The 55,229-nt window shown below is 74.4% G+C and carries 57 protein-coding genes and 1 tRNA gene (1 of these 58 only partly in view); 22 read left to right on the top strand and 36 right to left on the bottom strand.

The genetic code is table 11. The annotated features are described in order from the left end of the window. Window positions 1-997: the 3' portion of an MFS transporter gene (locus ACFYPD_RS17790; protein ID WP_387114118.1), read on the top strand. The gene continues 239 nt to the left of window position 1, outside the view; 997 of the gene's 1,236 nt are visible here — the last part of the coding sequence; the start codon falls outside the window, past its left edge; it ends in the stop codon at window positions 995-997. A 10-nt stretch (window positions 998-1,007) separates the two neighbouring features. Here ACFYPD_RS17790 and ACFYPD_RS17785 read toward each other — a convergent pair whose 3' ends face one another. Beyond that, a complete protein-coding gene (locus tag ACFYPD_RS17785) occupies window positions 1,008-1,394 on the bottom strand; it encodes a cupin domain-containing protein (RefSeq protein WP_387114116.1) in 387 nt (128 codons plus the stop codon). Window positions 1,395-1,421: 27 nt separating this feature from the next. Continuing rightward, window positions 1,422-1,907, bottom strand: coding sequence for a GNAT family N-acetyltransferase (locus ACFYPD_RS17780; RefSeq protein WP_387114114.1), 486 nt, complete (start codon window positions 1,905-1,907; stop codon window positions 1,422-1,424). A gap of 98 nt (window positions 1,908-2,005) precedes the next feature. On the opposite strand from ACFYPD_RS17780, the gene ACFYPD_RS17775 reads away from it, so the two are divergent. Then, complete coding sequence (locus ACFYPD_RS17775) at window positions 2,006-3,553, top strand: ArnT family glycosyltransferase (RefSeq protein WP_387114112.1); 1,548 nt, start codon at window positions 2,006-2,008, stop codon at window positions 3,551-3,553. A gap of 54 nt (window positions 3,554-3,607) precedes the next feature. Then, window positions 3,608-4,426 carry a TIGR04222 domain-containing membrane protein gene (locus ACFYPD_RS17770; RefSeq protein ID WP_387114110.1) on the top strand — a complete coding sequence of 273 codons (819 nt, stop codon included), beginning with the start codon at window positions 3,608-3,610 and terminating at the stop codon, window positions 4,424-4,426. 45 nt (window positions 4,427-4,471) lie between these two features. On the opposite strand, the gene ACFYPD_RS17765 is transcribed toward ACFYPD_RS17770, so the two are convergent. Further along, entirely contained in the window at window positions 4,472-5,950 is a 1,479-nt protein-coding gene (locus tag ACFYPD_RS17765; protein WP_387114108.1) for a von Willebrand factor type A domain-containing protein, read from the bottom strand. 227 nt (window positions 5,951-6,177) lie between these two features. Between ACFYPD_RS17765 and ACFYPD_RS17760 the strand changes: the two genes are divergently transcribed. From ACFYPD_RS17760 to ACFYPD_RS17740, 5 genes are all read left to right on the top strand, one after another. Then, the gene (locus ACFYPD_RS17760) at window positions 6,178-7,644 is read left to right on the top strand and encodes a hypothetical protein (protein WP_387114106.1); all 1,467 of its coding nucleotides are present in this window, start codon (window positions 6,178-6,180) and stop codon (window positions 7,642-7,644) included. Window positions 7,645-7,681: 37 nt separating this feature from the next. Next, on the top strand, window positions 7,682-8,266 hold the full coding sequence (locus ACFYPD_RS17755; RefSeq protein ID WP_387114418.1) for a hypothetical protein: 585 nt from the start codon (window positions 7,682-7,684) through the stop codon (window positions 8,264-8,266). Between the two features lie 205 nt (window positions 8,267-8,471). Next, window positions 8,472-9,047 (top strand): hypothetical protein, encoded by a 576-nt coding sequence (locus tag ACFYPD_RS17750; protein ID WP_387114104.1) that lies wholly within the window; start codon window positions 8,472-8,474, stop codon window positions 9,045-9,047. Further along, window positions 9,044-12,271, top strand: a complete 3,228-nt coding sequence (locus ACFYPD_RS17745; RefSeq protein ID WP_387114102.1) for a glycosyltransferase — start codon at window positions 9,044-9,046, stop codon at window positions 12,269-12,271. The genes ACFYPD_RS17750 and ACFYPD_RS17745 overlap by 4 nt, the downstream gene beginning before the upstream one ends. Before the next feature lie 285 nt (window positions 12,272-12,556). Then, entirely contained in the window at window positions 12,557-13,039 is a 483-nt protein-coding gene (locus ACFYPD_RS17740; protein WP_387114100.1) for a hypothetical protein, read from the top strand. A gap of 69 nt (window positions 13,040-13,108) precedes the next feature. Here ACFYPD_RS17740 and ACFYPD_RS17735 read toward each other — a convergent pair. From ACFYPD_RS17735 to ACFYPD_RS17715, 5 genes are all read right to left on the bottom strand, one after another. Beyond that, window positions 13,109-13,181, bottom strand: a tRNA-Met gene (locus ACFYPD_RS17735). Window positions 13,182-13,333: 152 nt separating this feature from the next. Then, window positions 13,334-13,609 (bottom strand): hypothetical protein, encoded by a 276-nt coding sequence (locus tag ACFYPD_RS17730; protein WP_387114099.1) that lies wholly within the window; start codon window positions 13,607-13,609, stop codon window positions 13,334-13,336. Beyond that, window positions 13,606-13,875 (bottom strand): hypothetical protein, encoded by a 270-nt coding sequence (locus tag ACFYPD_RS17725; protein ID WP_387114097.1) that lies wholly within the window; start codon window positions 13,873-13,875, stop codon window positions 13,606-13,608. The genes ACFYPD_RS17730 and ACFYPD_RS17725 overlap by 4 nt, the downstream gene beginning before the upstream one ends. Window positions 13,876-13,890: 15 nt before the next feature. After that, a complete protein-coding gene (locus ACFYPD_RS17720) occupies window positions 13,891-14,334 on the bottom strand; it encodes an endonuclease VII domain-containing protein (RefSeq protein ID WP_387114095.1) in 444 nt (147 codons plus the stop codon). A 207-nt stretch (window positions 14,335-14,541) separates the two neighbouring features. Beyond that, window positions 14,542-15,021 (bottom strand): DUF1992 domain-containing protein, encoded by a 480-nt coding sequence (locus ACFYPD_RS17715; RefSeq protein WP_387114093.1) that lies wholly within the window; start codon window positions 15,019-15,021, stop codon window positions 14,542-14,544. A 248-nt stretch (window positions 15,022-15,269) separates the two neighbouring features. Between ACFYPD_RS17715 and ACFYPD_RS17710 the strand changes: the two genes are divergently transcribed. Beyond that, the gene (locus ACFYPD_RS17710) at window positions 15,270-15,698 is read left to right on the top strand and encodes a YkvA family protein (RefSeq protein ID WP_387114091.1); all 429 of its coding nucleotides are present in this window, start codon (window positions 15,270-15,272) and stop codon (window positions 15,696-15,698) included. Between the two features lie 17 nt (window positions 15,699-15,715). Here the strand turns inward: ACFYPD_RS17710 and ACFYPD_RS17705 are convergent, their stop codons facing one another. Then, on the bottom strand, window positions 15,716-16,264 hold the full coding sequence (locus ACFYPD_RS17705; RefSeq protein ID WP_387114089.1) for a GNAT family N-acetyltransferase: 549 nt from the start codon (window positions 16,262-16,264) through the stop codon (window positions 15,716-15,718). 100 nt (window positions 16,265-16,364) lie between these two features. Between ACFYPD_RS17705 and ACFYPD_RS17700 the strand changes: the two genes are divergently transcribed. Then, a complete protein-coding gene (locus ACFYPD_RS17700; RefSeq protein WP_387114087.1) occupies window positions 16,365-17,015 on the top strand; it encodes a LysE family translocator in 651 nt (216 codons plus the stop codon). Between the two features lie 49 nt (window positions 17,016-17,064). Here the strand turns inward: ACFYPD_RS17700 and ACFYPD_RS17695 are convergent, their stop codons facing one another. The 3 genes from ACFYPD_RS17695 to ACFYPD_RS17685 are packed head-to-tail and all read right to left on the bottom strand — an operon-like array spanning window position 17,065 to window position 19,113. After that, on the bottom strand, window positions 17,065-17,574 hold the full coding sequence (locus ACFYPD_RS17695) for an NUDIX domain-containing protein (RefSeq protein ID WP_387114085.1): 510 nt from the start codon (window positions 17,572-17,574) through the stop codon (window positions 17,065-17,067). 9 nt (window positions 17,575-17,583) lie between these two features. After that, window positions 17,584-17,790 (bottom strand): hypothetical protein, encoded by a 207-nt coding sequence (locus ACFYPD_RS17690; protein ID WP_387114083.1) that lies wholly within the window; start codon window positions 17,788-17,790, stop codon window positions 17,584-17,586. A gap of 30 nt (window positions 17,791-17,820) precedes the next feature. Then, complete coding sequence (locus ACFYPD_RS17685; RefSeq protein ID WP_387114081.1) at window positions 17,821-19,113, bottom strand: GAF domain-containing protein; 1,293 nt, start codon at window positions 19,111-19,113, stop codon at window positions 17,821-17,823. Between the two features lie 184 nt (window positions 19,114-19,297). Between ACFYPD_RS17685 and ACFYPD_RS17680 the strand changes: the two genes are divergently transcribed. Together ACFYPD_RS17680 and ACFYPD_RS17675 are read left to right on the top strand one after the other, a co-directional pair. Next, window positions 19,298-20,470, top strand: coding sequence for a hypothetical protein (locus ACFYPD_RS17680; RefSeq protein ID WP_387114079.1), 1,173 nt, complete (start codon window positions 19,298-19,300; stop codon window positions 20,468-20,470). Between the two features lie 73 nt (window positions 20,471-20,543). Further along, window positions 20,544-21,134: a pyridoxamine 5'-phosphate oxidase family protein gene (locus ACFYPD_RS17675; RefSeq protein ID WP_387114077.1), complete on the top strand. Its 591-nt coding sequence runs from the start codon at window positions 20,544-20,546 to the stop codon at window positions 21,132-21,134. 12 nt (window positions 21,135-21,146) lie between these two features. On the opposite strand, the gene ACFYPD_RS17670 is transcribed toward ACFYPD_RS17675, so the two are convergent. After that, the gene (locus ACFYPD_RS17670) at window positions 21,147-22,628 is read right to left on the bottom strand and encodes a peptide MFS transporter (RefSeq protein WP_387114410.1); all 1,482 of its coding nucleotides are present in this window, start codon (window positions 22,626-22,628) and stop codon (window positions 21,147-21,149) included. Window positions 22,629-22,849: 221 nt separating this feature from the next. Between ACFYPD_RS17670 and ACFYPD_RS17665 the strand changes: the two genes are divergently transcribed. Continuing rightward, window positions 22,850-23,191 (top strand): RNA polymerase-binding protein RbpA, encoded by a 342-nt coding sequence (locus ACFYPD_RS17665; RefSeq protein ID WP_007460094.1) that lies wholly within the window; start codon window positions 22,850-22,852, stop codon window positions 23,189-23,191. A 65-nt stretch (window positions 23,192-23,256) separates the two neighbouring features. On the opposite strand, the gene ACFYPD_RS17660 is transcribed toward ACFYPD_RS17665, so the two are convergent. The 7 genes from ACFYPD_RS17660 to ACFYPD_RS17630 all read right to left on the bottom strand — a co-directional run bounded on the left by ACFYPD_RS17660 (window position 23,257) and on the right by ACFYPD_RS17630 (window position 28,952). Beyond that, window positions 23,257-23,778, bottom strand: coding sequence for an FxsA family protein (locus ACFYPD_RS17660; RefSeq protein WP_387114076.1), 522 nt, complete (start codon window positions 23,776-23,778; stop codon window positions 23,257-23,259). Window positions 23,779-23,834: 56 nt separating this feature from the next. Next, window positions 23,835-24,623 (bottom strand): polyprenol monophosphomannose synthase, encoded by a 789-nt coding sequence (locus tag ACFYPD_RS17655; protein WP_387114074.1) that lies wholly within the window; start codon window positions 24,621-24,623, stop codon window positions 23,835-23,837. A gap of 25 nt (window positions 24,624-24,648) precedes the next feature. Next, complete coding sequence (gene lnt, locus ACFYPD_RS17650; RefSeq protein WP_387114072.1) at window positions 24,649-26,253, bottom strand: apolipoprotein N-acyltransferase; 1,605 nt, start codon at window positions 26,251-26,253, stop codon at window positions 24,649-24,651. 69 nt (window positions 26,254-26,322) lie between these two features. Continuing rightward, window positions 26,323-26,721 carry a hypothetical protein gene (locus ACFYPD_RS17645; RefSeq protein WP_387114070.1) on the bottom strand — a complete coding sequence of 133 codons (399 nt, stop codon included), beginning with the start codon at window positions 26,719-26,721 and terminating at the stop codon, window positions 26,323-26,325. Beyond that, a complete protein-coding gene (locus ACFYPD_RS17640; RefSeq protein WP_387114068.1) occupies window positions 26,718-27,014 on the bottom strand; it encodes a hypothetical protein in 297 nt (98 codons plus the stop codon). Before ACFYPD_RS17640 ends, ACFYPD_RS17645 begins: the two co-directional genes overlap by 4 nt. Window positions 27,015-27,490: 476 nt before the next feature. Continuing rightward, window positions 27,491-27,904, bottom strand: a complete 414-nt coding sequence (locus tag ACFYPD_RS17635) for a cupin domain-containing protein (RefSeq protein ID WP_387114066.1) — start codon at window positions 27,902-27,904, stop codon at window positions 27,491-27,493. A 25-nt stretch (window positions 27,905-27,929) separates the two neighbouring features. Further along, entirely contained in the window at window positions 27,930-28,952 is a 1,023-nt protein-coding gene (locus ACFYPD_RS17630) for a zinc-dependent alcohol dehydrogenase family protein (protein ID WP_387114064.1), read from the bottom strand. Between the two features lie 200 nt (window positions 28,953-29,152). On the opposite strand from ACFYPD_RS17630, the gene ACFYPD_RS17625 reads away from it, so the two are divergent. Further along, window positions 29,153-30,046, top strand: coding sequence for a helix-turn-helix domain-containing protein (locus tag ACFYPD_RS17625; protein ID WP_387114062.1), 894 nt, complete (start codon window positions 29,153-29,155; stop codon window positions 30,044-30,046). Between the two features lie 13 nt (window positions 30,047-30,059). Here ACFYPD_RS17625 and ACFYPD_RS17620 read toward each other — a convergent pair whose 3' ends face one another. From ACFYPD_RS17620 to ACFYPD_RS17595, 6 genes are read right to left on the bottom strand one after another with little or no spacing between them, the layout of a single operon-like run. Beyond that, entirely contained in the window at window positions 30,060-31,394 is a 1,335-nt protein-coding gene (locus ACFYPD_RS17620; protein ID WP_387114060.1) for a glutamate mutase L, read from the bottom strand. 58 nt (window positions 31,395-31,452) lie between these two features. Further along, window positions 31,453-31,845 (bottom strand): hotdog domain-containing protein, encoded by a 393-nt coding sequence (locus ACFYPD_RS17615; protein ID WP_387114058.1) that lies wholly within the window; start codon window positions 31,843-31,845, stop codon window positions 31,453-31,455. Next, window positions 31,842-32,594 (bottom strand): OAM dimerization domain-containing protein, encoded by a 753-nt coding sequence (locus tag ACFYPD_RS17610; protein WP_387114056.1) that lies wholly within the window; start codon window positions 32,592-32,594, stop codon window positions 31,842-31,844. The genes ACFYPD_RS17615 and ACFYPD_RS17610 overlap by 4 nt, the downstream gene beginning before the upstream one ends. Further along, window positions 32,591-34,150 (bottom strand): lysine 5,6-aminomutase subunit alpha, encoded by a 1,560-nt coding sequence (locus tag ACFYPD_RS17605; protein WP_387114054.1) that lies wholly within the window; start codon window positions 34,148-34,150, stop codon window positions 32,591-32,593. The genes ACFYPD_RS17610 and ACFYPD_RS17605 overlap by 4 nt, the downstream gene beginning before the upstream one ends. After that, a complete protein-coding gene (locus ACFYPD_RS17600) occupies window positions 34,147-35,721 on the bottom strand; it encodes an amidohydrolase (RefSeq protein WP_387114052.1) in 1,575 nt (524 codons plus the stop codon). Before ACFYPD_RS17600 ends, ACFYPD_RS17605 begins: the two co-directional genes overlap by 4 nt. 5 nt (window positions 35,722-35,726) lie before the next feature. Further along, entirely contained in the window at window positions 35,727-36,776 is a 1,050-nt protein-coding gene (locus tag ACFYPD_RS17595) for a zinc-binding alcohol dehydrogenase (RefSeq protein ID WP_387114407.1), read from the bottom strand. Window positions 36,777-36,931: 155 nt separating this feature from the next. On the opposite strand from ACFYPD_RS17595, the gene ACFYPD_RS17590 reads away from it, so the two are divergent. Beyond that, window positions 36,932-38,338 (top strand): KamA family radical SAM protein, encoded by a 1,407-nt coding sequence (locus ACFYPD_RS17590; RefSeq protein WP_387114050.1) that lies wholly within the window; start codon window positions 36,932-36,934, stop codon window positions 38,336-38,338. Window positions 38,339-38,416: 78 nt separating this feature from the next. Here ACFYPD_RS17590 and ACFYPD_RS17585 read toward each other — a convergent pair whose 3' ends face one another. After that, the gene (locus ACFYPD_RS17585) at window positions 38,417-39,178 is read right to left on the bottom strand and encodes a helix-turn-helix domain-containing protein (RefSeq protein WP_387114048.1); all 762 of its coding nucleotides are present in this window, start codon (window positions 39,176-39,178) and stop codon (window positions 38,417-38,419) included. 224 nt (window positions 39,179-39,402) lie between these two features. On the opposite strand from ACFYPD_RS17585, the gene ACFYPD_RS17580 reads away from it, so the two are divergent. Genes ACFYPD_RS17580 through ACFYPD_RS17570 form a run of 3 tightly spaced genes read left to right on the top strand, consistent with a single transcriptional unit; the run spans window position 39,403 to window position 41,828 of the window. Further along, a complete protein-coding gene (locus ACFYPD_RS17580; protein WP_387114047.1) occupies window positions 39,403-40,068 on the top strand; it encodes a DUF4097 family beta strand repeat-containing protein in 666 nt (221 codons plus the stop codon). Between the two features lie 12 nt (window positions 40,069-40,080). Beyond that, complete coding sequence (locus ACFYPD_RS17575; RefSeq protein ID WP_387114045.1) at window positions 40,081-41,043, top strand: ATP-binding cassette domain-containing protein; 963 nt, start codon at window positions 40,081-40,083, stop codon at window positions 41,041-41,043. After that, window positions 41,040-41,828: an ABC transporter permease gene (locus ACFYPD_RS17570; RefSeq protein WP_387114043.1), complete on the top strand. Its 789-nt coding sequence runs from the start codon at window positions 41,040-41,042 to the stop codon at window positions 41,826-41,828. Before ACFYPD_RS17575 ends, ACFYPD_RS17570 begins: the two co-directional genes overlap by 4 nt. A 78-nt stretch (window positions 41,829-41,906) precedes the next feature. On the opposite strand, the gene ACFYPD_RS17565 is transcribed toward ACFYPD_RS17570, so the two are convergent. Beyond that, window positions 41,907-42,239, bottom strand: a complete 333-nt coding sequence (locus ACFYPD_RS17565) for a YnfA family protein (protein WP_387114041.1) — start codon at window positions 42,237-42,239, stop codon at window positions 41,907-41,909. A gap of 261 nt (window positions 42,240-42,500) precedes the next feature. Next, window positions 42,501-42,695: a CsbD family protein gene (locus tag ACFYPD_RS17560; protein WP_107076192.1), complete on the bottom strand. Its 195-nt coding sequence runs from the start codon at window positions 42,693-42,695 to the stop codon at window positions 42,501-42,503. Between the two features lie 167 nt (window positions 42,696-42,862). Here ACFYPD_RS17560 and ACFYPD_RS17555 point away from each other — a divergent pair, with 167 nt between their 5' ends. Next, window positions 42,863-43,474 (top strand): histidine phosphatase family protein, encoded by a 612-nt coding sequence (locus ACFYPD_RS17555; RefSeq protein ID WP_387114039.1) that lies wholly within the window; start codon window positions 42,863-42,865, stop codon window positions 43,472-43,474. Between the two features lie 71 nt (window positions 43,475-43,545). Here ACFYPD_RS17555 and ACFYPD_RS17550 read toward each other — a convergent pair whose 3' ends face one another. From ACFYPD_RS17550 to ACFYPD_RS17525, 6 genes are all read right to left on the bottom strand, one after another. Then, window positions 43,546-45,468, bottom strand: a complete 1,923-nt coding sequence (locus ACFYPD_RS17550) for a CDP-glycerol glycerophosphotransferase family protein (RefSeq protein ID WP_387114037.1) — start codon at window positions 45,466-45,468, stop codon at window positions 43,546-43,548. A 72-nt stretch (window positions 45,469-45,540) separates the two neighbouring features. Continuing rightward, complete coding sequence (locus ACFYPD_RS17545) at window positions 45,541-46,050, bottom strand: Lrp/AsnC family transcriptional regulator (protein ID WP_387114035.1); 510 nt, start codon at window positions 46,048-46,050, stop codon at window positions 45,541-45,543. A 90-nt stretch (window positions 46,051-46,140) separates the two neighbouring features. Next, window positions 46,141-47,283, bottom strand: a complete 1,143-nt coding sequence (locus ACFYPD_RS17540; protein WP_387114033.1) for an acyl-CoA dehydrogenase family protein — start codon at window positions 47,281-47,283, stop codon at window positions 46,141-46,143. Beyond that, on the bottom strand, window positions 47,280-48,395 hold the full coding sequence (locus tag ACFYPD_RS17535; RefSeq protein WP_387114404.1) for a M24 family metallopeptidase: 1,116 nt from the start codon (window positions 48,393-48,395) through the stop codon (window positions 47,280-47,282). Before ACFYPD_RS17535 ends, ACFYPD_RS17540 begins: the two co-directional genes overlap by 4 nt. A 159-nt stretch (window positions 48,396-48,554) precedes the next feature. Continuing rightward, window positions 48,555-49,391 carry a siderophore-interacting protein gene (locus ACFYPD_RS17530; protein WP_387114031.1) on the bottom strand — a complete coding sequence of 279 codons (837 nt, stop codon included), beginning with the start codon at window positions 49,389-49,391 and terminating at the stop codon, window positions 48,555-48,557. Next, on the bottom strand, window positions 49,388-50,425 hold the full coding sequence (locus ACFYPD_RS17525; RefSeq protein WP_387114029.1) for an ABC transporter substrate-binding protein: 1,038 nt from the start codon (window positions 50,423-50,425) through the stop codon (window positions 49,388-49,390). Before ACFYPD_RS17525 ends, ACFYPD_RS17530 begins: the two co-directional genes overlap by 4 nt. 86 nt (window positions 50,426-50,511) lie before the next feature. Between ACFYPD_RS17525 and ACFYPD_RS17520 the strand changes: the two genes are divergently transcribed. The 3 genes from ACFYPD_RS17520 to ACFYPD_RS17510 are packed head-to-tail and all read left to right on the top strand — an operon-like array spanning window position 50,512 to window position 53,431. Further along, entirely contained in the window at window positions 50,512-51,570 is a 1,059-nt protein-coding gene (locus ACFYPD_RS17520) for a FecCD family ABC transporter permease (protein WP_387114401.1), read from the top strand. Further along, window positions 51,567-52,592, top strand: coding sequence for a FecCD family ABC transporter permease (locus ACFYPD_RS17515; protein WP_387114027.1), 1,026 nt, complete (start codon window positions 51,567-51,569; stop codon window positions 52,590-52,592). The genes ACFYPD_RS17520 and ACFYPD_RS17515 overlap by 4 nt, the downstream gene beginning before the upstream one ends. Before the next feature lie 26 nt (window positions 52,593-52,618). Further along, window positions 52,619-53,431, top strand: coding sequence for an ABC transporter ATP-binding protein (locus ACFYPD_RS17510; RefSeq protein WP_387114398.1), 813 nt, complete (start codon window positions 52,619-52,621; stop codon window positions 53,429-53,431). A gap of 94 nt (window positions 53,432-53,525) precedes the next feature. Here the strand turns inward: ACFYPD_RS17510 and ACFYPD_RS17505 are convergent, their stop codons facing one another. Further along, a complete protein-coding gene (locus tag ACFYPD_RS17505) occupies window positions 53,526-55,184 on the bottom strand; it encodes an FAD-binding dehydrogenase (protein WP_387114025.1) in 1,659 nt (552 codons plus the stop codon). Window positions 55,185-55,229 lie beyond the last annotated feature (45 nt).

Here is a 55,229-nt window from a genome sequence, read left to right as displayed (position 1 = left end):
CCTGCTGCGCTGCGTCGCCCAACTGGTCGTCGGCGTCGAACTGCTCGGCGGGGCCCCCACCCTGGCCCACCTCGCGGTGGCCTCCGCCGTCGGCGGCGCGGCCTCGGCGTTCGCCATGCCGACCTCGTCCCCGCTGGTCGCCGGCACCGTCGAGGCCGACGGCCGGCAACGGGCCAACGCGCTGATGGGCGCCACCGTCAACGCCAGCCGGCTGGCCGGCCCGGCCCTGGCCGGGCTGCTGGTCTGGACCGCCGGACCGGGCTGGGCGTTCGTGCTGGACGCCGCCTCGTTCGCGCTCAGCGCCACGCTGCTGGCCGTCATCCGGGTGCGGCACGTGCCCGTCCCGCACCGGTCGCTGCGCGCCGACCTGGTGTTCGGCTGGCACGAGGTCCGCGCCCGCGACTGGTACTGGACCAGCCTGATAGCCCACGGCGTCTGGAACGGCGCCGCCGCGGTGCTGCTCACCCTCGGCCCGGTCGTCGCCGTGAACCGCCTCGGCGGCGAGGGCGTCTGGGTGCTGCTCCAGCAGGCCGGCGCCATCGGCCTGCTGGCCGGGTCGCTGCTCGCCGCCCGGGCCCGCCCCCGCCGGCCGGTGCTGCTGGGCAACCTGGCCCTCGCCGCGTACGCGGCGCCGTTGCTGCTGCTCGCCGCCGCGGCGCCCGCCCCGGTGACCGTCACCGCCTACTGCCTCGCGCTGATCGCTCTGGGCTTCCTCAACCCGGTCTGGGAGACCGTCGTGCAGGGCCAGTTCCCGCCCGAGGTGCTCGCCCGGGTCACCTCGTACGACTGGCTGATGTCACTGGGCGCCATGCCGCTCGGGTACGCCCTCGCCCCGCTCGCCGCCGGGGCCTGGGGCGCCCCCGTCCCCCTCGCGGTGGCCGGGGCGCTGGTCCTGGTCGCCTGCGTCGGGACGGCCGCCGTCCCCGGCGTACGCCGGCTGGGCTGGCCGGCCCCGACCCCGCCGGCCGCCGTGGAGCCCGCGCCGGCGGTGCGCTGAGGCGGGCCGGTCAGAGCCGGTGCCCGGTGGTGGCGTCCACGTGCCCGGGCAGCTCGTCGTGCCGCTCCCCGACGCTGGACGTGCCGGACGGCTCGAACATCAGGATCGACGCGCCGTCCGGCGCGGACGGCCGGTGCTGCACCCCGCGCGGCACCACGAACACCGCGCCGCGCGGCAGCACCACCTCGCGTTCCGCGCCGTCGCGCAGGGCGATGCGCAGCTCGCCGTCGAGCACCAGGAAGAACTCGTCGGTGTGGTCATGGGCGTGCCAGACGTGCTCGCCGGCCACCTTGGCGATCCGGACGTCGTAGTCGTTGACGGTGGTGACGATGCGCGGACTCCACAGCTGGTCGAAGCGCGCCAGGGCGGCCGCCAGCTCGATCGGCTCTGGGCTCATCGGCCCATCCTCGCGCAGCGCCGCCGCTCACAGGGGACGGTGCATGACGTGCAGCCCCACCCGACCGAACGTGGGGTGCGCGAACGAGTCGGGCACGGTGCCGACCACCGTGAAGCCGAGCCGCCGGTACAGCTCGACGGCCGCCATGTTGGTCTCCACCACCGCGTTGAACTGCATCGCGGCGAAGCCCTGCCGCCGGGCCCAGTCCAGGGCGTGCTCGCACAGGGCCCGGCCGACGCCGCGGCCCCGCCCGGCGGCGGCCACCATGAAGCTGGCGGTGGCCACGTGTGCGCCCGGCCCCGGCCGGTTGGCGCCCATCTTGGCCGTGCCGAGCACCGTGCCGTCCTCCTCGGCGACCACCGTGCGGCCCGGCGGCCGTTCCACCCACACCTCGTGGGCCACCTCGGCCGGCCACGTCGGGTCGAAGGGGAAGGTCTCCTGGGCGACGATGACGTCCTCGACGATCGGCCAGACCTGGGCCCAGTCGGTCTCGGCGTACTCCCGGATGCGCATCCCGCGCACGCTAGCCGGGCCGTGGCCGGGCGGGTACCCGATTTCCGTCCCACGTCGCGGGGCAGCGCAAGGTGGCCCCGCGGGACCATCATGGACAGGTGGCCGAACCCGTCACCGACCTCGACCGCCCCGACGCCGGGGCGTCCGCCGCGCCGACGACCCCGCCACCCGGGCCGCGCACCGCCGCGCCCTGGCTGGTCGGCGGGGCGGTCACCGCCGTGCTGCTGCTGCTCGCCGGCCGCTACGGCTACCACCGCGACGAGCTCTACTTCCTGCTCTGCGGCCGGCACCTCGACTGGGGCTACGTCGACCAGGGCCCGCTCGTGCCCGCCCTCGCCCGGCTGGCCGACACCATCGCGCCCGGCAACCTGGTGCTGCTGCGCACCCCGTCGGCGCTGATCGCCGGCGCGTCGGTGGTGCTGGTCGCGGCGGTCGCCCGGGAGTTCGGCGCGGGTCGCGGCTCCCAGCTGGCCGCCGCCGTGCTCGCCGCCGCGGCCGGGATCGTGCTGGCCCCCGGTCACCTGCTCAGCACCACCACGGTCGACCTGCTGGTCTGGCTCGCCGCCGCCTGGTGCGCGGTGCGGATGCTGCGCACCGCGGACAGCCGCTGGGCGCTCGGCATCGGCCTGGCCCTCGGCGTGGGCATGCTCAACAAGCTGCTGCCCGCGCTGCTCGGCGCCGGTCTGCTTGCCGGGGTGCTGATCGCTGGGCCGCGCCGGCTGCTGCGCGACCGGTGGGTGCTGGCCGGCGCCGGCGTCGCCGTCCTGCTCGCCGTGCCCTACCTCGCCTGGCAGGCCGCGCACGGCTTCCCCCAGCTCTCGGTGGCCTCGTCGATCGCCGACGGCGACAGCTCCTACAGCGGCCGGCTCGACGCGGTCGTGCTCCAGGTGCTCATCATCAGCCCGTTCGCCACCCCGGTGTGGGTCGCCGGCCTCGTCGCGCTGCTGCGCCGGCCCGGCTGGGCGGCGTACCGGGCGATCGGCTGGGCCTGGCTCGTGGTGTTCGCGATCGTCGTGCTCGCCGGCGGCAAGGGCTACTACGACGCTCCGCTGCTGCTCGTGCTCAGCGCGGCCGGCGCGGTGGTCACCGCCGACTGGGCCCGGCGCGGCGCGGCCCGGGCCCGGCAGGCGCTGCTCGCCACCGCCGCCGTCCTGATGGTCGCCGGCAGCGCGATCCTGCTGCTGCCCACCCTGCCCGCCGACCGGCTGCCCGGGTTCGTGGTCGACGTCAACTACGACGCGGGCGAGACCATCGGCTGGCCGGAGTTCGCCGATTCCGTCGCCGCCGTGCACCGGGGCCTGCCGCCCGAGGAGCGGGCCCGGGCGGTCGTGCTCACCGGCAACTACGGCGAGGCCGGCGCGCTGGCCCGCTACGGCCCGGCCCGTGGCCTGCCCCGCGCCTACTCGGGGCACAACAGCATGGCCAGGTTCGGCCGCCCGGCCGACGACGCCGACGTGGTGATCGCCGTCGGCTGGGAGCGCCCGGACCGGCTGCGCGCCTGGTTCACCGAGGTCACCGAGGCCGGCCGGGTCGACCAGCGGGTCGACGTGGACAACGACGAGAACGGCGAGCCGATCTTCGTCTGCCGCGGCCTGCGCCGCCCCTGGTCGCAGATCTGGGACAGTGAGGTGAGCCACGCCTCCTGAGCGGCGGGCGCACGGCCGCCGGGCGAGCGGGACGGCCGGGCCATACTTGTCGCCATGCTCTGGGGTGTCAGCGGACCGCTCTTCCTCCTCGACTACCTGGGGGCGGTCGCCGTGGCCCTCGCCCTCGCGCTGGCGGCGCGGGAGCTGACCGGCCGGCGGGCCCGGGGCGCCCCCCCGGACGCGGTCGAGCTGGCTTACCTCACCGACCGCGCCCTGCTGGCCTGCCAGGTGGGCGTGGCCGCGCTGCACCGCGCCGGCGTGGTACGCCTCGGCGAGCTGGCCACCCTGTCGGTGGACGGCCCGCCGCCGCCCCGGTCGCCCGCGCTCGTCCGCGCCCTGCACGCCGCGCTGCGCCGGCCGCAGACCTGGGCCGCGGTGCTCGCCGACCCCGGCGTCGGCCGGGCGCTGCGCCGGCTGGTCGGCCGGCTCGTCCGGGACGGCTGGCTGCTCACCCCGGCGCAGCGGCGACGCATCGCGCTGGGCACGCTGCCGCTGTTCGCGGTCGCCGCGGTCGGGGTGACCCGGCTGGTGGAGAGCGCCGTCGAGGGGCGGGACGCGGGCGGGCCGGCCTCGGTGGCGGGCCTGCTGCTGTGTTGCCTGGCCACCGCCCTCGGCGGCTGGTGGCTGTGCGAGGTGCCGGAGACCGGCGCGGCCGCCCGCCGCCTGCTGCGTCGGCAGCGCCGGGAGCACGCCGAGCTGGACCCGCAGCGGCGGCCGACCTGGCGTGAGCGGGGCGCCGACCAGCTGTTGACCGCGATGGCGCTGTTCGGGCCGCGCCCGCTGCTCGCCGTGGACCCGGGCTTCGCCGTGCAGGTCGGGGTCGACCCGGAACGCAACCGCCCCACCCCGGAGCGGAAACCCGCCCGCCGCTGACCCGACCGGCCGGCGCCTCCCCTGCCCGGCGCCGGCCCCCGCGGGTCAGCGCAGCCCGTCGGCGGAGCGGATCACCCGTGCCAGGTCCCGCACCTCGGCGTCCTCCGTGGCGGCGGCCGCCCCGTCCGCGATGGTGGCCAGGTCGGTCAGCCGGACCGGCTCGTCGGACCGGTCACCCCGCAGCGTCTCGGCGAACCAGGCGGCCGCGTAGCAGGCCCGCAGCCGCGGCGACGCCGTGGTGAAGCTCCGCTCCACGTCGGCGACGGTCACCGACCCGTACGTCTCGGCCGGCGTCCGGTCGGCCGGGTCGGTCCAGCGCACCTGCACCTGGGCGATCCGGTCCGACGGGGACGCGCCCTCGGCGAGCCGGACCGCGTACAGCGCGGTGACGCTGTGCCCGGGGCCCACCTCGCCGCCGTCGACCCGGTCGTCGCGGAAGTCCTCGTCGGCCAGCGCCCGGTTGTCGTAGCCGACCAGCCGGTAGGAGCGCACCGCCTGCGGCGCGAAGGTCACCTGCACCTTGGCGTCCAGCGCCCGCACGCTCAGCGTCGCCGGCAACTGCCGCACGAACACCTCGCGGGCCTGTTCCCGCTCGCTGACGTAGACGGCGAAGCCGTCGCCCCGGTCGGCGAGCTGCTCCATCAGCTCGTCGCCGTAGCTGCTGCCGACGCCCACGCCGAGCAGGGCGATCTGCTTCTCCGCCTCGGCGCGCACCCGGCGCAGGATCGGCTCCGCGTCGGTGCTGCCGACGTTGGCCAGCCCGTCGGAGAGCACGATCACCCGGTTCGTCCGGCCCGGGCGGAAGCCGTCCCGGGCCACCCGGTAGCCGAGCACCAGGCCGGCCTCCAGGTTGGTGCTGTCCCGGGTGTGCAGCGAGTCGATCGCCGCGTGCAGCGGCCGGGCGTCGGCGACCGGCGTCATCTCCCGGACCACCCGGGCCTGGTTGCTGAACTCGACCACGGCGATGGAGTCGGTGGGGCGCAGCTGGTCCACCAGCGTGTGCAGGGCGTCGCGTACCAGGTCGAGCCGGCCGGGCTCGCCCATCGACCCGGAGACGTCGATGACGAAGGTGAGCGCCGCGTCGGGGCGGCGTTCCTCGTCCTCGGCGCGGGTCTGCAGGCCGACCCGCAGCAGCCGTTCGTCGCCGCCGGCCTCGTGGGTCTCCGGCAGGCGGGCGCCGTCGACGTGCACCGCGAACCCGTCGCCGGCGGGCTGCGGGTAGTCCTGGCGGAACGAGTTGACGAACTCCTCCGGCCGCACCGTGCCGCGCTCCGGCAGGCGGCCGTCCATGATGAGCCGGCGGGCGTAGCCGTACGAGGCGGTGTCGACGTCGACGGCGAAGGTGGAGAGCGGGTCGTCGGAGGCCCGGGTCTCGTCGCCGGACCAGGCGGTACCGGCGTCCGGGCGGCCCGGGCCGTGGGCCGCGTCGCTGCGCTGTCCGCCGCCGTCGGCGGTGCAGGCACCGGCCGTCACGGTGGTGGCCAGCGCCGCCAGCAGCAGCATCGACCGTCTCAGGTGGACCATGGTTCCTCCAAGGGGCTGGGGACGGGTCATGGCCATTGACGCAGGGCGACGGCGCGCCGGATCCCGCCGTGGCCGAGCCGATACCCAAGCGCGACGGTTGTGACCGATCCGTGCGCGGGCCGTGACCTGAGCGGCCGGCGGGCGGGCCCCTCGGCGGGCGGCGGGGCGGTCGATGGGGCAGAGTGGGCCCACGGCCGGCTGCGGCCGCTACGAGCAGGAGGTGAGGCGTGGACGGCCCGACCGGGGTGGTGTTCCCCGCGACCGGCGACGGCCGGCGCAGCACGACCGTGCTGGGGCGGGCGGTGGTCGCCGACGCGCTGCGCGCGGTGGACCCGGTCGGCGCCCGCTCGGCCGAACACGAGACCGACTGGCGGCACGGCTACCTCGGCCACTTCCGTCGGCTCGTCGAGGCCGGCCTGCTCTCCCGCGAGGCCGCGCTCACCATCGCCCGGGACGGGCTCGCCGGCCTGCACGCCCGGATGCGCTACGTCCCCGCCGACGGCGCCGAGGTCGCGCTGGACGAGGCGTTCGCGCTGCCCGACGGGGAGCCGCCGCTGGAGACCGCCACGGTGAGCGGCGCCGGCCCGGTGGAGCGCGAGCTGTCCGTGCCGTACCGCGGGCAGCGCCTGCGCGGCGACGACCTGCGCCGCCGGCTCGATGCCTGGGTGGACGCGGGCGTCGTCGAGCCGAGCTGCGCCGAGGCCGTCCGCGCGGTGCAGGCCAACCCGGACTGGTTGGACCTGCGCGACCAGCGGATCGTGGTGCTCGGCGCGGGCGCCGAGATGGGCCCGCTGCCGTCGCTGCTGCGTTGGGGCGGCAACGTGGTCGCGGTCGACCTGCCCCGCCCGGAGATCTGGCGCCGCCTGCTGCGCACCGCCCACCGGCACGGCGGCCGGCTGCACCTGCCGGTGCGGCCCGGCACCGGCGACGACGACGCCGCCCTCGTCGCGGGTGCCGGCGCCGACCTGCTGCACCGCCTGCCGCAGGCCGCCCGCTGGCTGGACGGCCTGGACGGCCGGCTGGTGCTGGGCAACTACGTGTACGCCGACGGCGCGACCAACGTCCGGGTCGCCACCGCGGTCGACGCGCTCACCGTCCACCTGGGGCGGCGCCGCCCGGACACCGCGCTGGCCTTCCTGGCCACCCCCACCGACGTGTACGCCGTGCCCGCCGAGGCCGTGGCCCACGCCGAACGCGGGTACGCCGCCCGCGGCCTGGCGCGCCGGTCGCTGCGGCTGCTCTCCGGCGGCCGGCTGCTGCACCGCAACTACCCGCCCGGCGCCGACCCCGGGATCAACGACAGCCTGGTGCCGCAGCAGGGGCCGAACTACGCGCTGGCCAAGCGGCTGCAACGCTGGCGGGCGGCGGTGGCCCGCGACTCGGGCGCCACGGTGTCGTTCACCGTGGCCCCGCCCACCCGGACCCGCTCGGTGCTGCGCAACCGCGCCCTCGCGGCCGCGTACGCCGGGGCGCACCGGTTCGGCATCGAGGTGTTCGAGCCGGCCACCAGCAACACCCTGATGGCCGCGCTGCTCGTGCACGACCTGCGCACCGGCGGTGGTCCGGCTCAGGACCACCCGTGGCGGGACGAGGCGTACGCGGCGGCGCACGGCGGCCTGTGGCGGGTCCCGTACGCCCCGCGCAGCGCGCTCGGCCTGGCCGTGCTGCTGGGACTGGGTGGCGCACGGGCCTGACAGGTTTCCTTCTCTCGGGCGCCGGGAAGGCATCGGCATGGCCGAGACCTTCGCAGATCAGGACCTGACGACCCTGCGGTCCATCGCGCGCGGGGCCGGAATAACGGACACCGAGCGCATGCCGCACGACGAACTGGTCGACATGTTGCGCCGGGCGGGGCTGGCCGACCCGGACGCCCGGCCGGTCGACACCAGCCTGGCCGATCCGGGTGATCCCGGCGTGCCCGGCGCGTACCACGCGCAGGGGGTCGGACGGCGGGAGTCCGTCGGCGGGGCGGGCGGGCAGACCGCCGACTGGCCGGACCAGCCGACCCAGGATCCGGCCGGGCTGTCGGGGCTGCCCCGCAGCAGCCTGGACCTGGGCGACGAGAGCACCGGTGGGCGCGCCGCCGAGGAGGCGATCGGCGCTCGACCCGGGGAGTCCGGCACCGAGATCGACGACCGCACCGAGGACGACCGGGGCGTGCGGGGCGACATCCAGGATCCGGCCGGGCTGTCGGGGCTGCCCCGCAGCAGCCTGGACCTGGGCGACGAGAGCACCGGTGGGCGCGCCGCCGAGGAGGCGATCGGCGCTCGACCCGGGGAGTCCGACAGCGAGATCGACGACCGCACCCAGCCCTGACCGACCGACGACGCGGGCCGCCCCGGAGCGGGGTGGCCCGCGGAGCATTGTGGATGTTAATCCTGTTTGGCCGCTCAACGCACGTCTGCGTGGTCTGGGGGCCACCATGCCTCTTTTTCCGGATATGCGAATGGTGAAAGATCCGCCCTTCTCCTCGCCTTCAAATCGGTATATACGCTCACAACCTCCCCAATAGCCTCAGCCGGTGGCTTCTCGCATCTCGTTCGACGGGCTCCCCGGCGACCCGCACCCTCCGATGACAACAGTCGCGTCCCGACCCGCCCGACCGGTCTTCGTCGACGCCACCGGCGCCCGCCGGCAACGGATCCGGCGCGCCGGCGTCCTCGTCGCGGTGGCCTCGCTGAGCTACTTGCCGATGGCCGCCGCCGCCCTGCTCCCGGGCCCTGCGACGCCGATGCTGCCCGGCCCGGTCTCGGTCGGCGGCGCCCCGAGCGGCGGAGCCACCCGCCCACCCGTCCTTGCCCCCTCGCCCGGGACCACGGAGCCGCGCCCCGCTCAGCCGTCGACGAAGGCCACGGAGGCGCCAGTGGCGCCGGCCGCCGCGCGCCGCCCGGCTCGCAACGCGCGGCCGGCGCCCCGGCAGGTCGACCCCGCCCCGGTCGACGCGCCGCGGGAGGACCGGCCCGCCGCCCCGACCCCGTCGCCGGCCCCGCCGCCGGAGGACCCGACAACGCCCGGCACCCCGACGCCGTCCGCGACCACCGAGCCCGGCAGCACCCTGCCGACCCTGCCCGGGACCGGTCCGGAGGGCGTCGGATGACGCTCCCGAGTCGTCGCACCGCCGGCCGGTTCGTCGTCGCGTCGCTGGCCCTGGTGGTCGGGTCCGTGCTGCTGGTCGAGGCGTACGCGAACGCCAGCTTCCGCCCCGACCACGTCCGCGACGCCGAGGACCAGGTCACCGTGCCCACGGAGATCCTGGACGGCGGGCCGGTGCTCGACGCCCGCGGCGACCAGCCCCGCACCTACCGGCTGCCCGCGCGGACCATCGCCCTCACCTTCGACGACGGGCCCGACCCGACCTGGACCCCGCGGGTCCTCGACGTCCTGCGCCGGCACCACACCCCGGCCACCTTCTTCGTGATCGGGTCGGAGGTGGCCCGCCACCCGGACCTGGCCCGGCGCGCCGCGGCCGAGGGGCACGAACTCGGCGTGCACACCTTCACCCATCCCGACGCCAGCCTGCTGCCCGCCTGGCGGCAACGGATGGAGTACGCGCAGACCCAGATGGCGATCGTGCACGCCGCGGGGATCCGGACGAGCCTGCTGCGCTTCCCGTACTCCTCGGTCCCCAGCGCCGTCGACGACGCCAACTGGCCGGTGATCCGCCGGGCCGCCGCGCAGGGCTACCTGACCGTGGTCAACGACCTCGACGGCGAGGACTGGGCGCGGCCCGGGGTGGACACCATCGTGCGCAACCTGACGCCGGCCGGCGACGCGGGCGCCGTCGTGCTGCTGCACGACGCCGGCGGGGACCGGTCGCAGACCCTCGCGGCCCTGGACCGGTTCATCCCGCTGATGCGCGCCCGCGGCTACACCTTCACCACCGTCAGCGCCGGGATCAACCGAGCCCGACCGGACGCGCCCGCGTACGCCGGCAACGTCGCGGCGTCCACCGGCGACCGCTGGCGGGCCGCGCCGGTCTGCTGGGCGATCCGGCTGGCCGACGGCATCCTGCGCGGGCTCGCCCTGATCTTCGTGGTGGTCGGCCTGCTCATGCTGGTCCGCACCGTGATGCTGCTCCTGCTGGCCCGCCGGCTGGCCCGCCGCCGCCGGGCCCAGCGCTGGCCCTGGGGAGTGACGACCGCGCCGGTCTCGATCATCGTGCCCGCCTACAACGAGCGGGCCGGCATCGTCGCCACCGTCCGGTCCCTGGTCGCCAACGACCACCCCGGGATCGAGGTGATCGTGGTCGACGACGGCTCGACCGACGGCACCGCCGACCTCGTCGACTCCCTCGGCCTGCCCGGCGTGCGGGTGATCCGCAAACCCAACGGCGGCAAGGCGACCGCCCTCAACACCGGACTCCTGTACGCCTCGCACGACATCATCGTCACCGTCGACGCGGACACCGTCTTCGAGCCGGACGCGATCCGGCGGCTCGTCGAGCCGTTCACCGACCCGCGCATCGGCGCGGTCGCCGGGAACGTCAAGGTCGCCAACCGGCACCGGCTGCTCGGCCAGTGGCAGCACATCGAGTACGTCATCGGCTTCAGCCTGGACCGCCGGTTCTACGAGAGGCTGGGCTGCATCCCCACGGTGCCCGGCGCGATCGGCGCCTTCCGCCGTCGGGCGCTGACCGGGGTCGGCGGGATGAGCGGCGACACCCTGGCCGAGGACACCGACGTCACCATGGCGGTCCTGCGCGCGGGTTGGCGCGTGGTGTACCAGGACCGCGCCCGGGCCTGGACGGAGGCGCCCGCGTCGGTGGGCGACCTGTGGCGGCAGCGCTACCGCTGGAGCTACGGCACCCTCCAGTCGATGTGGAAGCACCGCGGCGCCCTGCGCGACCGGGGTGCGGGCGCCCGCTTCGGCCGGTTCGGCCTGCCCATGCTCGCCCTGTTCGGCGTGCTGCTTCCCCTGCTCGGGCCGGTGCTCGACCTGCTCGCCGTCTACGGACTGTTCTTCCTGGACACCACGAAGACGGCGGTGGCCTGGCTGGTCATGCTGGCCGTGCAGATGCTCACCGCGACCGTGGCCTTCAAACTGGACCGGGAGCCCCTGCGCCCGCTGCTCACCCTGCCCATCCAGCAGTTCGCCTACCGCCAGCTGATGTACCTGGTGCTGGCCCGGTCCATGGTCACCGCGCTGACCGGAGCGCGGCTGGGCTGGCGGCGGGTCAAACGGGCCGGCGATGCGGTCGAGGAGACGCCCGTGCCACCGGGGGCCGGGACGCGGCCCGGTCGGGACCGCTGGTTCGACACCCTGCGGGCCCTCGCGCTGGGCCGGGTCATCGCGTACCACATGTTCGGCGCCGCCTGGCTGAGCTTCGCCTTCCCCGCCATGGGGGTGATGTTCGCCCTCGGCGGTTCGCTGATGGCCCGCTCGCTGGACCGTACGCCGAAGCGGGCGGTCAGCGGCCGGCTGCGTCGCCTGCTGCCGGGGCTGTGGGCCCTGGGCTTGGTGCTGGTGCCGGTGATGCTCTGGCACGGCTGGTCCGACCGGCCCGCCTGGCCGGCGCTGCTGAGCTGGGCGGTGCCGCTGGTGCAGCCGCCGGGCAGCGCGTGGGCGGCGGACGTGACCGGGGTGCTCTGGTACCTGGTGACGTATCTCTGGCTGGTGCTGCTCTCCCCCGCGATGCTGGCGCTGCACCGGCGGTGGCCGCTGTGGTCGGTGCTCGTGCCACTGGCCGGCGTGGTGCTGCTCCAGACCGCGGCGCCCGGGTTCGACGGACCGGTGGAGTCGGTGCTGACCGACCTGCTCACGTTCGCCGCCTGCTGGCTGGTGGGCTTCGCACACCAGGATCGCCGTCTGCGGCGGCTCTCGCTGCCGGCGCTGCTGGGCCTGGCGGTGCTCTGCCTGGGCGTGGCGGTGGGCTGGCTGGCCACGCATACCGGAGTGGGCGGCGACCTCAACGACATCCCCGTGGCGCAGGCGTTCTGGTCGCTCGGGTTCGTGCTGGTGCTGCTGCGCGTCGCGCCGCCGATGGGCTGGCTGTCCCGGCTCCGGTCGCTGGACCGGCTGGTGACCGCGCTGAACAGCCGGGCGCTGACCATCTACCTCTGGCACAACGCCGCCATCGCGGTCTGCTTCGCCGTGGGCGACCTGATCGGCTTCTGGCGGCTCGGCCAGGTGGGTTACCTGGCGGCGGCCCTGATGCTGCTCATCGGCCTGGTGCTGGCCCTCGGCTGGATCGAGGACCTCAGCGCCCGGCGGGCACCCCGGCTGCTGCCCTGGCCCCGCCGTACGGCCGGTCGACACCCGGCGATACCGCCCGCGGCGCGTCCCACCACGGTGGAACGCGAACCAACCCCGGTGAGGACGTGAACACGTGCGACACGAACGTTCGAATCGTCCTAATCAGGTAAATATGTCGGATACTTGACTCATGTTGGCGGGCGTACCCGAGCCGGGTCCGTCCACCTCGGAGACGACGTCACCGCGGGCCGGCAGCCCGCGGCGGCGCGAAGGCGGTGATTGGGGTGATCACCGCGGCCGGCACGGGTCTCGCCCTCCTACGGGCCCGTGCCGGCCACCCCCCGACCCGGGCGGCGCACCGGCCGCCTCGAACTCTCGACGCCTGACCCCTCGCAGGTCAGAAGCGGAGCGAAGATGGCGATGAGGCACCCGCCGAGCCCGGCGGAGCAGGAGCTGTGGAACGCGGTGGTGGCCGGGGTGCGGGCGGCCGACGAGTCCGACCTCGCCGGCGTCGACGCCGCGGTCGACCGGCTGGCGCAACTGCCCGACCCGTGGGCGTACCACGTCCTCGGCGACACCGCCGCGCTGCTCATCGAGGAACTCGACCCGGACGGCCAGGACGTCTGGCCGCTGCTCGCGGCGCAACTCGACGACGACGCACCCGCCTCCCCGACGACCCGCCGCCGGGCGTCGCCGTACCCCGGTGGCCGCCGGCCGGCGCAGTCCGGGTCCGGCGAGCCGGAGGCGCTGCGGCGGCGACTGCTGCTCATCGCCCGGCTCGCCGACGCCACCGAGGTCGGGGTCGGCGCGTTCCTCGACGTCGCGCTCGCCGACAACGCCGCCCGGGCCCGCCGGGCACCGGCCCACGCACTCCCCCACTGCCGGCTAGGTCAGTAACCCGGCGAGAAGCGCCGGTACGCGCACAACTGTCCTGCCCAGCGGGCGGCCATGGCGCACCTCTCGTTGTGGCGACGGCGGGACTCGAACCCGCGACCTCTGGGTTATGGGCCCAGCGAGCTACCGACTGCTCCACGTCGCTGCGGTGGGGTGTGCGGGCCGGCCTCCCGCCGCGGTGGCCGGCCCGCTTCCCCGCCCCCGCGTCCCGACCCCGGACGCACAGCAGCCCGGGAGCGTGGCGCTCAACCGGGCTGTGGGGACACCTCGCCTAGTGGGAGGTGATGACGGAAATGATCAGGCAGCGGCCGGGGTGGAGTCAAGTTGGCGCTTCTGCCCGCGTGTCGAGGTGCGGGTGATGTGCTCGACGGTGGCGGCCTGGTCGAGCCGGTAGTACGTGGTGCCTCGGCCGCGGCCGGGGACGTGATGCCGGTCGAGGAGGCCGTGGAGGCGGTCGTCGGGGTTGGTGGCGCGGGTGGCCCAGTCTCGGACCTTGGCGGGGGTGATGTCGGGGCCGAGGCGTGCGGCGATCTCGGCGGCGGTGCCGTACTCCCGGCCGTCGACCCGGATCACGCCGAGGCGTCCGGGTCGCGCTCGGCGTACGCCACGCCCAGCTCCTGGAGGATGTCTTCCTCCGGCTGGCCCGTCGCCTTGCTCAGCCTGTGCAGTAGCACCGAGGCGGTGACGAGCAGGCCGTTGATCGCGTTCTGGGGGCCTGCGCTCGGGTCGTTGATGAGCCGGGCGGTTCCGACCGCGTCGTCGTTGATGTACGCGGTCAGGGCGGCCAGGCCGAGGGAGGCGATGCGCCCCTCGTCATCGGTCAGGTATTCGTCGGGCATGAGATCCATTCTCCCTCACGGGTGCTCGGCGCTCGATTCCAACATGAGCGGAGTCCGGTCGCCTTCGAGCAGGTACCGCGCGGCAGCCATGAGCGCCTCGGGGGAGTCTCGGAAGGCTCCGAGGCCGACGTTGCAGTCGGTGCAGAGCAGGCCGCGTACCTGGCGGGAGTTGTGGCAGTGGTCCACGACCAGGCGGAAGGGCTCGGCGTTCGGTGTCCCGTCCTTCCGTGGGCGGCCCCGGGACCTGACCTTGAGTTCGCTCTCGTGCCGGCCGCAGATGGCACACCGGTAGTCCTGGGCCTCCCGGCGGGCGTCGTACTCCTCTGGCCTGATGCGGTAGAAGGCCCAAAGGTTGTCAGTGCGGATCTTGTCGGGGTTGGCCCTTCGGTTCTTGTGGCTGTTGGCCCGGGCGTAGTCGCGGCAGGGGGCGCAGGACAGCATCTCCCTGTCGCCCTTCATGAAGCTGTCGAGGGGTCTGGTCTTCTGGCATCGTCTGCACACTCTGGACACCCAACAACAGTATCACTTTTGTTGTTACACAAGAACTGTCATTATGGTGCTGCCGGGTTACGCCCTATTTGTCCGGGCTGTTTAGCGGATTGGCGTTACCGGTAATTCGTTAATCGCCTCAGGCAGTGTCGCCGCGCTGTTCGGGTCACCTAGGAGCTAGCGGCGTCGCCAGGGCCACCACGGGCGACGCCGCGGCGGGGCCGGGGCGGCCGCCGGGTCCGTCGCCGCGGCCACCCGCTCGGCCGCGGCCCGCTCCCGGGCGGCCCGCCAGTCGCGGACCACGTCATCGGCGTTGACCGGGCGCACCACCACGCGCGGCCCGGTGGGCGTACGCAGCCAGGCCACCACCTCCGTGTTGAGGGCGGCCACGTACGTCCGCACCGACTCCTCGGTGGGCAGGTCGCGGACCTCCTCGGGGAGGTTCTCGATGCGGCGGCGCAGTTGCAGCGGGGTGGGCAGGAGCAGGTCGCCGGGCAGCTGCTCGCGCTCCAGGAAGCTCCGGATCCACCAGCCCTCGTCGTAGGGCAGGTCGCGGCCGGGGATCGGCTTGCCGGCCCCCGGCAGGTTGTCGAACTCGCCGCGCTCCTGGGCCGAGCGGATCTGCGCCTCGACCGCGGCCTCCCAGGCTGTCGTCACCGCCGTCACCTCCCGTTCCACCGTATCCGCCGGTCACCGACCTGGTTCAGCGCCGACCGGGACCGGGCTGTTCCCAGCCCGGGCGCCCGCCAGGGGCCGGTGAGAAACAGGTCACCAGCCGCAAACGGGCATCGACGGGGGCGTCCTCGTCGACGCCGCTGCTCTGGATCCCCGTGCCGCCCGAGCGCGTCGTACATTTCTGGTGGGCCGGCGGGCGGCCCGTACCCCGGACGGGAGGGACCACCGGCGTGCGCGACTGGCTCATCGGCCTCGGGGTCGCGGTGGCCTGCCTGCTGGCCAGTTGGGCGCTGCTGGTGCTGCTGGCCCGGCGGCTGCCGCCCGGCATCCTGCGCGACCTGGCCGCCTTCATCCCGGACTGCCTGACCACCGTGCGCCGGTTGCGCCGTGACCCCCGGGTGCCGCGTCGGGCCAAGGTCGCGATCGTGTTCGCCGGGCTCTGGCTGGCCAGCCCGATCGACCTGATCCCGGAGTTCCTGCCGGTCATCGGCCCGCTGGACGACATCGTGGTGGTGGCGCTCGCGCTGCGCTACGCCGGCCGGCAGGTGCCCCGGCAGGTGCTGCTCGACGCCTGGCCGGGCGAGCCCCGGCTGCTGCTGCGCCTGCTCGGCCCGGCGCCGCACACCCCCACGGCCGGCTCCGGACCGACCGACCGCTGAGCCCGCCGGTGGGGGGCTCAGGGCAGCAGGCGGACGTGGCGGTGCCCGTCGCGCGGGAACGGCGGCCGGGCCGGCAGCACCTCCGCGAAGACGTACCCGCTCTTCTCGGCCACCCGGCAGGATGCCAGGTTGTCCACCTGGTGCAGCAGTTCCAGGCGGGTCAGGCCACCGGCGGCGAACCGGGCGAACGCCCAGCCGGTGACCGCCTCCACGGCCCGCGGCGCGATCCCGCGGCCCCGGGCCGGCGCGGCCGTCCAGTAGCCCACCTCGGCGGCCGGTTGCCCGGGCGTGACCTCCTTGAGCACCACGTTGGCCACCAGCCGTTCCCCCTCGGCCGAGGCCTCCAGCACCGCGAAGCTGAACCGGCGGTCGGCCGCCCAGCCCTGCCGGCTGCGGCGCAGGAACGCTCGGGCCTGGGCCCGGGTGGTCACCGGGTAGCGGGTCCAGCTTTGCAGCACCGGGTCCCGGTACGCGGCCAGCAGCGCCTCGGCGTCGTCGTCGCGCCAGGGTCGCAGCAGCAGGCCGGGGGCGGAGAGGGTGGCGGCGGCGTGGAGCACGATCGGCATCCCGGTAGTGTGGCCCGTCACGCCGCCCGCGGCGAGCCCGCTCTCGCGGCATCGTATCCCCGGCGTAGGGTCCGAGCAGGACGGACGGCGGGGAGGTCGCATGGTTACGGTCGGCGCGCTGGTGGGCATCGCCCTGGTGGCGTTGGGTCTGGTGCTCACGCCCGGCCCGAACATGGTCTATCTGGTGTCCCGGTCGGTCACCCAGGGGCGGCGGGCCGGACTGGTGTCGCTGCTCGGCGTGGCCGTCGGCTTCCTGGTCTACCTGGCCGCCGCGGTGGCCGGCATCGCCACGGTCTTCGTGCTGGTCCCGCCGCTGTACACGGCGGTGAAGCTGGCCGGCGCGGCGTACCTGCTGTGGCTGGCCTGGCGGACGCTGCGCCCGGGCGGCCGGTCGGCGTTCACCCCGGCGCCGCTGCCGCCGGACCGCCCGCGGCGGCTGTTCACCATGGGCCTGGTCACCAACCTGCTGAACCCGAAGATCGCCATCCTCTACGTGTCGCTGCTGCCGCAGTTCGTCGACCCGGCGCGCGGGCACGTGGCGGTGCAGAGCCTGCTGCTGGGGTTGACCCAGATCGGCATCGCGCTGACCGTGAACGGGTTGATCGTGCTCACCGCCGGCACGGTGTCGGCGTTCCTCACCCGGCGGCCCGCCTGGGCGCGGGCCCAGCGCTACGTGATGGGCACCGTGCTGGCCGGCCTCGCGGTCCGCATCGCCGCCGACCGCTCGCGCGCCGCCGTCGCCACCCCCTGACCGGTACGCCACCGGAACGCCACGGCCGGCGGTGCGCCGGTGTCGAGGGTCAGAGGTTGTCCGGCTGGTGCAGCGCGGGGTGGTGCTCGCCGGGCGCGGCGTACCAGGGGTGGGGGTCCTCGCGCAGCGCCGTGGCGATCCGCAGGCGTGACCACTCGTCCAGCTCGGGCAGCTCGTCGGGGGCGAACCAGCCGACCGCGAGGGACTCGTCGCCGTCGGCGGTGGGCTCGCCGCCGACGGCCCGGCAGCGGAACCAGACATTGAGATATTCGCAGGCGTCCCCGTTGGGGTAGACGACCGGATGGGTGGCCACCCCGCCGATCCGCTCGATCTCGACCTCGATGCCGGTCTCCTCGCGGACCTCGCGGACCAGCGCGTCGGCCGGTTGCTCGCCCGGGTCGACGGTGCCCGCCGGCACGGACCAGCGGCCGTTGTCGCCCCGGCGGGCCAGCAGCACCCGCCCCGCCTCGTCGGTCACCACGGCGCTGACCCCGTAGAGCATGAGCAGGTCGCGTCCGATGTGCCGGCGCATCCGCGCGATGTAGGGCGAGACAGGCATGGCGGCACCCTACCGGCGGGCCTCCCGGCGCCGCCGCACCATGCCGGCGGCCAGCGGCGCGGCGTCGAGGTCTCCGGCGGCGATCCGCCCGGCCTCGGCGGTGCTGTGGTGAATCGGCGAGGCGACCATGCTCGGGTAGACGACGCCGACCCCGACGTGGGTGCCCACCTCGTGGCGCAGCGCGTCGGCGTACGCGACGAGGGCCCGCTTGCTCACCCCGTACGCGGCCGCGAGCCCCGGCCGTGGTCAGCGGTTGAGGTAGGCGGCCAGGCCGCCGAGTTCTTCGCTGGCGATGAACACCGATCGCACGTTGAGGATGGCTTCCTCGACGTGGATGGGGCAGCCCCACGCGGAGTCGCCCCACGAGTCGGCGATCTTGATCTCGGCCGGTGCGGTGCATCCGGAGGTGCCGCCGAGCTGGCAATGTTCGGGGCGCGGCGTGGCGGCCTGCGCGGCCGCGGCGGCGCGCATCCGGGCGGCGAGTTCCGCAGCGGCGGCGGCGCGCTCCTCGGCCTCGGCGCGCAGCTCCCGCTCCGCGCGTACCGCCTTGGCCAGCTCGTCATGGGCTGCCTTGGCGCGTGCTTCGGCGGCGAGTTTCGCCTGTTCGATGTGGTGGCGTTCGATTGCCAGGGCCGCGGTGCCGGCGAAGACCCGGGCGAGGGCGAGGTCAGTCTCCTGCGGGGCCCGCGGGGTGCGGTGGTACATGGCGAAGGTGCCCAGCAGAGCGCCGTCGCGAGCCAGGATCGGCGTGGACCAGCAGGCGGCCAGCCCGGCCTGGTCGGCCAGCTGCCGGAAGTCGTCCCAGAACGGGTCGGTGGCGATGTCGGTGACGATGACCGGTTGGCGCCGGTGCGCGGCGGTGCCGCAGGAGCCGATGCCTTCACCGGTGGCGATCCCGTCGATGGCCTGGTTGTAGAAGTCGGGCAGGCTGGGCGCGGCGCCGTGGCGCAGGTGCCGGCCATCGGGGTCGGCGAGCAGAACGGAGACGAGCACCTCCTGCGGTGCGAGATCCTCGATACAGCGGGCCATTCCGTCGAGCACCTCGGTCAGGGGCGCCTGACGGGCGATCTGCTCCACCAGGGCGCGGTGTTCGGCCATCAGATGTTGGGCATGCTTGACCTGCGTGGTCTCCACCCCGATCACACGGATCCCGGTCACGTTGCCGCCGGCGTCTCGGCGCGGCTCGTAGGTGAAGTCGAAGAACGCCTCCCGCGCGTGCGGGCCGGTGCCGAGCACGACCCGGACGTCACGGCCGGTGTAGGGCTCACCGGTGCGGTAGACCTGGTCCAGCAGAGCGATGAAGCCCTGACCGGCCAGCTCGGGCATCAGCTCGGCGAGCTCGACCCCGGTGCGGGCCCGTTCTTCACCGATGGCGGCGAAGAACGCCCGGTTCGCCGTCTCCACCAGGTGCGCCGGCCCCGCCAGGGACGCGAAAACGGCGATGGACTGGCCGAACAATGCGCGCAGGTCCTCCTCCGCTGCTTGCCCGGCAACCGCCGGATCCGCAGCGGTGGGTCGCTGGCCTGATACCGCCGTCATGTGGTGGTCTGCCTCTTCTCGGGGATGCGGATGATCGATGGTTCACGGGCAGGTGACGGTGGCCAGAATACGGGAAGGTGGCGAGGCTGCCGGTGCAGCGTGTCGGCGTGACTCCTGCGCGAGCGGCCGCCCGCACCAGGCCCTCGCTACCGTCGTGACCCGCGGCAACTAGACTTCGCCGCCGATGGACGCCCAGCCCGCCCCCGAGACCCGCCCCTGCGCCCACTGTGGACGGGAGGTGCCGCAGCGCGTCGGCGCGGGCCGTCCCTTCCGGTACTGCCGGGACAACGACGGCGCCTGCCAGCGCGCGTCGCGCAACTCCCGGATGCGCCACCGCAACGCCCCCGGCCTGCCCGGGCAGGTCGCCCGCACCTGGGAGGCGGTGGACCGTCTCGACCAGATCGTGGAGACCCTCACCGACGCGCTGCACGCCGAGCTGTCCCCCGCCGGGGTGGAGCGGCAGCTCGCCGAGGTCCGCGCCGAAACGGCCGCCCAGGTGGCGGCGGCGCACACCGAACGCGACGAGGCCCGCCGGGACGCCGAGGACGCGGCCGCGGCCGCCGCCCGGACCCGCCAGGACGCTCAGGCGGCGCTGGCCGAACGCGACGCCGCCCGGGAGCGGGCCGACCGGGCCGAGGCGGAGTCCGCCGCGGCCGCCGACCGGGCCCGGCACGCCGAGGCGGCCCGGGACGAGGCCCGCGGCCAGGCCGGCGCCGCACAGGCGCTACGGGTGCAGGCCGAGCGGGACCGCGACGCCGCGCGCCACGAGCTGCGTACCGTGCGGGCCGAACGCGACGGTGAGCGCCGGCGGGTCACCGACCTGACCGCCGAGCGGGACGCCGCCCGGGTCGACGCCGAGCGGGCCACCCGCTCGGCCGGTGAGGCGCTGGAGCGGGCCGAGCGGCTGCGCGTCGAGGCCGACCGGGCCCGCGCCGAGGCCGAGACGGCCCGCGGCGCGGCCGACCAGGCCCGCGCGGAGACTGCCGAAGCGCGCCGGGCCGAGCAGGCGGCGGCCGAGCAGGCCCGCGCGGAGGCCACGGAGGCGCGGCGGATCGGGCAGGAGGCGCAGGTCGCCCGGGACCGGGCCGAGGCCGATCGGGCGGAGGCCGTCGCGGCGGCCTCGGCCGCGCGGGAGGAGCTGGCGGCCCGGACCGCCGAGCGGGACGCCCGCGCGGCCGACCTGGCGGCCGCGCGGCAGGCCGTCGCCGCCGTCGAGGCCCGGCTGGCCGAGCTGACCGTACGGCTGGCCGCCACCGAGGCCGACCGCGACGCCGCCCAGCGGCGGGCCGGTCAGCTCGCCGACCAGGTCAGCGACCTGGCCAGCGCCCTGGCCCGGCTGGGCTCGCGCACCGGCTGAGGCCGCCGACGTCCGCTGGCCACGGGCTGGGACGGGGCAGCGGGAGGTGACCTCCGACGGGGATCATCAGGGCGTGGGTAAGACGTACGAGCGCATCGACGGCCGGCTGCGGACCTTCATCGAGGCGCAGCCGATGTTCTTCACGGCCACCGCCCCGCTGGCCGGCGACGGCACGATCAACCTCTCCCCCAAGGGCCTGCGTGGCTCCTTCGCCGTGCTCGACGAGCTGACGGTCGCCTACCTGGACTTCGCCGGCAGCAACGCCGAGACCGTCGCGCACCTGCGGGAGAACGGCCGGATCACGCTGATGTGGTGCGCCTTCGCCGGCCCGCCGAACATCGTCCGGGTGCACGGGCGGGGCGAGCCGGTGTTCCGCGACGACCCGCGCTGGCCGGAGCTGCTGGGGCACTTCCCCGACATCGATCCGACCCTGCACGGCCTGCGGGCGATCGTCGTGGTCCGCGCCGAGCTGATCCGCGACACCTGCGGCTACGCCGTGCCGCTGATGACCTACGAGGCCGACCGCGACCTGCACGGGCGGCGGCTCGCCCGGGAGGACGACTCCTCGCTGAGCACGTACTTCGCCGGCAAGGAGCACGTGGCGACCAGCATCGACGGGCTGCCCGGCCTGCCGCTGCCGCTGCCGCCGACCCCGGCCAGGTGATCTCCGGGTCGGTCAGTGGATGCCGACCATCAGCTGCCGGATCTGCCGGGTGAACATCACCGCGGCGAGCCCCAGCACCACCGAGGCCAGGCCGAAGGTCAGGAAGTACGTCGGCTCCGACCAGCTCTCGGCGAGCCGGGCGACCTGACCGCCGATCGCGTCGCCGACGGCGGTGGCGAGGAACCACAGGCCGAGCATCTGGCTGGCGTACTTGACCGGGGCCAGCTTCGTGGTGGCCGACAGGCCGACCGGGCTCAGCGCCAGCTCGCCGGCGACCTGGATCGCGTACACCGCGACCAGCCACCACGGGGAGACCAGGTCGCCGCCGACGGCGGCCTGCGCGGCGGCGGCCATCAGCACGAACGACAGGCCGTTGAGCACCAGGCCGACGGCGAACTTCATCGGCGTGGACACCCGGTGCCCGAGCTTCAGCCACAGCCAGGCGGCCAACGGCGCCCCGATGATGATCAGGATCGGGTTCACCGACTGCAGCCAGGACGCCGGGAAGGTGAAGCCGGCCACGTTCCGGTCGGTCTGGTCCTCGGCGAAGATGTTCAGCACCGACCCGGCCTGGTCGTAGATCAGCCAGAACGCCGCGGCGAAGACGAACAGCCACAGGTACGCCTTCATCCGGCTGCGCTCGGTGCCGCTGATCTCCCGGTCGGTCAGGATCCGGGCGAAGTAGGCGATGGTGACCAGCACGGTGACCAGGGTGAGCAGGTTGACCACGGTGTTGACGGTGAACAGCCCGACGAGGGCGAGCACGGCCAGCACCACGAGCACCGCCACGGTGACCACGGCGATGCGGGTCAGCGCCCGCCGCCGGTCGGCGCCGAGCAGCGGGTCGGCGGGGCGGGCGCCGGCGTCACCGAGGTTGCGCCGGCCGAGCACGTACTGGATCACGCCGAAGGTCATGCCGACGGCGGCGGCACCGAAGCCCAGATGCCAGTTGATCTTCTCGCCGAGGAAGCCGGTGATCAGCGGGGCGATGAACGCGCCCAGGTTGATGCCCATGTAGAAGATCGAGAAGCCGGCGTCGCGGCGCGGGGAGTCCCGGTCGTAGAGGTCGCCGACCATGGTGGAGATGTTGGGCTTGAGCAGGCCGGTGCCGAGCACGATCAGCGTCATGCCGGCGAACACGCTCCACCGGGCCGGGACGGCCATCACGTAGTGCCCGGCCGCGATCACCACGCCGCCCCAGAGAACGCTGCGCCGCGCGCCGATCAGCCGGTCGGCCACCCATCCGCCGGGCAGCGCCATCAGGTAGACCATGGCGTTGTAGGTGCCGTAGACGGCGTTGGCGGTGGACTCCCCGATGGCGAGGCCCTCATCGGCGACCGACGCGGTCAGGTACAGCACCAGGATGGCCCGCATGCCGTAGAAGCTGAACCGCTCCCACATCTCGGTGAGGAACAGCGTGGACAGCGCCCGCGGGTGGCCGAAGAAGGTCTTCCCGCCGGGCGCTCGGGCCGCGGCCGGCGCGTCACCGGTCATCGTCACCTCCGCACCTGTGGAGGCGGCTAACATCCCCGTTGACAGTCGAAACACTCCACCGATTCGGCCCGGCCGGGGACGACCCCGCCGGGCAGCCGTCATGACCGGCTAGTCTTGAGGATCCCGACCCCGTGCCGGGCCGTCGGCGTGGCCGGGAATGGGGCGGCGGTGACGGGCCGTTACACCTGAAGACCAGCACCACGAACGAGGGGAAGTCGATCATGGGCGAGCGTATGCTGCGCGGTAGCCGGCTGGGAGCAGTCAGCTACGAATCCGATCGCAACACGGAGCTCGCGCCGCGTCAGACCCGCGAGTACCTCTGCGCGAAGGGGCACCAGTTCGAGGTGCCGTTCGCCGTCGACGCCGAGGTCCCGACGACCTGGGAGTGCAAGTTCGACGGCAGCGTCGCCCGGCTGGTCGACGGCAACGAGCCGGAGCAGAAGAAGGCCAAGCCGCCGCGTACCCACTGGGACATGCTGCTGGAGCGGCGGTCGATCGCCGAGCTGGAGGACATCCTCGCCGAGCGGCTGCAGGAGGTCCGCACCCGCCGCGGTCGCGCCTGAGCACCCGTAACGACCGAAGCGCCCCCGGGATCACCCCGGGGGCGCTTCGTCTTGCCTGTCCGGTTTCACCGGCCGGGTTCGATGATCTCCCCCTCGATGGCCCGGCCCGGCTCGGTCACCGGCGGCTGCTGCGGCGTCGGCGTCGGCGTGGGCTGCGGCGCGCCGCGGCGCACCCGCACCCGGCGCGGCCCGAACAGGTCACCGGCGACCATCGACGACACCCGGCCCTCGGCGGCCCGGCGCACCCCGGCGCGGGCCAGCCGCCGCACCGGCGGCACCAGCAACAGCAGTCCCACCACGCCGCTGACCAGGCCGGGCAGCGCCAGCAGCAGCGCACCCAGCAGGCCCACCAGGCCGTCGGTGACCTGCTGACCCGGCGGCTGCCCGGACTCCACGGCGGCCCGGAAGCCCCGCCAGGCCCGCATGCCCTCCCGGCGCAGCAGCACCAGGCCCAGCAGCGAGGCCGCGAACACCAGCAGCACCGCGAACCCGAACCCGACGCCCCGGCCCACCAGGACGAACACGGTCAGCTCCAGCAGCGCGAGCAGCAGCAGAGCCGGTGGTACGTACTTCAGTCCTCGGCGCATCTCACCTCATCCGCCCGGGGGTGTCATCACGCCCCTCCAGCATGACACGCCCGCGCTCACGGCCAGCGGGCCAACGCGTCGGGGCGACGGGCCGCCGCCCGCCGGTCCCGCAACCCCCAGGTGGTGATCCGCCACAGCGCCTCGGCCACGATCAGCGGGCTCATCTTGCTGTCGCCGTGCTCCCGCTCGGCGAACGTGATCGGCACCTCGACCATGCGCACCCCGGCGCGGTGCGCCAGCCGGGACAGCTCCACCTGGAACGCGTACCCCTGGGAGCGCACCGAGGCCAGGTCGATGGCGTCCAGCGCGGCCGCCCGGTACACCCGGTAGCCGCCGGTGGCGTCGGAGACCGGCACGCCCAGCGCCAGGCGGGCGTACAGGTTGCCGGCCCGGGACAGCAGCAGCCGCCGCAGCGGCCAGTTCAGCACCCGCGCGCCGCGGGTCCACCGGGAGCCGATCACCATGTCGGCGTCGCGGGCGGCGTCCAGCAGCGCCGGCAGGTCCTCCGGCGCGTGCGAGCCGTCGGCGTCCATCTCCACCACGGCGTCGTAGCCGCGCTGCCGGGCCCAGGCGAAACCGGCCAGGTAGGCCGCGCCGAGCCCCTCCTTGCCCGGGCGGTGCAGCACGTGCACGTGCGGGTCGGCGCCGGCCAGCCCGTCGGCGATCGCGCCGGTGCCGTCGGGGCTGTTGTCGTCGGCCACGAGGACGTCCACCCCCGGCGCCGCCTCCCGCACCCGGGCGACGATCCTGTCGACGTTGTCGGCCTCGTTGTAGGTGGGAATGACCACGAGGACCCGTCCCACCCCGGGATGGCCGACCGTGCGCCTGTCGGCTACCACGCCCACCGTGTACCGCCTCCCGCTCGTCGTCCTACCCCGGGTCGACCTCCCGGCGGCGGCGCAGCACCGCCGCGCCGGCCAGGGCCGCGACGGCGAGGGCCGCGAGGGCCACCTCCGGCCACACCCCCGCCGTGGTGGCCGGGGTACGTCCGTCGCCGAGCCGCATCTGCCGCACCGCCACCGCGGCGGTGTTGAACCCGGTGGCTCCGTCTACCCGCCCGTCCGGGGAAACGAACCCGGACACCCCGACCGTGGAGGCCATCAGGGCGGCGCGACCGTGCTCGACGGCGCGCAGCCGGACCATGGCCAACTGCTGGCGGGCCTCGGCCGCGTCGAACGTGGCGTTGTTGGTCTGCACCACCAGCAGCTGCGCGCCGCCGGTGACGGTGTCCCGGACGATGCCGTCGTAGGCGACCTCGAAGCAGATCACGTCGCCGAGGGTGGCCACGCCGGTGTCCAGCACCCCGGGGGTGCTGCCGGGGACGAAGTCGGAGCGGACCCGGTCGACCTCGGAGCTGACCATCCGGGCGATCCCGCGCAGCGGCACGTACTCGGCGAACGGCACGGGATGGCGTTTGGTGTAGAGCTGGTCCAGGTCGGCGCCGCTGCCGGGGCGCCACAGCAGGCCGGCGTTGCGGACCTGACCCTCGCCGGGGCCGAGCAGCACGGCGCCGACCAGGATCGGCGCGCCGATGGTGTCGGCGGCCTGGGAGATCCGCTCGCCGGCGCCGGGGTTGCGCAGCGGGTCGATGTCGCTGGAGTTCTCCGGCCAGACCACGAGGTCGGGGTGGCGTTGCGTGCCCGCGGCGACCTGTTCGGCCAGTTTCAGGGTGGCGTCGACGTGGTTGTTCAGCACCGCCTGCCGTTGGGCGTTGAAGTCCAGCCCGAGGCGGGGCACGTTGCCCTGGACGATGGCGACGGTGACGGTGTCGCCGCCGCCGCGTACCCCGGCCGGCACGGCGGGGCCGGCGGCGAGCACCGCGGCGAGGGCGGCGGTGAGCCCGGCCACCGGCCGCCACAGCCCGGCGCGGCGGCGCCAGTCGCGCCAGGCGAGGGTGAGCAGGATGCCGCCGGCGAGGGCGACGGCGAAGGTGACCAGCGGGGCGCCGCCGAGCGCGGCCAGCCGCAGCAGCGGGGAGGTGTCCTGGCTGAACGCCAGCCGCCCCCACGGGAACCCGCCGAACGGGGTGCGGTCGCGCAGCGCCTCCTGCCCCACCCACAGCACCCCGGTGACCAGCGGCCACGCCGCGCGGTGCCGGTCGACCAGCGGGGACACCCAGGCGGTGGCGGCGCCGAGCAGCGCCAGGTAGCCGGCCTGGAGCAGGGACAGCAGCAGCCACGGCAGGTAGCCGGTGTGCAGGTTGGTCCACTCCAGCAGCGGCGCGAACAGCGCCACCCCGGCGAGGAAGCCCAGCCCGGCGCCGGCGCGCAGCCGCCGCCGGTGCGCCGCCGCGGCGAGCAGCGCCACACCGACCGGGGCGAGGGGCCACAGCCCGTACGGGGGGAAGGCGACAAGCAGCGCCAGACCGGCCAGCAGGGCCGCCGGAACGGCCAGTTTCAGCGGCAGCGGGCGCCCGCCGCCGCCCGGGCGTGCCCCGCCGGTGGCACGCGTCTCTTCCCGGTCGAGCGTCGTCACCGGCACCTCACCACGATCACGCGCCGAAGGCTACCCGCCGGAGCCGCCCGTCGGCCCGTCCGGGCCGGATCACTCTGGCAGCCGGATGACCGGCAGGTCGTCGGCGCCGTAGCGGTCCTCGCCGGTGAGGATCGGGGCGTCGTGGTCGAGGCAGGCCAGCACGGTGGCGGCCAGGTCGACCCGCCCGGTGAAGCCCCGCCAGTACGCCAGTTCCTGCCACGATCCGCCCTCGGTGGCCAGCACGGCACAGGCGTCGAGGGCGAGCAGGCGCCGCAGCGCCGCCCGGTCCTTCGGGTCGTCGACGGCCGCGTACGCCTCGGCGGCGGCGACCGCGGGCACCCCGAAGCGCACCCCGTCGGCGATCACCTCGTGCAGCGTCTCCCCGACGTGCACCGACCCGGCCAGGTACGCCAGCAGCGCCGACCGGTCGAGGACCAGCCGCACGGGCGCAGCGTCGGGGTCGCTCACGCCGCGGTGACCCCCTCGCCGTCGGTTGCGGCCTGCCGCACCCGCTCCCGGATCGCCTGGTAGCGCTCGGCCGGCCAGTCGACGTCGACGGCGGCGCGGGCCGCCCGCGCCCGGGCGACGCCCTCCTCGGTGACGGCGACGCCCTGGTGGGCCAGTTCGGCGTCGAGGGCTTCCCGGCGCATCAGCGCCCGCGCGGCGTGCACGAGGAAGGCGCTGGCGTTGGGTTCCCGTTCGAGGCGTTCGGCGACGTCCGGCGGAACCGAGATCGACAACTTCCGCACCGCTCCGGTCATACCGCGCAGCATAACCGGTGGCACCGCTCCTGGTCGGGGTCCGGCGGGGATGAAAATCGGGGCGCGGCTCGCGCCGCGCCCCGATGCTCCCAGGCCCTTCCCGGCCGGTGGGGCGAGGACGATCGGCGCCGACCTTCGGACCGACCCGACGTGGACTGGCTGCCCCCGCCTGGCCGTTGTCTACTGGCCGTGCCTCTCACCCTGCCCGTACACCGGTAACCGCGGCCGGTTCGCGCCGCCCCGCCGACCCCCGCCCGCTGGACCTGGCCGCCGCAACCTTCCGGTCGCTCGGCCAGCGGACGAAGGGACGAAGCGAACAACAGCCGCTTCCCGTGGTAGGACTCAAAGACGGTACGGCGTGCACCCCCGCCGCTGTCAACCCACCCGGGCCTGTCGTGTGTTGCGACACGGCGTGTCGCGTCGGCGCGTCTCGATGCGTCCGGGGATTCCTGACGATCCCCCGCTTCGCGTGGCTGTCACCCGTGGTGCTGGTTCGCGGCCCGGTACTGCTCGTCGGCGAGGGGTTCGACCCAGGTGGTGGGGTCCTGCCCGCCCGGCAGGGCTTCGAGCATGGCGAGATGGCTCATGAAGGTGTCGGTGGTGGCGCCGTGCCAGTGTTCCTCCCCGGGTGGGCAGATGACGGTGTCGCCGGCGCGCACGCGCAGCACGGTCCCGTCGCGGGTGCCGACCAGGCCGACGCCCTCGGTGACGTGCAGGGTCTGCCCGACGGCGTGGGAGTGCCAGTTGGTGCGGGCACCGGGGGTGAAGCGGACGAGGGCGACAGTCATCCGCGACGGCTCGGTGCCGTTGTAGACGGGGGTCAGGTAGACGTCGCCGGTGAAGTTCTGCGCAGGTGTCTTCACGGTGGGGTTGACGGGCTTGAGTTCCATCGACGCTCCTCGGTACGCGGGTTGGTCAGGGGCGCAGCAGCGCCTTGATGGCGCGGCGTTCGTCCATCGCCGTATAGCCCTCGGCGGCCTGCTCGAGGGGCAGGTCGAGGTCGAAGACCTTGCCCGGGTCGATCGTGCCGTCGCCGATCAGGCGCATCAGGTCCGGAAGGAACCGACGTACGGGCGCCGGACCGCCGTGCAGGTGCACCAGCGACCAGAACATCTCCATGCCGGGCAGGGCCACGTCGTGGGTGACGCCGACGAACCCGACGTGCCCGCCGGCGCGTGTCGAATGGATGGCCTGCATCATCGACTCCTGCGTGCCGACCGCCTCGACCACCGAGTGGGCGCCGAGCCCGCCGGTCATGTCCTTGATCGTGGCCACGCCCTCGTCGCCGCGCTCGGTGACGATGTCGGTGGCGCCGAACTCGCGGGCGAGCTTCTGCCGTGACTCGTGCCGGCTCATGGCGATGATCCGCTCAGCGCCCAGTTGCCGGGCCGCCAGGACGGCGAGCAGGCCGACCGCGCCGTCGCCGACGACCGCGATGGTCCTGCCGGGGCCGGCCTGGGCGGCGACCGCGGCGAACCAGCCGGTGCCCAGCACGTCGGACGCGGCCAGGTAGCTGGGCATCAGGTCGGCGGGCGGCACCTCGTCCGTGGCGACGAGGGTGCCGTCGGCGAGGGGCACCCGCAGGTACTGCGCCTGCGACCCGAGCATGCCCATGGGCACCCGGTGCACGCAGGCGGACTGGTAGCCGTCCCGGCAGATCTCGCAGGTGTTGTCGGAGGCCCAGAACGAGCCGACCACGAACTGGCCCGGCGTGACGGTCTTCACCTCCGAGCCGACCTCTTCGACGATGCCGACGTACTCGTGGCCCATCGGCGTCGGGCCGTCCAGCTTCTGAACGCCCCGGTACGGCCACAGGTCCGAGCCGCACACGCAGGTCGCCGACACCCGGATGACGGCGTCGGTCGGTTGCTCGATCCGCGGATCCGGGCGGTTCTGCACCCGGATGTCGCCGGGGGCGTGCATGACGACGCCACGCATGATGTTCTCCCTTGCCGATCATCGATCGTTTGACGTGTGTGAGTCCGACGGTGAGCCGCCTCACGGATTGCCCCGACAGCGGGTGGCTAGTCCCGCTCGGGAACCAGGTAACTCCCGTCCCGCGCCGGCAGGGAGTTCCTGCTGAGGGGTGTACCGGCAGTACATGGCTGCGGCGGCCCACGCCGCGTACGGTCGACCGCGTGGACAACCATGACCAGGTCCGCGACTTTCTGGTCTCGCGGCGAGCCAAGATCACCCCGGCGCGGGCCGGCCTGCCGGCCGGCACCCGGCGCCGCGTGAAGGGGCTACGCCGCAGCGAGGTCGCCGCGCTCGCCGACGTCAGCGTCGAGTACTACGCCAAGCTCGAACGCGGGCACCTCGCCGGCGTCTCCCCCGGCGTCCTCGAGGCCGTCGCCCGCGCCCTGCAGCTCGACGACGCCGAACGCGCCCACCTGCTGCACCTGGCCCAGGCCGCCGAGGGCTCCGACACGCTGGCCCGGCCACGCCGGCGTGCGGGCCGGCACGCCCCGCTGCACCGCAGCCTGCAATGGACCCTGGACGCGGTGACCGCCGGCCCCGCGTACGTCAGCAACGGCCGCCTGGACCTGCTGGCCACCAATCAGCTCGCCCGCGGCTTCTTCAGCGACATCTACACCGCCAGCGGCTCTCCACCGCCGAACCTGGCCCGCTACCAGTTCCTCGACCCGGCCGCCCGCCGCTTCTACCGCGACTGGGAACTCATGGCCGACGTCACCGTCGACGTGCTGCGCACCGAGGCGGGCCGCGACCCCCACGACAAGGACCTGCACGACCTGGTGGGCGAGCTGTCCACCCGCAGCGACGCCTTTCGCACCCGGTGGGGCGCCCACAACGTGCGCCGGCACGGGACCGGCACCAAGCGCTTCCACCACCCGGCCGTCGGGGACCTCACCCTCGCCTTCGAGACCCTCGCGGTGACCGCCGAACCCGGCCTCACCCTCGTCGTGTACACCGCCGAGCCGGGCAGCGCGGCCGAGGACAACCTCCGGCTGCTGGCCTCGTGGGCCGCGTCGCAGGAAGCGGACGCCCGCGGCGAGAAGCTCTCCGCGGAGTAGTGCCCGCCGCGGCTCAGCCGGCGAGATGCCGGCGCAGCAGCGCGGCCGCCGCGTCGGGGTGGTCGGCGGCGAGCAGCCCGCCGGCGGCCAGGACATAGTCGACGTCGACGACGGGGCGGGCGGCCCGGGGCAGCGGCCATCCGCCGGCGTGGTCGCCGAGGACCGCGGCGAGCACCCCGGCGGCGTCGCCGGGCGCGGCGTGTCGCAGCACCCCGCCGGAGCCGACCATCAGCTTGACGTCGCGCAGGTCCCGGCCGGCGCGTTCCCCGGTGGCGGCGCCGCGGGCGTGCCGGCGCAGCGCCACCGTCGCGGCGAGCGCGGCGATGCGCCGGTCGGCGGCCCGGTCGGCGTCGCCGGCGGGCAGGAAGCCGGGGTCGGCGGCCCGCACCGCCGCCGCGGCGGCCAGGTCGTCCTCCTCGCCGGGTGCGAGGAGTCGTTCCTCGGCGGCGGCGCGGACCACGCCGGGGGCGCTCCACCGCATGCCGAGGTCCCCTTCGACGGTGCGGGCCCGCCACAGGGTGCCGGTGACCTCCTGGCTGGGGCCGGTGTCCCGCTCGTCGGGGGTGAGCACCGAGTACACGTCGGTGGTGGCGCCGCCGACGTCGACGACGGCCAGGTCCCCGCCGAGGGCGTCGGCGAGGACCTCCACCCCGGTGAGCACCGCGTCGGGGGTGGCGGCCCGCACCAGGCGGGCGAACCGGGTGCCGCGGGACAGTTTCTTGCCGCCGATGACGTGCCGCAGGAACACCTCCCGGATCGCGGCGCGGGCCGGCGCGGGGGCGAGCACCCCGATGCGGGGCAGCACGTTGTCGGCGGCGGTGACCGGCACCTTCGCCGCGGCGAGCAGGGTGTGCAGGTCGTCGCGGACGTCCGTGTTGCCGGCGAGCACCACGGGCACCCGCCAGCGGGCCCGCGCCAGCCGGGTGGCGTTGTGGGTGACGGTGTCGGCGTCGCCGCCGTCGGTGCCGCCGACGAGCAGCACCACGTCGGGGCGGGCGGCGCGCAGCGCGGTCAGGTCGGCCGCGCCGAGCCGCCCGGCGGCCACGTGCACCACGTTCGCCCCGGCGGACAGCCCGACCCGCCGGCCGGCCTGCGCGGTGACCAGCGGTTCGTAGCCGATGACGGCCAGCCGCAGGCCACCGCCGGCCGACGAGCAGACGTACCAGGGCAGGTCGCCGGCGGTGAGCCCGGCGGTGGCGGCGCCGACCGCGGCGTCCAGGCCGTGCAGCACGTCCGTGCCGACGGTGGTCGGCGCGGCCGCCGCGGCGACGAGCCGACCGCCGTCGAGGTCGACCACCGCCGCCTTGGTGTACGTCGACCCGACGTCGGCGCAGACGGCGAGGTTCACGCGGAGCTGTCCTTCGTTCGCGACTGCGGGGCTCGCAAACCCGGCTCACTCCTCGCGCTCACGCCGCTGGGGGGACGACCACCGTGCCGGTGGCGGTGACCGCCACGATCGGCTCGGCGAGGACCTCGGCGGCGGACTCGGACTTGTCGGGGCGGCCCCGGCACACCACCCGGGCGGCGAAGTCGATGGTGCGGCTGCGGGTGCCCACCCGGGTGACCGTGGCGACCACCTCCAGCACGTCACCGGCCTTCATGGGGGCCGTGAACTGCACGTCGGAGTAGGAGGCGAACAGCCCCTCGTCGCCGTCGGTGCGGATGCACACCTCGGTGGCGACGTCCCCGAACAGGCCCAGCGCGTACGCCCCGTCAACGAGGTTGCCCGCGTAGTGGGCGTGGGAGTACGGCACGTACCGGCGGTGGGTGACGGTCAGGCCGACCCGGGGGTCACTCATGCTGTCGCCTTCTTGTCGGTGATCAGGGCGTGGACCAGGTAGCTGGCGACCTCGCCGGGGGTGGTGCCGCGGCCGAAGATCCGGTCGACACCCAGTTCCCCGGTCATGGTCTCGTCGAAGCGGGGGCCGCCGACGATCAGCAGGGGCCGTTTGCCGGCGGGCAGGGCCTCGCGGAACGCGGCGGACATCTCCCGGGTGTTGTGCAGGTGCGCGTCGCGTTGGGTGACGACCTGGGAGACGAGCACGGCGTCGGCCTTCTCCCGCCGGGCCGCCTCGACCAGCTCGGGGACGCTGACCTGCGCGCCCAGGTTGGTGACCTTGAGTTCCCGGTAGTACTCCAGGCCCTTTTCCCCGGCGATGCCCTTGACGTTGAGGATCGCGTCGATGCCGACGGTGTGCGCGTCGGTGCCGATGCAGGCGCCGACCACGGACAGCTTGCGCCGCATCTTCTGCTTCACCACCGTGTTGACCTCCTTGGCCGACAGCAGCGGGAAGTCCCGTTCCACCACCTGCACCCGATCGAGGTCCACGAGGTGGTTCACCCGGCCGTAGACGACGAAGAAGGTGAACCCGTCGCCCATCTGCTTGGCGTGCACGAGCATCGCCGGGTCGATGCCCATCTTGTTGGCGAGCTGCACCGCGGCGCCCTCGGCGCGCTTGTCGTGCGGCACGGGCAGGGTGAACGACACCTGCACCATGCCGTCGCCGGTGGTGTCCCCGTACGGCCGGACGATCTTCTTCTCCGTCATGCCGACTGCTCCAGGATGTCCGTGGCCGGGTTGTAGTAGTCCGCCTCGTGCTGGGCGACGCCGTCGAGGCCCTTGCCCCGGTCCGCGGGCCGCTTCATGATCCCGAAGGTGCCCTCGGCGATCGCGGTCAGCAGCGACTGGTCACCGATGCGCTCCAGCAGGTCGACGGCCTCACCGAGCACCCGGTGGGCGCGCTGCTGGATGAACCCGCCCGGTGCGGGCACGAAGTCCTCGTGCAGCCCGCCGGCGGCGCCCAGCACGTACCGGACGTTCTGCAGGGCGATGTCCCGGTCGGACAGCCACGGGGTGACCACCGCCTCCGTCATCATGCCGACCAGCAGGATGCCCTGCCCGGTCATGGCGCCGACCAGGTTGAAGAACCCGTCGAGCAGGTTGCCGCGGAACACGTCGCCGGTCATGTGCTTGGTCGGCGGCATCCACTTCAACGGCGCGTCCGGGAACAGCTCCCGGGCCAGCAGCGCGTGCGCCAGCTCCAGCCGGAACGACTCCGGCAGATCCGGGTTGATCTCGAACGCGTGCCCCAGGCCGAGCTGCCAGTCGGCCAGCCCCGCCTCGTGCGCGAAGTACTCGTTGAGCAGCTGCGACACCGTCACCGTGTGCGCCTCGTCGACCGCGTCGGCGGTGGTGAGGTAGTTGTCCTCGCCGGTGTTGATGATGATCCCGGCGCGGGCGTGCACCTGCCGGGAGAACCTCTGGTCCACGAACGTGCGGATCGGGTTGATGTCGCGGAACAGGATCCCGTACATCGAGTCGTTGAGCATCATGTCGAGGCGTTCCAGGCCGGCCAGGGCGGCCATCTCCGGCATGCACAGGCCCGACGCGTAGTTCGTCAGCCGCACGTACCGGCCCAGCTCCCGCGACGACTCGTCCAGCGCCGCCCGCATCAGCCGGAAGTTCTCCTGCGTGGCGTAGGTGCCGGCGAAGCCCTCCCGGGTGGCGCCCTCGGGCACGTAGTCCAGCAGCGACTGCCCGGTGGAGCGGATCACCGCGATGATGTCCGCCCCGGCCCGGGCGGCGGCCTGCGCCTGCGGGATGTCCTCGTAGATGTCGCCGGTGGCCACGATCAGGTAGATCCACGGCCGCTGCTTCGGGTCCCCGTACCGCTTCACGAGGCGGTCCCGCTCGGCGCGGCGCCGGTCGATCTGCCGCACGCCCGCGGCGACCGCCTTCCGGGCGGCCCGGCGGGCGGCCGTGGCGGCCTTGCCGGTGGGCTGGGTGAACCGCACGGACCCGGCGGCGGCCTTCTGCGCCAGCAGCGTCACGTCGGCGATCTGCTCCCGCGCGAGGGCGTCGAACACCGGCGCGGCCACCCCGTGGCCGAGACCGACGTCGGCGACGACCGCGTCCACGAGGCGGTTCACCCACGGGATGCCGTCGGGGTCGGCGCCGGTCACCCCGGCCAGCCGCAGCACCGCCCGCTCCACCGACACGGTGGTGTGGCTGCGCGCCAGATCGACCACCGGCTGCCCGGCGCGACGCGCCAACTCCCGCGCCCGCGCCACCAGCGCCGGATCCAGCCCAAGCTTGCTCGTCACGAACCCGTGCCCTCCTCGTAGATCACGTCACCGCGCAGCACCGTGGCCCGGCACACCGGCAGCGGCGTCGGGTCGTCCGCGCCGCGCGCCTCCGGGTCCTCGGCCTGCAGCACCGGCAGTCCCCGCTCCACCCCGGCCGGGGTGTCCCACACCGCGAACGTCGCCGGCGCGCCCAACGCGAGGACCCCCTCGTTGTCCAGGTGCACGGCCCGCCACCCGCCGCGGGTGTGCGCGGCGAACGCCGCCCGCACGCTCATCCGCTGCGCCGGGTTGTGGTGCGCCGCCGCGGCCCGCACCGACCCCCACGGGTCCAGCGGCGTCACCGGCGAGTCCGACCCGAACGCCAACGCCACCCCCACCCCGTGCATGGCGCCCATCGGGTTCGACTCCAACGACCGGGACAGGCCCAGCCGCGACTCGTACATCCGGCCGGCGCCGCCCCACAGCCGGTCGAACGCCGGCTGCATCGACGCCACGATGCCGTACTCCACGAACCCGGCGATCAACCGCTTGCTCATGATCTCGGCGTGTTCGACCCGGTGCCGGGCGGCCCGCAACCGGTCCACGCCCACCTTCTGCGCGGCCTGCGCGAACCCGTCCAGCACCGTGCCGATCGCCGCGTCCCCGATGGCGTGGAAGCCGCCCTGCAGCCCGTGCGCCGCGCAGTCCAGCAGGTGATCCCGCACCTGCTCCACGGTCACGTACCCGTGCCCGCACCCCCCCGGCTCCCCGTCCAGGTACGCCGCCGACACGTGCGCGGTGCGCGACCCGAGCGCGCCGTCGGCGTACAGGTCCCCGCCGGCGCCGACCGCGCCCAGCTCCCGGGCCTTCGCCGCGCCCAGCAGCTCACCCCAGTACCCGTACACCTCCGGCACGCCGTCGCCGGAGATCGCCAGCAGGCCGGTGAAGTCGCTCTCGTCGGAGGTCCCCGGGCCGCCGCACTCGTGCACCGCGGCGATACCCAGCGACGCCGCGTGCCGCAGGGCCGCGCGCTGGGCCGTCACCCGCTGCGCCGCCGTGACCGAGCCCAGCGCCGCGGCCCGCACCACGTGGTGGGCGTCACGACGCAGCCAGCCCGACGGGTCGTAGCCGGCGGCGGCCGCCGCGTCCGGGCAGGCCGCCAGCAGCGCCGCCGACACCAGCGCCGAGTGGATCGACGCCTGCGACAGGTACACCTTGCGGCCCCCGGCCGCGCGGTCCAGCGCCGCCGCGTCCGGCAGGGCCGGCTCGGCCCAGGACGACTCGTCCCAGCCGTGCCCCAGCACCACCGCGTCGCCCGGCAGCGCCGCGGCGAACGCGGCCACCGCCTCCAGCAGCCCGGACGCCGACCGCACCGCCGACAGGTCCAGCCCCGACAGGGCCAGCCCGGTGTCGGTGGCGTGCACGTGCGCGTCCACGAACGCCGGCGTCACCAGCGCCCCGCCCAGCTCCACCACCCGGTCGGCGGCCGGCGCGTCGGCGTCGGCGCCCAGCCAGGCGATCCGCCCGTCACGCACCAGCATCGCCGTCGCGCTCGGGTCGGCCGGACAGTGCAGCACTCCGCCGCGGTACAAGGTCGAGGGGTTCGTCATGATGCTCAGTCTGCCGCCAGCCGCGCCTCGAACAGACGACGCACCCCCGGCTCGGCGCGCAGCAGGTCCAGCGCCAGCTCGGCGTGCCCCGGCACGTACCCGTTGCCGACCAGCATGGTCACGTCCGCGGCCAGGCCCTCCGCGCCCAGCGCCGCCGCCGCGAAGCTCGTCGCCATCGAGAAGAAGATCACCGTGCCGCCGTCCCCGGTGGCGAGGACCGCCCCGTGCTCGCAGCCCGGCACGTCCACGCAGACCACCGTCACGTCCGCGGGGCCGCCCAGCGCCGTGGTCACCGCCGTGGACAGGCCGACCGGGTCGCGGGCGTCGGCCAGCGCGACCACGTCGGCCAGGCCGGCCGCTTCGAGCGCGTCCCGCTCCGCCGCCACCGGCACCACCCCGACGGTACGGCGGGCGCCGGCCCGCCGCGCCGCCGCGAGGGACAGCGAACCGCTCTTGCCGGCGCCGCCGATCACCGCCACGGTCACCGGGCGCGCGTCCTCCTCGCGGCGGCGCCGCGCCACCTGCTCGGCCACCACCCGCGCGGTCAGCGCCGGCGCCCCGCACACGTCGAGCACCGCCAGGGACAGCTCCGGGTGCAGGTCGCCCGGCAGCACCGCGGCGATCGACCGGGCGAACAGGATCGCGTACCCGTCGCAGGGCACCTGCTCGCTGCGCCCGTCCCAGCGGGCCAGCCCGTCGAGGATCGTCAGCGGGGTCAGCGTCAGCGACACCAGGGTCGCGACCGGGTCGCCCGGCCGCAGGCCCAGCGGGGACCGCTTCCCGGCCTCCTCCACGGTGCCGATCAGCATGCCACCGGAGCCGGTGACCGGGTTCTGCATCTTCCCCCGGGTCGAGATGATCTCCAGGACCTCGGCACGGACCTTCTCCCCGTCGCCGCCGTGCTTCTCCGACAGCTGCCGGAAGCTCGCCGCGTCCAGGTTCAGCCGCTCGACCCGGATCCGCACCTCGTTGGCGGCGATCCGCGGGTCGGCGTCCAGCCGCCACGCCGCCTGCGGCAGCACCCCCGCCGGTTCCACGACTCGGTGCAGACCCACCGGTGACGTCACGCCGACCCCCAATGTCCAGCCGCCCGAAACCCCGGTCAGGGCTCGCGTCGCGGGAAAACTTCCGGCAGACTAATTTCTTCACCGGATATTTTCCAGTAGCCTTCAGGATCGCTGATCACCCGCACCACATGTCAGGAGGGGCCGTGACCCAGACCCAACCGGTTGAGACCATCCCTCAACCCCGTCACGCCCCGGTCGCCGTTCCGACCGCCGGGCAGCCGTACGAGTACCGCCGCAGCCCCCTGGTCGAACCCGACTGGACCCGCTTCCCCGGCTGGCGCCACGTCACCCGGGAGCAGTGGGAGAACGCCCAGTGGCAGCGGGTCAACTGCGTCAAGAACATCAAGCAGCTGCGCACCGTCCTGGGCGACCTCGTCGACGAGAGCTTCTACGCCGACCTCGAGGCCGACCAGAAGGCACTGGCCACCATGTCGATGCTGGTGCCCCCGCAGATGGTCAACACCATGGTGCCGTTCGAGCCCATGACCACCGAGGCGTTCCTGGCCGACCCGATCCGCCGCTACATGATCCCCGTCGCCTCCGACCGGCGCACCGACTGGCCCTCGCACCCCTACGCCAGCCGCGACAGCCTCCACGAGCACGACATGTGGGTCGCCGAGGGGCTCACCCACCGCTACCCCACCAAGGTCCTCGCCGAGCTGCTGTCCACCTGCCCGCAGTACTGCGGGCACTGCACCCGGATGGACCTGGTCGGCAACTCCACGCCGGCCGTCGACAAGCTGAAGCTCACCCTGAAGCCCGTCGACCGCTACGACGCCCACATCACCTACCTCAAGGCCCACCCCGGCGTCCGCGACGTGGTGGTCTCCGGCGGCGACGTGGCCAACGTGCCGTGGAAGAACCTCGAGTCGTACCTGATGCGGCTGCTCGAACTGGAGACCGTCCGCGACATCCGGCTCGCCACCAAGGCCCTCATGGGCCTCCCCCAGCACTGGCTCCAGCCCGACGTCGTCGAGGGCCTGGAACGCGTCGCCCGCACCGCCTCCCGCCGCGGCGTCAACCTCGCCATCCACACCCACGTCAACCACGCCCAGTCGCTCACCCCGCTGGTCGCCAAGGCCGCCCAGACCGCCCTCGACGTCGGCGTCCGCGACGTCCGCAACCAGGGCGTGCTCATGCGCGGCGTCAACGCCACCAGCGCCGACCTGCTCGACCTCTGCTTCGCCCTCCAGGGCGAGGCGGGCATCCTGCCGTACTACTTCTACATGTGCGACATGATCCCCAACGCCGAGCACTGGCGGGTCCCCGTCTGGCACGCCCAGCAGCTCCAGCACGACATCATGGGCTACCTGCCCGGCTACGCCACCCCGCGCATCGTCTGCGACGTCCCCTTCGTCGGCAAGCGCTGGGTGCACATGCTCACCGAGTACGACCGCGAACGCGGCATCTCCTACTGGACCAAGAACTACCGCACCTCGATCGAGTCCGCCGACCTCGAAGCGCTCAACAAGCGCTACGCCTACTACGACCCGATCGACACCCTGCCCGAGACCGGCCAGGCCTGGTGGGCCGCCCACCGCGACGACTGACCCGCACCACCCCGCCGCCCCCGTGAGCCACCCGGCCGCGGGGGCGGCGGTCATCTGTCCCGGCCCGGCACCGCCGCCTCAACCACCGCCACGATCTGCACCCGGGCTTGCGGCGCCGCCCGAGGTCGCCTCGGGTTTCGTGTAGAGGATCTCGCGGGCCTGCTCCGCGGCGCGGCTGATGCTCTCGGCGATGAACTCCACGTAGCGGGCGATGCTCTCCAGGCGCACGGCGGCCGGGGTGCCGTGGCCGAGGACGCTGACGCCCTGCCGTGCGGTCTCCGCGAGCTGGGCGTTGGCTCGGGCGCCGGCGATCGTGCCCTGGTAGAAGACGTCGTCGTCCACGACGTAGCGCTCCCGGCGGCGTTCGTCGCGTTCCCGGCGGATGAGGCCCTGGCCCTCGAGGAACGTGATCGCCTTGGAGACGGACGCCGGACTGACCTGAAGACGCTGGACGAGCTCGGACGCGGTGAGGCTGCCCGCGTCGGCGGTGTAGAGACAGGTCAGCACCCGGGACATCATCTTGGGCAGGCCCTGCTGGATGAGCAGGGTCGTGAACATCTCCTCGTACTCGCGCACGGCCTCGGGGTCGCGTCCGTGTGTCTGCGACGGCGCCTGCGGCCCTCGGGCCGGGGCCTGCCTGCGCCGGTGTGAGCGGCGTTCGGTGGCGCGGTGGGCCAGGTCGGCCCGGTAGGCGGTGGGGCCGCCGTTGCGCATCACCTCACGCGTGATCGTCGAGGTGGGGCGGTCGAGACGTCTGGCGATCTCCGCGTAGGCGAGCCCGTCGGCCAGCCCCAGCGCGATCTGCTGGCGTTCCTGCTGGCTGAGCCTGCCTCCCGGCATCGCGATCTCCCTTCACGCTTCCCCTGACGCCGCCACCATAGCGTTCACTCCCACCCAATGCAACGAACGCAGCTGTCCTCGTTGCGTTAAATTCTTCGCCGTTGCAACGATAAACAGGGCTCCACCTGCGCACACACTCATTTCTCGCAACGACTCCGTTGCCTGATTCTTGAACGCAACGTAGCGTTTCCCATGCCAGAAACAGTGCACGCGAGGAGAACACGATGCAGACCTTCGACACCCCCACCCCGATCTCCGCCGTCCTCGACATCCCCGCCGGGCGCGTCCAGCTCATCGCCGCCGACCGGGCCGACACCACCGTCGAGGTCCTGCCCGCCGACGCCTCGAAGAGCCGCGACGTGAAGGTGGCCGAACAAACCAAGGTCGAATACGGCAACGGCGTCCTGCGGATCGAGGCCTCCGCGAAGAACCAGATCCTCGGCAGCTCCGGATTCATCGAGGTGACCGTCCAGCTGCCCGCCGGCTCCCGCGTCGAGGTGAAAGCGGCCAGCGCCGACCTCCGGGCCATCGGCCGGTTCGGCGACGTCGCCTTCGAGGGCGCGCACGGCGCGATCAAGCTCGACGAGGCCGCGAGCCTCCGCCTCACCACCGCCGCCGGTGACGTCACGGTCAGCCGCCTCAACGGCCCCGCAGAGATCAGCACCGCAAAGGGCGACATCCGCATCGCCGAGGCCGTGCGCGGCACCCTCGTGCTGCGCACCCAGGCCGGCGACGTGTCCGTCGGCGCCGCCCACGGCGTCTCCGCCGCCCTCGACGCCGGCACCACCTACGGCCGGATCCACAACTCGCTCACCAACACCGACGGCGCCGCCGACCTCAACATCCACGCGACCACCGCCCACGGCGACATCGTCGCCCGCAGCCTCTGAGGAGCACCCACCATGACCAACCTGGCCATCGCGGCGAACGGACTGCGCAAGTCCTACGGCGACAAGGTCGTGCTCGACGGCGTCGACCTGGCCGTCCCCCAAGGAACAATCTTCGCCCTGCTCGGCCCGAACGGCGCCGGCAAGACCACCGCCGTCAAAATCCTCTCCACCCTCATCTCCCCCGACCCCGCCTCCGGCCACATCCGCGTCGCCGGCCACGACCTCGCCGCCGCCCCCCAGGCCGTCCGCACCGCGATCGGCGTCACCGGCCAGTTCTCCGCCGTCGACGGCCTGATCACCGGCGAGGAGAACATGCTCCTCATGGCCGACCTGCACCACCTGTCCAAGCGCGACGGCCAGCGCACCGCCGCCGAGCTGCTCGAACGCTTCGACCTCACCGACGCCGCGAAGAAGCCCGCCTCCACCTACTCCGGCGGCATGAAGCGCCGCCTCGACCTCGCCGTGACCCTGGTCGGCAACCCGCGGATCATCTTCCTCGACGAACCGACCACCGGCCTCGACCCCCGCAGCCGCCACAACATGTGGCAGATCATCCGCGAACTCGTCGCCGACGGCGTCACCGTCTTCCTCACCACCCAGTACCTGGAGGAGGCCGACCAGCTCGCCGACCGCATCGCCGTGCTCAACGACGGGAAGATCGCCGCCGAAGGCACCGCCGAGGAACTCAAGCGACTCATCCCCGGCGGACACGTCCAACTCCGCTTCGAGGACCCCGCGGCCTACGAGCGGGCCGCCGACGCGCTGCGCGAAACCGTACGCGACGACCCGGCGCTCACCCTGCAGATCCCCAGCGGCGGCACCCAGCGCGAACTGCGCGCCATCCTCGACCGGCTGGACGACGCCGACGTGCACGCCGACACCCTCACCGTGCACACCCCCGACCTCGACGACGTCTTCTTCGCCCTGACCGGCGGCGCCCGCATCCCCCACCAGCCCAAGGAGGCCGTCCGATGAGCTCCCTCTCCCTCGCCGTACGCGACTCGTCCACCATGCTGCGCCGCAACCTCCTGCACGCGCGGCGCTATCCGTCCCTCACCCTGAACCTGCTGCTCACCCCGATCATGCTGCTGTTGCTCTTCGTCTACGTCTTCGGCGACACCATGAGCGCGGGCATCGGCGGCGGCCCGGACCGCTCCCGGTACATCGCGTACCTCGTCCCGGGCCTCCTGCTGATGACCATCGGCAGCACCGTGATCGGAACCGCCGTGTCCGTCTCCACCGACATGACCGAGGGCATCATCGCCCGCTTCCGCACCATGGCGATCCACCGCGGTTCGGTGCTCGTCGGACACGTCGTCGGCAGCGTGCTGCAATCGATCCTGAGCGTGGTCCTCGTGGGCGCCGTCGCCGTGGCCATCGGCTTCCGGTCCACCGACGCCGGCGTCCTGGAGTGGCTCGCGGCGTTCGGAATGCTCGTGCTCTTCGCCACGGCGCTCACCTGGATCGCGGTCGGCATGGGCCTGGTCAGCCCGAACGCCGAGGCCGCCAGCAACAACGCCATGCCGCTGATCCTGCTGCCGCTCCTCTCCAGCGCCTTCGTCCCGGTCGACGCCATGCCCGGCTGGCTCCAGCCGATCGCCGAGTACCAGCCGTTCACGCCCGCCATCGAGACCCTGCGCGGTCTGCTGCTCGGCAGCGAGATCGGCCACAACGGGTGGCTCGCCGTCGCCTGGTGCGTGGGACTCGCGGTGCTCGGCTACTTCTGGTCGACGTCGAAGTTCAACCGCGACCCGAGGTAGCGGCCGCGATCTCCGGCGGCTCGTCCCGAGTCTGGGCGGCGTACGCCGACACCGCGTCGGCGTACGCCGCCACAACCGTCAGCCCCGCGGCGCGTACATGATCACGGCGACGCCGACCAGGCAGATCACCGCGCCCGTGAGGTCCCACCGGTCGGGCCGGAACCCGTCCACCAGCACACCCCACGCCAGCGACCCGGCCACGAACACACCCCCGTACGCCGCCAGGATCCGGCCGAAGTTCGGATCGGGCTGGAACGTCGCCACGAACCCGTACGCGCCCAACGCCAGCACCCCGGCCGCCACCCACCACAGCCCCCGGTGCTCCCGCCAACCCTGCCAGACCAGCCACGCGCCCCCGATCTCCGCCAGCGCGGCCAGCACGAACAACACCAGGGAACGCAGAACCGTCACCCCGCGACCCTAACCAGGCGCCTCCTCGGCGCTGCGCACACGGCGGCGGGGGGGGGCCGCGGGGGGGGGGGGGGGGCGCCCCCCCCCCCGGGGGGGGGGGCGGGCCCGGGGGGCGGCCGGGGGGGGGCCGGGGGGGGGGGCCCCCCCAACCCCCCCCCGCCCCCCCCCCCCCCCCCCCCCCCCCCACCCCCCGCCCCCCCGGCGCCCCCCCCCCCGGGGGGGGCGCCCCCGGGGGGGGGGGGGCCCCCGCCGCCGTACGAGTCACTTGTCGAAGGCGTCCCGGACGTTGCGTCCGGCCTCCTTGACGTTCTGCCCGGCCTGCCGCGCCCGGGCGGCGCTCTGCTCGTTGGCGCCCTCGGCCCGCAACCGCTCGTTGTCGGTGGCGTCGCCGATCCGCTCCTTGGCCGCGCCGGCCAACTCCTGGGCCCGGCTCTTGGCCTTGTCGGTGAAGCTCATCGCGCCTCCTCGGCTTGTTCGGGCTTGCGCCGGTTGCGTCCCCGGTGCCGGTCTCCCCAAACGTCGTGTCCGAGCGCACACCCCGTAAGGCATCCTAGGAAGATAGGTTCCAACGGTGGACGTCCTGCCAGCCGGCCCGGTCGGCCGGCCCGTGGTTGACTGGTCGGGTGAGCGAGCTCCTGCTGATCCGGCACGGCGAAACCACCTGGAGCGCCAGCCGCCGGCACACCTCGTACACCGATCTGGAGCTGACCCCCGACGGCGAGCGGCAGTCCCAGGCGCTCGCCGTCGCGCTCGCCGGCCGGCGCTTCGTCCGGGTGCTGTCCAGCCCCCGGCAGCGCGCGACCCGCACCGCGCACCTGGCCGGGCTCACCGTCGACGCCACCGACCCCGACCTGGCCGAGTGGAACTACGGCGCCTACGAGGGGCGCACCACCGTGGACATCCACGAGGAGAACCCCCGGTGGAACATCTGGACCGACGGCTGCCCCGACGGGGAGTCACCGGCCGAGGTCGGCGCCCGGCTCGACCGGGTGCTCGACCGGGTGGCCCCACTACTGGAGAAGGGCAGCGTCGCGCTGGTCGGCCACGCGCACAGCCTGCGGGTGCTCGGCGCGCGCTGGATCGGCCTGCCCCCGTCCGCGGGCGGGCTGCTGCGGCTGGACACCGCCACCGTCAGCGTGCTCGGTCACGAGCACGGCCGGCGGGTCATCCTGCGGTGGAACCAGCCGGCTCCGCAGTCGGCCGCGACCGGCCCCGACCAGGCAGCTCGGCACTGAACAAACGGTCGGCCCCGGTTCAGCGTCACTGCCGAACCGGAGCCGACCGTGGGCGGCGATGCCGCTCGCTGTCAGAGGTAGCGCGAGGCCTCGTCGAGGAAGCGCTGCGCGTACCGGTCCGCCGGAATGTCCCCGAGGTAGTACTTCTTGAGGTCGCGGCGGGCGGCGGCGAGAGGGTCGCTGCCGAGGAACTCGTCGAGGACGGCGTCGAGTCCCTGCAGCCGGCCGCCGTGCGCGTCGATCACGTAGGCCGCCCGCGCAAGCGGAAATGCCTCCGCGAACTGGGCCGCCGGCACCGAGACGGCAACCATCACGAAGGGCTTCTCCGAGTACAGGTAGTCCGCCACCACGCTCGACACATCCGACACCATGGCGTCCGACGCGTTGAAGCAGTCGGCGACCGTCATGTCCACCTCAGCCTCGGCGCCGAAGATGTGTGGCCGTCCGTTCGTCCGGCGGTCGTCAGCCAGCAGCGTCCGAATCCGCTCGCACTCGCGCGCCAGCTCCGGGGACCGCCGGCTGTACGGGTGCGGTCGGAAGATGACGCTGCAGCCGCGAGCGACGAGCGCCTTGATGATGTCGTAGCCGACGCGCAGTGACGAATAGTTGGAGTCGGCATAGAAGCCGGCCCACGTCGGGGCGTACAGGACCCGGGGGTTGGCGATCGAGGCGATCGGCTCGGTGGCGATGGCGACGTTCTCCACCTGGGGGCGCCCGACGATGGTGAACATCTCCGCGGGCATGCTCACGCCGTTGGCCGCGAACCGGTCGATCGCGGCCTGGCCGGCGACGAAGTTCTTGTCGTAGATCCGGAAGACCGGGTTGTGACTCGGCACCTTGTCGCTGTCACCGTGGTTGAGCTGGATGTGCTTCAGGTTCGTATACCGGATGACGTGGTTGTTCATCGTCGCGGTATTGACGTAGAAGGCTGCCCGTAGCGACGGGGCGATCACATCGTCAAGCTGGTTCAGCCCCATCCGCAGCACCACCGGGGCCTTGGTCAGACCCACCACCTCGTTGAAGTTGGTCTGGTTGCGCACCAGCACGAAGAACTTCCTGCCGAGGCGCTCCAGATACGGCAACCACATCGCGAGCTGGTAGGCGGTGCCGGCGGGTGCGTTCCAGTGCACGAGGAAGACCGGCTCGTAGGCGGTCAGCGCGGCAAGCAGTTTCGTCTCACTGCGCCGCCGCGCCCGCACCGCCCGCAGCGCCTGCAACCCGGTGAACAGGGTCAACCCGAGCGCGACGGTCGCCACCGCCAGCGCGATCCACCCGAAGACGTCGGTGAACGCGCAGACCAGCGCCACGAGCACCGCGGCGCTGTTGACCAGCGCCGCCCGGCTGGGGTTGGGGCTACGGTCAGGCCGTGGGCCGCTTCCGGGCAGGTTGGCCGAAACGGGATAGACGGCGTCGTGCACGGACGCCACCACCGACTCGGTGAGAACCGCCAGGCCCGCGACGGCGACACCAACGGCCAACGCGGGATCAAGACTGCCGTGCACCGCGCCGAGCAGATACGCGCAGGCGAGCAGGAGGACGCGCGCCACAACGGATGTGCCGGCGGCCACCGAACCGCGACGCCACGTCCAGGCCAGCAGACCGAGCGCGAGAACGGCCGGGGGAAGCGCCCACAGGCGGGAGTTTCCCACCGCCGCCAGCAGCAGGGCGGCAAGGGCTGTCACCTCGACCGCCGTGGCGGGCAGTCGCGTCCCGGCGGCCGACGTCCGCGCCTCCACCAGCCATCCGCTGAACCGGGACCGGCCCGGCTTCGAAGCCGTCATCGCCCCACCCCCACCGACCAGGGGCTGATCCACAGCAGCCGCCTCGCCCGACCCCGGCAGTTCGCCAGGTAGTTCTGTTGCAACGCCAACTCCTTCGTCAACTTGCTCACCCGCTCCCGAGCCGCACGGCTCGGTGAACGATGGTTCACAGCGTAGGCGGATGGTTTCGCGGATCGCCCCGATCCCCTGCCGCCCGCCGGCGCACGCGCGCACTCACCTGCCGCCGCCCGGTGACATCCGTGCCGAGGGCGGGCGGCGAAGGTGATCATTGCTCGCCGAGCGGGGTCAACCCGCCTGCGAGCCCGTCGACCCCGCCGAGATGCCACGGAGCCGGTGCTGATTCACCGCATCCGGGCCGACCTTCGGCGGACGATGCTCGTACGGAGTGGAGAGCACGACGGTCGTCCGCGTGGTGACGTTCGCGGCCGTGCGGATCTCCTGCAGCACCCGCTCCAGGTCCGCCGGGCTGGCCACCCGCACCAGCAGCAGGTAGAAGTCCTCCCCCGCCACCGAATAGCACGAGTCGATCTCGGGCAGGTGGGCCAGCCGCTCCGGTGCGTCGTCGGGCTGCGAGGGGTCGAACGGCCGGATCGCCACGAATGCGGTCAGCGGCAGCTCCAGCGCCTCGAACGAGACGCGGGCCGTGTACCCCTTGATGACGCCGCGCTGCTCCAGCCGGCGGACCCGCTGGTGCACGGCCGACACCGACAGCCCCACCTTCTCGGCGAGGTCCGTGTACGACAGCCGACCGTCTCCGGTCAGCGCGGCGACGATGGCGCGGTCGATCTCCTCCACGCGGTGCAACCTACCTGGAAAAGCGCTCCCACGCCGCACCCGGCCCGCCGCCGTGACGCTGTGCGGGCCGGGTGTCGCGCACCGCGTCGATCAGCCCTTCGCCAGGGCCCGGGAGATGACCAGCCGCTGGATCTGGTTGGTGCCCTCGACGATCTGCAGCACCTTCGCCTCGCGCATGTACCGCTCGACCGGGTGGTCGGCGACGTAGCCGGCGCCGCCGAGCACCTGCACCGCGTCGGTGGTCACCCGCATCGCCATGTCGGTGGCGAACAGCTTCGCCTTCGCCGCCTCGATCGAGTACGGCCGGCCGGCGTCGCGCAGCCGGGCGGCGGCCAGCGTCAGGGCGCGGGCGGCGGAGATCTGGGTGGCGTGGTCGGCCAGGGTGAAGCCGAGCCCCTGGAAGTCGATGATCGGCCGGCCGAACTGCTGGCGCTCCCGGGCGTAGACGATGGCGTAGTCCAGGGCCGCCTGGGCCAGGCCGACCGCGCAGGCGGCGATGCCGAGCCGCCCGGAGTCCAGCGCCGACATGGCGATGGTGAAGCCCGCCCCCTCGCCGCCGATGAGCCGCTCGGCCGGCACCCGGGCCTCGTCGAAGGCGATCTGGGCGACCGGGGAGGCGTGCAGGCCCATGGTCCGCTCGGCGGCCTGCGGGTGGATGCCCGGGGTGTTCCGGTCGGCCAGCAGGCAGGAGACGCCCTTCGGGCCGGGGCCGCCGGTGCGGCAGAAGATGTCGTAGAAGTCGGCGACCCGGGCGTGGGTGATCCACGCCTTGGTGCCGGAGACCACGTAGTCGTCGCCGTCGCGGACGGCCCTCGTGGTGAGCGCCGCGGCGTCGGAGCCGCCCTGCGGCTCCGAGAGGCAGTACGCCCCCAGCAGCTCGCCGCCGATCATGTCGGGCAGCAGCTTGCGCTGCGCGTCGGTGCCGAACTGGGCGAGGGGGTAGCAGGACAGGGTGTGCACGCTGACCGCCTCGGCGACCGCGAGCCAGCGGCTGGCGAGGATCTCCAGCACCTGGAGGTAGACCTCGTACGGCTGGGCGGCGCCGCCGTGCTCCTCGGCGTACGGCAGGCCGAGCAGGCCGGCCCGGCCCAGGGTGCGCAGCACCTCACGGGGGAACTCGGCGCGCTCCTCGAAGTCGGCGGCCCTGGGGGCGAGCTCCCGGTCGGCGAGTTCGGTGGCGAGGTCCAGCAGGTCGTGGGCCTCGTCGGTGGGGAGGATCCGGTCGACAGTCATAGCGCGATGAGCTCCGTGGGGGTGGTGTTGAGCCGCTGCCCGCCGTCCGTCGTGCAGACGACGATGTCCTCGATCCGGGCGCCGTGCCGCCCGGCGAGGTAGATCCCGGGTTCGACCGAGAACGCCATGCCCGCCTCGATCGGCCGGGGGTTGCCGGCCACGACGTACGGCTCCTCGTGGGTGTCGAGGCCGATGCCGTGTCCGGTGCGGTGCAGGAACGCGTCGCCGTGACCGCCGGCGGTGATGAGGTCCCGGGCGACCGCGTCGAGCGCCTCGGCGGTCATCCCCGGGCGGACGGCCGCCACGGCGGCGCGCTGCGCCTCGTGCAGAACCGCGTAGTAGTCGGTGAACTCGGCCGGGGCGGGGCCGCCGGCGACGTAGGTGCGGGTGCAGTCGGAGCGGTAGCCGGACGGCATGGTGCCGCCGATGTCGACCACCACCGGCTCGCCGGCCTGGATCGGCCGGTCGGCGGTGTGGTGGTGCGGGCTGGCGCCGTTCGGGCCGGCGGCCACGATGACGAAGTCGACGCGGACGTGCCCGGCGGCCACGATGGCGGCGGCGATGTCGGCGGCCACCTCGGCCTCGGTCCGGCCGGGGCGCAGCCACTCCCCCATCCGCCGGTGCACCGCGTCGATCGCGGCGCCCGCCTCAGTCAGCGCGGCCACCTCGGCGGGCGACTTGCGGATCCGCAGCTCGCGCAGCACCTCGGAGGCGAGCCGCTGGGCCGCGTCGGGCAGCGTGGCGCGCAGGGCGAGCACCTGCTCGGCCCACATCCGGTCGGCCAGCCCGACGGCGGCGACCGGGCCGGGCAGCGCGGCCCGCACCAGCGGCCAGGGGTCGGTGCCGTCGGCGTGGTCGACGATCCGGTAGCCGGCGCCGGGTGCGGCCTCGGCGCCGGGGCGTTCCAGCACCGGCACGATCAGGGTGGGCTCGCCCTCGGCGGGGAGCACCAGGCAGGTGAGGCGCTCCCCCTCGTGCGCGTCGTAGCCGGTCAGGTAGCGCAGGTCGGAGCCGGGCGTGAGCAGCAGCGCGTCCAGGCCCGCGGCGGCGGTGGCGCGCTGGGCGGCGGCCAGCCGCTCGGTCGGGTACAGCTCGTCGGTTCCCACCCCCAGAGCTTAACGGTCGTTTGGGTGATCGCGGGACCCCGGTCGCCGCTCCACCACGGCGGTCACGGCGCGTCCGGGCGGTCCGGGCGCCACCGGCGGTACGGCCCGGGCGCGATCACGTTCCCCTCCACCCCGGCCGTGCTCCGGTAGTCCCGGCTGCGCCGGTCAGGCGCTCGCGGCCTCGGCCCGGAGGTCCTCCTCCGACGCGCCGCGCCGCCAGTAGCCGGCGAAGGTGACCCGGCGGCGGTCCAGGCCGCGCTCGCCGACCAGGTGCCGGCGGACCGCCCGGACCATGCCGGCCTCGCCGGCGATCCACGCGTACGGGGCGGCGCCGGGCAGCCGGGCGCCGCGCAGCGTGTCGGCCAGCAGGCTGCTGCCCGGTGTGGTGGCGCCCCGGACCAGCCAGGTCACCTCGGCGCGGGCGGCGCAGGGCAGCGCCCGGATGTCGCCGGCCGTGGGGACCTCGACGAAGGCCCGGACCGGGGTGCCGGCGGGCAGCCAGTCGAGGATCCCGCCGACGGCGGGCAGCGCGGTCTCGTCGGCGACCAGCAGCACGGCGTCGGCGCCGGTGGGCGGCTGGAAGCGCACGGTCCGCTCGTCGGGCAGGGCCGGGCCGAGCAGCAGCACCCGGTCACCCGGGCGGGCCCGGCCGGCCCAGCGGGTGGCCGGGCCGGTGTCGCCGTGCCGGACGAAGTCGATGTCCAGCTCGCCGAGCTCGGGGCGCTGCGCGCGGATCGTGTAGGAGCGCATCACGGCCCGCACCCCCGGATCCAGGGCCCGCCAGGCCGCGTACCAGTCCTCCCCCGCCTCGACCGGGACGACCGGGGCGTCCTGGCCGGGGTGCGGCAGGAAGACCGAGACGCTCTGGTCCCGGCCACCGCCGGCGAACTCGCCGAGGTCGTCGCCGCCGAAGATGACCCGGACCAGGCAGTCGCCCACCGCCCGGGTGGCGACCACCCGGGCGGCGTAGAACCGGTACCGCAGGGCGACGGCGGTGGTCACGCGGTGACCTTCCTGGCGCCCCGGATGGCGGTGGCCAGGTTCTCCAGCAGCGGGGCCGCGCCGGCGTACGAGAAGCGGGGCACCGCGTCCCACGGGGTGACCTGGTTGGCCTTGACCGCGGGCAGCTGCGCCCAGGTGGGCTTGGCGGCGAGGTCCTTCGGCTGCAGGGCGGTGGGGCGGTTGTCGAGCAGGATCAGATCGGCCGGGAACTTGCCGGTGTTCTCCCAGCTCAGCGCCTCGAAGTAGTCGCCCTGTTCGAGCTTGGTCGGCACCACCAGGTCGACGCCGAGTTCGACGAAGTACATCAGGTCGGTGCTGATCTTCGGGTTGGAGACGTAGAACAGGTCGGGGCTGCCGGAGGCGGCCATCACCGTGATGCCCGGGTTCGCCTTGACCGCCTGGCGCACCGCGTCGGCGGCGGCGGTGAACCGGGCCTTCGCGTCGGTGACCTTCTTCGCGTTCAGGTCGGCGCCGAGGGAGCCGGCGAGTTCGGCGTACCGCTCGATCGGCCGGGTCATCGGCACGCGGGCGGTGGTGATCGCGACGCTCGGGGCCAGCGGGAGGATCTTCGCCTTGCTCTCGTCCGGGACGTACCAGAGCGCGCCCGGGTCGTACATGTGGGTGACCAGCAGGTCGGGCCGGAGCCCGGCGTACTTCTCCAGGTTGAACTCGCCCCAGGCGTTGCCGAGGATCTCGACCTGCTCGACGTCGAGGTCGCCGGCCTGCGGCTCCTTGCTGCCATCCGCCTTCCTGGTCTCGCCGAACACGCCGACGATCTGCTTGTCGAGTCCGAAGTCGACCAGGGCGGCGGCCACCCCGGTGAAGGCGACGATCCGGGACGGTCGGGCGGCGGCGTCGACCTTCTGCTGCCGGTCGTCGGTGAACGACCAGGGGCCGCCGGTCGGAGCGGCGCCGGTGGCGGCGTCGCCGCCGTCCTTGCCGCAGCCGGCGAGGAGGGCGCCGAGGCCGGCGGCACCGGCGGCGGCGAGGAGGCCGCGGCGGGAGAGCCGGCGGCTGGACACGATGTCGGGCATGGCGAAGTCTTTCGATACGGGGTCTGCGAATGACCATGGATAGCGAGGTTAGGCTAACCTAACCCACGTTCCCGTCAAGGCCCTTCCTGCCCCCGGAGCCCACGCTGTCCGTCATCACCCCACCCCGAAGCGGCGCCGCCGCCGCCCCGGCGCCCGGCCGCCGCCGGCTCCGGGCCGGCGGGCTGGCGCTCGGTGTGCTGCTGCTCGCCGCGGTGGCCGTGCTCAGCCTCGCCCTCGGCGCGAAGCCGCTCGCACTCGCCGACGTGTGGCACGGCCTCACCGACCCGGCCTCCCCCGAGTACGCCGTGGTGCACCAGGGACGGCTGCCCCGTACGCTGCTCGGCCTCGCCGCCGGCGCGGCGCTCGGCGTCGCCGGGGCGGCCATGCAGACGCTGACCCGCAACCCGCTCGCCGACCCCGGCCTGCTCGGCATCAACGCGGGCGCGTCGGCCGCGGTGGCCACCGCCACCGTGCTGCTCGGCGTCGCGGACCTCGACCACCAGGTCTGGTACGCGTTGCTCGGCGCCGCCGCAGTCACCGTGGCCGTGCACACGATCGCCGGCGGCCGGCAGGCCACCCCGGCCCGGCTGGCCCTGGCCGGGGCGGCGCTCAACGCGGCCCTCTATTCCTACGTCAGCGCCGTCATGCTGGTCGACAGCACCTCGCTGGAGCGGATGCGGTTCTGGACCGTCGGCTCCCTCGCCGGGGCGCGCACCGACACCGTGCCGAGCCTGCTGCCGTTCGTCCTGGCCGGGCTGCTCATCGCCCTGCTGGTGACCCGCCCGCTGGCCGCCCTGGCCCTCGGCGACGACTCCGCCCGGGCGCTCGGCGCCCGACCCGGCCTGATCCGCGGCGCGGTGATCGTCGCCGTCACGCTGCTCTGCGGGGCGGCCACCGCCGCCTGCGGGCCGATCGTCTTCGTGGGGCTGCTCGCCCCGCACCTGGTGCGCGCCCTCACCGGGCCCGACCCGCGCCGGCTGCTGCCCTGGTGCGCGGTGTTCGCGCCGGTGCTGCTGCTCACCGCCGACGTGGCCGGCCGACTGCTGGGACGTCCCGGCGAACTCCAGGTGGGCCTGGTCACCGCCGTGCTCGGCGGGCCGCTCTTCCTGCACCTGGTCCGCCGCGGACGGGTGGGCCGGCTGTGATCGTGCTGCGCCTACCCGGCGGGCTGTCGCTGCGCCTGCGCCCCCGCGGCCTCGTCGTCGGCGTGGCCGGCACGCTGCTCGCCCTCGCCCTCGCCGTGCTGGCCGTCGGCGCCGGCGACTATCCGATCGCCCCGGCCGACGTGCTGCGGGTGCTGGCCGGCGGGGGCAGCCCCGCCGACCGGTTCATCGTCACCGAGCTGCGGCTGCCCCGGCTCGCCACGGCCCTGGCGGTCGGCGCCGCCCTCGGCCTGGCCGGCGCGGTGTTCCAGTCCCTGACCCGCAACCCGCTGGGCAGCCCGGACGTGCTCGGGGTCACCTCCGGCGCGGCCACCGGCGCGCTGGTCGTGGTGGTGGCCGGCGGCGGCAGCGCCGCGCTGGCCGGGGCCGCCGCCGCCGGCGGACTGGCCACCGGCCTGCTGCTGTACGCGCTGGCCGGCCGGCACGGCGTCGGCGGGCACCGCCTGGTGCTGGTGGGCATCGGGGTGACCGCCATTCTCACCGGCGTCAACGGCTGGCTGCTCACCCGCGCCCCGCTGATGGACGCCGCCCGCGCCGCCCTCTGGATCACCGGCAGCCTGGACGGGCGGGGCTGGGCGAACGCCCTGCCGGTGCTCGGGGCGCTGGCGGTGCTGCTGCCCGCCGTGCTGCTCGCCCGTGCCCCCGCGCTGCGGCTGCTGGAGATGGGCGACGACTCGGCGGCCGGGCTCGGCGTACCGGTGCGCCGGGTCCGGGTGGCCGCGCTCGGCTCGGCCGTGCTGCTGGTCTCGGTCGCCGCGGCGGCCGCCGGGCCGGTGTCGTTCCTGGCGCTGACCGCGCCGCACCTGGCCCGCCGGCTCACCCGCGCGCCCGGGCCGAACCTGCTGCCGTCGGCGGTCGTCGGCGCGGCCCTGCTGCTCGCCGCCGACCAGCTCGCCCAGCACGCGGTCGCCGGCCGGCAACTGCCCGTCGGTGTGGTCACCGGCGTGCTCGGCGGCGGCTACCTGGCCTGGCTGCTCGCCGGCGAACGCGGGGGCCGGCGATGACCGGCCCCGACGAGAAGGGAACCCTGATGCGGCCCGACACCCCCCGGCTGGTCGGCGAGGCGCTGACCCTCGGCTACGACCGGCGCACCGTCGCCGAGGACCTCACGGTCGCCGTCCCCGACGGGTCCTTCACGGTGATCATCGGGCCGAACGCGTGCGGCAAGTCGACGCTGCTGCGCGCGCTGGCCCGGCTGCTGCGCCCGGCCCGCGGCACGGTGCTGCTCGACGGCGCCGACATCCACCGTCGGCCGGCCCGCCAGGTGGCCCGTACCCTCGGGCTGCTCCCGCAGTCGGCGGTGGCCCCGGACGGGCTGACGGTGGCCGAGCTGGTGTCCCGGGGCCGCTACCCGCACCAGGGCCTCCTGCGGCAGTGGTCCCGCGAGGACGAGCGGGTGGTCGACCGGGCGATGGCCGACACCGGCGTCGCGGAGCTGGCCGACCGGCCGGTCGACGAGCTGTCCGGCGGGCAGCGGCAGCGGGTCTGGATCGCCATGGCGCTGGCCCAGCAGACGCCGCTGCTGCTGCTCGACGAGCCGACCACCTACCTGGACATCGCCCACCAGGTCGAGGTGCTGGACCTCTGCGCCCGGCTGCACGAGGAGCAGGGCCGCACCCTGGTGGCGGTACTGCACGACCTGCACCAGGCCGCCCGGTACGCCACGCATCTTGTGGCCATGCGCGACGGGCGGGTGGTCGCCGCCGGGGACCCGCGGCGGATCGTCACGACCGAGCTGGTCGAGGAGGTGTTCGGCCTGCCCTGCCGGATCATCGAGGACCCGGAGACGGGCACGCCGCTGGTCCTGCCGACGGCACGCCGGCGGTCCGTGCCGGTGACCTGATCGCGCACCGGCCGGGTCCGCCGTCCCGCGGCGGTCCCGGCCGGCCTGTCGTCCGCACCCGCCCGGTCGACGGAGGCGGGTCGGCCCGTGCGCGCTACTCCACGGCCGCCGCGGCGGCCCGGCCGGCGATGCGGCCGGAGAAGAGGCAGCCACCGAGGAAGGTGCCCTCCAGAGCGTTGTAGCCGTGCATGCCGCCGCCGCCGAAGCCGGCGACCTCGCCGGCGGCGTACACCCCGGCGAGGGGCTCGCCGTCGGGGCGCAGCACCCGGCCGGACAGGTCGGTGTGCAGGCCACCGAGGGTCTTGCGGGTCAGCACGTGCAGCTGCACGGCGATCAGCGGGCCGGCCGCCGGGTCGAGCAGCCGGTGCGGGGTGGCGACCCGGATCAGCCGGTCGCCCCGGTAGCGGCGGGCGCCCCGGATGGCGTGCAGCTGGGCGTCCTTGCCGAACGGGTGGGCGATCTCCCGGTCCCGGGCCTCGACGATGCGGCGCACCGCCACGGCGTCGAGCTGCGGCCCGCCGGTCTCGGCGGCCAGCTTGTTCATCCCGTCGACCAGCTCCGGCAGGTCGTCGGCGACGACGAAGTCCGCGCCGTGCCCCTTGAACGCCTCCACCGGCCCGGGCGCGCCGGGGCGGACCCGCTGGAGCACCTGCCGCACGCTGCGGTTGGTCAGGTCGGGGTTCTGCTCCGAGCCGGAGAGCGCGAACTCCTTCTCCAGGATCTTCTGGGTCAGCACGAACCAGCTGTAGTCGTGGCCGGTGGACCGCAGGTGGCGCAGCGTGGCGAGAGTGTCGAAGCCGGGGAACAGCGGCGCCGGCAGCCGCTCGCCCGTCGCGTCGAGCCACAGCGACGACGGCCCGGGCAGGATGCGGATGCCGTGCCCCGGCCAGACCGGGTCCCAGTTGCGCAACCCCTCGGTGTAGTGCCACATCCGGTCAGGGTTGATCACCTGGCCGCCGGCCGTCTCGGTGACGGCGAGCATCCGGCCGTCGACGTACGCGGGCACCCCGGTGACCATCCGCTCCGGTGGGGTGCCGAGCCGCGCCGGCCAAGCCCGCCGGACCAGGTCGTGGTCGCCGCCGATCCCGCCCGAGGTGATGATCACCGCCTGCGCCGCGTACGCGAAGTCGCCGACCACCGTCCGGGAGGTGGGCCGCCCGCGCGGGGCGTCGTCGGGGGCGAGCACCGCGCCGCGCACGCCGGTGACCGCGCCGCCGCTGGTGACCAGCTCGTCGACGCGGTGCCGGAACAGCAGCCGGATGCGGCCCTCCTCGGCGGCGGCGCGGACCCGCCGGGCGAACGGCTCGACCACGCCCGGGCCGGTGCCCCAGGTGACGTGGAACCGGGGCACCGAATTGCCGTGCCCGTGCGCCGCTCCGCCGCCCCGCTCGGCCCAGCTCACCACCGGGAAGACCCGGTGGCCCAGGCCCCGCAGCCAGGCGCGCTTCTCCCCGGCCGCGAAGTGCACGTACGCCTCGGCCCACCGGCGCGGCCAGTGGTCCTCCGGGCGGTCGAAGGCGGCGCTGCCGGTCCAGTCCTGCCAGGCCAGCTCGACGGAGTCCCGGATGCCCATCCGCCGCTGCTCCGGCGAGTCGACCAGGAAGAGCCCGCCGAACGACCACCACGCCTGCCCGCCGAGGTTCTGCTCCGGCTCCTGGTCCAGCAGCAGCACGCGGCGGCCCGCGTCGGCGGCCTCGGCGGCGGCGACCAGGCCGGCCAGCCCGGCCCCGATCACGATCACATCGGTATCCACGGCACCGACCGTACGTAGCCAGGTGCCAAAATCCTTGGTCGGGGC

Source organism: Micromonospora sp. NPDC005299 (genome assembly GCF_042872345.1).
GTDB lineage: Bacteria > Actinomycetota > Actinomycetes > Mycobacteriales > Micromonosporaceae > Micromonospora.
Note: the sequence above shows the minus strand (reverse complement) of the source record. Positions and strands in the feature narration are given on the sequence as shown.

What these genes read in the sequence shown, in the direction of transcription:
- ACFYPD_RS17785 (WP_387114116.1), bottom strand. Translation starts at nt 1,394, where the DNA reads ATGAGCCCAGAGCCGATCGAGCTGGCGGCCGCCCTGGCGCGCTTCGAC.
- ACFYPD_RS17780 (WP_387114114.1), bottom strand. Translation starts at nt 1,907, where the DNA reads ATGCGCATCCGGGAGTACGCCGAGACCGACTGGGCCCAGGTCTGGCCG.
- ACFYPD_RS17770 (WP_387114110.1), top strand. Translation starts at nt 3,608, where the DNA reads ATGCTCTGGGGTGTCAGCGGACCGCTCTTCCTCCTCGACTACCTGGGG.
- ACFYPD_RS17765 (WP_387114108.1), bottom strand. Translation starts at nt 5,950, where the DNA reads ATGGTCCACCTGAGACGGTCGATGCTGCTGCTGGCGGCGCTGGCCACC.
- ACFYPD_RS17755 (WP_387114418.1), top strand. Translation starts at nt 7,682, where the DNA reads ATGGCCGAGACCTTCGCAGATCAGGACCTGACGACCCTGCGGTCCATC.
- ACFYPD_RS17745 (WP_387114102.1), top strand. Translation starts at nt 9,044, where the DNA reads ATGACGCTCCCGAGTCGTCGCACCGCCGGCCGGTTCGTCGTCGCGTCG.
- ACFYPD_RS17740 (WP_387114100.1), top strand. Translation starts at nt 12,557, where the DNA reads ATGGCGATGAGGCACCCGCCGAGCCCGGCGGAGCAGGAGCTGTGGAAC.
- ACFYPD_RS17725 (WP_387114097.1), bottom strand. Translation starts at nt 13,875, where the DNA reads ATGCCCGACGAATACCTGACCGATGACGAGGGGCGCATCGCCTCCCTC.
- ACFYPD_RS17720 (WP_387114095.1), bottom strand. Translation starts at nt 14,334, where the DNA reads ATGAAGGGCGACAGGGAGATGCTGTCCTGCGCCCCCTGCCGCGACTAC.
- ACFYPD_RS17705 (WP_387114089.1), bottom strand. Translation starts at nt 16,264, where the DNA reads ATGCCGATCGTGCTCCACGCCGCCGCCACCCTCTCCGCCCCCGGCCTG.
- ACFYPD_RS17700 (WP_387114087.1), top strand. Translation starts at nt 16,365, where the DNA reads ATGGTTACGGTCGGCGCGCTGGTGGGCATCGCCCTGGTGGCGTTGGGT.
- ACFYPD_RS17695 (WP_387114085.1), bottom strand. Translation starts at nt 17,574, where the DNA reads ATGCCTGTCTCGCCCTACATCGCGCGGATGCGCCGGCACATCGGACGC.
- ACFYPD_RS17685 (WP_387114081.1), bottom strand. Translation starts at nt 19,113, where the DNA reads ATGACGGCGGTATCAGGCCAGCGACCCACCGCTGCGGATCCGGCGGTT.
- ACFYPD_RS17680 (WP_387114079.1), top strand. Translation starts at nt 19,298, where the DNA reads ATGGACGCCCAGCCCGCCCCCGAGACCCGCCCCTGCGCCCACTGTGGA.
- ACFYPD_RS17670 (WP_387114410.1), bottom strand. Translation starts at nt 22,628, where the DNA reads ATGACCGGTGACGCGCCGGCCGCGGCCCGAGCGCCCGGCGGGAAGACC.
- ACFYPD_RS17665 (WP_007460094.1), top strand. Translation starts at nt 22,850, where the DNA reads ATGGGCGAGCGTATGCTGCGCGGTAGCCGGCTGGGAGCAGTCAGCTAC.
- ACFYPD_RS17660 (WP_387114076.1), bottom strand. Translation starts at nt 23,778, where the DNA reads ATGCGCCGAGGACTGAAGTACGTACCACCGGCTCTGCTGCTGCTCGCG.
- ACFYPD_RS17640 (WP_387114068.1), bottom strand. Translation starts at nt 27,014, where the DNA reads ATGACCGGAGCGGTGCGGAAGTTGTCGATCTCGGTTCCGCCGGACGTC.
- ACFYPD_RS17635 (WP_387114066.1), bottom strand. Translation starts at nt 27,904, where the DNA reads ATGGAACTCAAGCCCGTCAACCCCACCGTGAAGACACCTGCGCAGAAC.
- ACFYPD_RS17630 (WP_387114064.1), bottom strand. Translation starts at nt 28,952, where the DNA reads ATGCGTGGCGTCGTCATGCACGCCCCCGGCGACATCCGGGTGCAGAAC.
- ACFYPD_RS17615 (WP_387114058.1), bottom strand. Translation starts at nt 31,845, where the DNA reads ATGAGTGACCCCCGGGTCGGCCTGACCGTCACCCACCGCCGGTACGTG.
- ACFYPD_RS17610 (WP_387114056.1), bottom strand. Translation starts at nt 32,594, where the DNA reads ATGACGGAGAAGAAGATCGTCCGGCCGTACGGGGACACCACCGGCGAC.
- ACFYPD_RS17600 (WP_387114052.1), bottom strand. Translation starts at nt 35,721, where the DNA reads ATGACGAACCCCTCGACCTTGTACCGCGGCGGAGTGCTGCACTGTCCG.
- ACFYPD_RS17585 (WP_387114048.1), bottom strand. Translation starts at nt 39,178, where the DNA reads ATGCCGGGAGGCAGGCTCAGCCAGCAGGAACGCCAGCAGATCGCGCTG.
- ACFYPD_RS17580 (WP_387114047.1), top strand. Translation starts at nt 39,403, where the DNA reads ATGCAGACCTTCGACACCCCCACCCCGATCTCCGCCGTCCTCGACATC.
- ACFYPD_RS17575 (WP_387114045.1), top strand. Translation starts at nt 40,081, where the DNA reads ATGACCAACCTGGCCATCGCGGCGAACGGACTGCGCAAGTCCTACGGC.
- ACFYPD_RS17570 (WP_387114043.1), top strand. Translation starts at nt 41,040, where the DNA reads ATGAGCTCCCTCTCCCTCGCCGTACGCGACTCGTCCACCATGCTGCGC.
- ACFYPD_RS17560 (WP_107076192.1), bottom strand. Translation starts at nt 42,695, where the DNA reads ATGAGCTTCACCGACAAGGCCAAGAGCCGGGCCCAGGAGTTGGCCGGC.
- ACFYPD_RS17540 (WP_387114033.1), bottom strand. Translation starts at nt 47,283, where the DNA reads ATGACTGTCGACCGGATCCTCCCCACCGACGAGGCCCACGACCTGCTG.
- ACFYPD_RS17525 (WP_387114029.1), bottom strand. Translation starts at nt 50,425, where the DNA reads ATGCCCGACATCGTGTCCAGCCGCCGGCTCTCCCGCCGCGGCCTCCTC.
- ACFYPD_RS17510 (WP_387114398.1), top strand. Translation starts at nt 52,619, where the DNA reads ATGCGGCCCGACACCCCCCGGCTGGTCGGCGAGGCGCTGACCCTCGGC.